This is a genomic window from Streptomyces thermospinosisporus (assembly GCF_039526425.1).
Taxonomy (GTDB): Bacteria; Actinomycetota; Actinomycetes; order Streptomycetales; family Streptomycetaceae; genus Streptomyces; species Streptomyces thermocarboxydovorans.
In genome coordinates this window covers 27011-82772 of record NZ_BAAAIZ010000061.1, presented here as the reverse complement: position 1 = coordinate 82772, position 55762 = coordinate 27011, and the positions used below count along the sequence as shown (strand labels likewise).

Below are 55762 nucleotides of genomic sequence, written 5' to 3'. Positions count from 1 at the left end.
CCAGGCCGCCATGGACTACGGCGCCCGCGGCCTGGTGGCCCTGCCGCTGAGCTACGAGGAACTCGCCAGCCGCGTCCAGGCCGTCGCCCAGTGGTCCATCGGCGTACGGCGCCATCTGGGCACCGGGGGTGACGTCTTCACCGGCGTCGGCGGCACCGTCGTCACCGTCTGCGGCGCCAAGGGCGGGGTCGGCACCACCCTCACCGCCATCCAGCTCGCCCTCGCCGCGCAGGCGTCCGGCCGCGCCACCGCACTGGTCGACATGGACCTGCAGACCGGCGACATCGCGTCCTTCCTGGACGTGCAGTTCCGCCGCTCGGTCGTCGACCTCGCCGCGGTCAACGACATCTCCCCGCGGGTCCTCGCCGACGCCGTCTTCCGCCACGACACCGGCGTCGCCCTGCTGCTCGCCCCCGCCGAGGGCGAACGCGGCGAGGACGTCACCGACCGCGCCACCCGCCAGATCGTCAGCGCCCTGCGCTCCCGCTACGAGGTCGTGGTCATCGACTGCGGGGCCCAGCTCAGCGGCGCCGGGGCGGCCGCGGTGGAGATGGCCGACACCGCCCTGCTGGTCACCACCCCGGACGTGATCGCCGTGCGCGGTGCCAAGCGGGCGGTGCGCATGTGGGACCGGCTCCAGATCCGCAAGGCGGAGGAGACCACGATCGTCGTCAACCGTCACTCGCGGGCGACGGAGATCCAGCCGCCGCTGATCCAGAAGATCACCGGCACGGCGGTCGCCGCCACGACGATCCCCGCGCACTACAAGGAACTGCAGTCCGTCGTGGACGCCGGCCGCGTCCACGAACTCGAGGCCAAGAGCACGGTGAAGCAGGCCCTGTGGGGGCTGGCCGGTGAACTCGGCCTGGTCAAGAGCGTCGAGGGCGCCCCCAAGGCGGGCCGGTTGCGCGGCGACCGGGGAGCGGTCAGCTTCCGGCGCCGGAAGGAGGCAGGGGGATGAGAACACGGACCGGAACACGGCCCGTACCCGGGCACATACGGGACCGCGACCGGGGCCAGGTCACCGTCGAGTTCCTCGGCATGACACCGACCATACTGATCACGCTGGTGGTCCTGTGGCAGCTGGTACTCGTGGGATACACCTTCACCCTCGCGGGGAATGCTGCCGACGAGGCGGTACGGGCGGGCACGGCGACGGCGCCGGACGCACGCCAGGGCGCCTGCGAGGAAGCCGGGCTGGACAAGCTGCCCGACGCGTGGAAGGGGGCCGCGACGGTGAACTGCGCCACGGGGGACGGCATGGTCACCGCCGACGTGCAGCTGAACGTCCCCATTCTCTTCCCCGGCACCGCCGACTTCCCCTTCGAGGTGAACGGCCACGCCGGCGCGGTCGAGGAGGAGGTGGGCTGACATGCCGTACGACATGCCGTACGAGCGCCGCACCCGCCGGGACCGGGGGCAGGCCGCCCTCGAATACCTCGGCTTCATCCCGGTCCTCCTCATCGTCGCGATGGCCGCCGTACAGCTCGGCCTGATCGCCTACACCGCCCAGCAGGCCGGCACCGCCGCCCGCGCCGGGGCGCGCAGCGCCTCCCTCGACCAGGGCGCCGGGCCCGCCTGCGCCGACGCCGTCAGCAGCTGGCTGGCCGACGGCACCGACTGCGCCGAGGCGAGGGGCGGCGACGAGGTCACCGTCACGGCGACCGTCCAGATCCCCTCGATCGTGCCGGGCTGGGACTTCGACCCGGCCGTCAAGACCGCCACCATGCCCATCGACCACTGACCCGGCCAACGGGACCCGACCACGGACGCGAGGAGCACCGGCCGAGGACACCAGAGACCTCACCAGCAAGGACACGCGGAACGAAGAACGAGGAGCACGGGACTCATGAGCCTGCGGGCACGCATCAACTCCCCCGAGGAGAACGGCAGCCGGGGCGAGGACGGCCACCTGGTCGCCTCCTACCGCGCCAAGCTCCTCGAGGAGATCGACCTCGCGGAGATGAGTTCGCTGGCCGCCGCCGAGCGCCGGGTCCGGCTGGAGCGCGTCCTCGGGCACATCATCAGCCGCGAGGGCCCGGTCCTGTCGACCGTGGAGCGCTCCCAGCTGATCCGCCGGGTCGTCGACGAGGCCCTCGGCCTCGGCATCCTGGAGCCGCTCCTTGAGGACGCCTCCATCACCGAGATCATGGTCAACGGCCCCGACGCCATCTTCGTCGAGCGCGGCGGCCGGGTGGAGCAGCTGCCGCTGCGCTTCGCCTCCAACGAGCAGCTGATGCAGACCATCGAGCGCATCGTCTCCACCGTCAACCGGCGCGTGGACGAGTCCAACCCGATGGTCGACGCCCGCCTGCCCTCCGGCGAACGTGTCAACGTCATCATCCCGCCGCTCTCCCTGACCGGCGCCACCCTCACCATCCGCCGCTTCCCGCGCTCCTTCACCCTCCAGGAGCTGATCGGCCTCGGCTCGCTCGACGAGCACATGCTGCACCTGCTCTCCGGGCTGGTGCAGGCCCGGTTCAACGTGATCGTCTCCGGCGCCACCGGCACCGGCAAGACGACCCTCCTCAACGCCCTCTCCGGCCTGATCCCCGAGGGCGAACGCATCATCACCATCGAGGACTCCGCCGAACTCCAGCTCCAGCAGCCGCACGTCATCCGCCTGGAGTCCCGCCCGCCGAACGTCGAGGGCAAGGGCCGGGTCACCATCCGCGACCTGGTCCGCAACTCCCTGCGCATGCGGCCCGACCGCATCGTCGTCGGTGAGGTCCGCGGCGGCGAGTCCCTGGACATGCTCCAGGCCATGTCCACCGGCCACGACGGCTCGCTCGCCACCGTCCACGCCAACAGCGCCGAGGACGCGCTGATGCGCCTGCAGACCCTCGCCTCCATGTCGGACGTGGAGATCCCGTTCGTCGCCCTCCACGACCAGATCAACAGCGCCGTCGACGTCATCGTCCAGCTCACCCGCTTCGCCGACGGCGCCCGCCGCATCACCGAGATCGCCATCCTCGACAGCCACGGCGGCGAGCCCTACCGCCTGGCCACCGTCGCCCGCTTCAACGCCCAGCCCATGGCCGCCGACGGCCGCGTCCACGGCCGGTTCGAGTACTTCCCGCTCCCGCGCCGCACCGCCGACCGCCTCTACATGGCGAGCCAGCCCATTCCCCAGGCCTTCGGCGTCGCCCGGAGCGCCGACCAGCTCGCCACCCGAGAAGCCAGGTAGGACCACTCCCCATGGAACTGCAGAACCTGATCACGCTGACCACCGGCATCACCCTGCTGACCTGCGTCCTCGCGGTCGTCGGCGTGCACTCGTACGCCATGGGCAGGGCCCAGCGGCAGGCACTGGTGGACCGGCTCAGCGCCACCGGCCAGATACCGGTCGTCGGCCGCCGACGCCACTTCATGGCCCTGGACCGCCGGCTGCGCCGCACCAGGCTCGGGCGCAAACTCGAACTCCGCCTGGCGGCCACCGGCCTGGACGTCACCCCCGGCGAGTTCTTCGTCTACATGATGGCCACGGTCGCCGGCCTGTGGCTCATCGGCCAGGCCACCCTCGCCCCCTTCTTCGGCCCGCTCGCCGGACTCCTCGGCATCTGGGTGGCCCTGCAGTTCCTCAACTGGCAACGCCAGAAACGCATCGAGAAGTTCATCAACCAGCTCCCCGAACTCGCCCGCATCCTGGCCAACGCCACCCAGGCCGGCCTCGCCCTGCGCACCGCCATCGGCATGGCCGCCGAGGAGCTGGAGGCCCCCGCCGGCGAGGAACTCGCCAAGGTCGCCAACCAGCTCGCCGTCGGCGCCTCCATGGACGACGCCCTCGGCGAACTCGCCGACCGTCTGCCCTCCCGCGAACTGGTGGTCCTGGTCACCACACTCGTGCTGTCCAACCGGGCCGGCGGCCAGCTGGTCAGCGCCCTGCGCAACCTCACCGAGACCCTGGAGGAACGCAAGGAGACCCGGCGCGAGGTCCGCACCCAGCTCTCCCAGGTGAACATGACCTCCTACGCCGTCCCCGTCCTCGGCGTCGGCTCGCTCTTCCTGATGAACGGCGTCAAGGACGGCGCCCTGGAACGCATGACCGGCTCCCCGGTCGGCCAGGCCGCCGTCATCGTCGCCTTCGGCCTCTACGTGGTCGGTTTCGTCCTCATCCGCCGCCTGTCCCGCATCGACGTCTGAGGAGGCAGCAATCATGGGTCTGCTGCTCGCGCTGCTGATGGGCCTCGGCGTCTGGGGCATCTTCGCCGGCATCCGCATGTACCGCGCCGAGGCCAAACTCCCCGGCGACCTGGCCCTCGCCCTGGAGGTCGGCTCCACCCGCACCGGCGCGGTCGACTCCCTCGTCGACCGCCTCGGCATGCGCTACGCCCCCGCCGTGCTGCGCCTGATGGGCCCCAAGCGGGTCGCCAAGTACCGCCGCAAGATCGACCTGGCCGGCAACCCCGGCGGCCTGACCATCGACCGTTACGCCGCCCGCCGCGCCGTCTACGGCTTCCTCGGCGGCGTCGGCTTCCTGGTCTTCCTGATGCGCGGCCAGCTGTTCGTGGCGCTGCTGCTGCTCGCCTTCGGCGCGTTCTGGACCGAGGTCGGCATCTGGTCGGCGATCCGCGTCCGCAAGGACGTCATCGAACGCACCCTGCCGGACTTCCTCGACGTCCTCGCGGTCGTGGTCAGCGCCGGCCTCGGCTTCCGCCAGGCCCTGGACCGGGTGGCCTCCAAGTACGAGGGCCCCTGGGCCGACGAACTGCGCATCACCCTGCGCCAGATGGACCTCGGCATGAGCCGCCGGCAGGCCTTCGCCGAACTGCGGCGGCGCAACGACAGCGAACAGGTCGCCATGTTCGTGACAGCACTGCAGCAGGGCGAGGAACTGGGCGCGCCCATCGTGGACACGCTCGTCGCCCTCGCCAAGGACATGCGCCGCACCGATGCCCAGAACGCCCGCCGCAAGGCGGCACGGGCGGTGCCCAAGGCCACCATGATGATCACCACGTTCATGGTCCCGGCCACGATGATCCTGCTCGGCGCCGGCCTGATCCTCGGCTCCGGCACCGACTTCGGCTCCATCACAGGGGAGTAGACGGGGGAGGGGTGACATGACGACGAGGGAAGAGAAGGGCACGTCCACGACGGGCACGGGGCTGCTGCGCCGCCGTGCGCGTCCGCCGGAGATCACCACACCCCCGGCGGGCACGGTCCTCCCGCCCCACGTCCGCACGGGCGCCCCCGACATCCCGGTCACCACGGTCACGCCGGCGCTGCCGCCGGGGTGGGAGCCGGTGGGGGGTGCGCGGGGCGCCCGTGAGCAGTCCTCGACGGTGCCGCCGCAGCCTTCCGCGCCCGCTGGAGAGAGCGGCAAGGGCGAGGCGGGCGGCGACGCACGAGGAGACGGTGGCGCGCGCGGAGACGGCGGCGCGCGCGGAGACGGCGGCGCGCGCGGAGACGGCGGCGCGCCCGCACCCGCCCCTGCCTCGGCACCCGCCCCTGCCCATGCCCCTGCACCCGCACCGGCCTCTGCGCCCGCCCCTGCTCCTGGGCCCGCGTCTCCTGCTGCGCCCGGGCAGGGACAGCCGCCCGCCGGTCAGATGCAGCCCGCGCAGTCGGCGGCCCGGCCCGGCGCACCCGACGTGGACATTCAGGTCAACGCCCTCCAGGCCCTGTGCCGGCAGGTCTTCGGCTTCCGCCTGGCGATGATCGCCCTGGCCGCCCCCTCGGCCCTTCTCAACGCCGGTCCGGGCTGGGGCACTTACCTGGTGGCCATCGCGGTGGTGCTCACCTTCATGGCGTCCTACGTCCTCTTCCGCGACTGGGAACGCTTCGGCCCCCTTCTCCTGCGCCATCCCGTCCTGCTCGCCGCGGACACCCTCTTCGGCGCCCTGCTGCTCGTCTCCGCGGGCCCCGACACCACCCTCGCCTACGTGAGCGTCTGCACACCGCTGCTCGCCGGCCTGGTCTACGGCTGGCGCGGCGCCGCGCTCTTCGCCTCCCTCCAGGGCCTGATCCTGCTCCTCGTCTACGCCACCGTGGAGGACTCCAGCGGCGGCCCGGCGGAGACGCTGCTCCTCCCCGGCCTCTGTGTCGTCGCGGGCGCGGTCGGCTCCAGCCTGCGCAACCTGATGCTGCACTTCGGCGAGGCGACCCGTGCCCTCACCACGGTCCAGGCACGCCTGGCGGTGACCGAGGCGGTCAGCGCCGAACGCGCCCGCCTGGCACGGGAGATGCACGACTCCGTGGCCAAGACGCTGCACGGCGTGGCCCTGGCTGCGGACGGCCTGGCCGGCAGCGCCGGCTCGGACCGGATGGACCCGGTCCTGATCCGGGAGCAGGCCGAACTGGTCGCCCGCTCGGCCCGCCGCGCCGCCGCCGAGTCCCGCGAACTCCTCGCCGACCTGCGCCGCGAGTCCGACCCGACCCAGGGCACGGACGTCCACGTGGAACTGGCCGCCCGCACGCGCGACTTCGCCAAGCGCACCGGCCTCGCGGTCACCTACCGCCCCACGGGGCAGCACAGCGTCCCGCCGGTCCCGCCCGCGGTGGCCCGCCAGCTCCTCACCATCGCCTCCGAGGCCATGGAGAACGCCCACCGCCACGCCGAACCGACCAAGGTCGAGATCCAGGCCGGCGTCCACGGTGACCTGCTCCGCATCAGCATCTACGACGACGGCCGCGGCCTCCCGCCCGGCACCGATCTCGAGCAGCTTCGCCGGGCCGGCCACTTCGGCCTCCTCGGCATGGTCGAACGGGCCGCCTCTGTGGGCGCCCGCATCCGCATCGGCCGCGGTTCGCACCCCTGCGGCACGGAGGTCCGCCTGGACCTGCCGCTGGCGGCGCTGACCACCACCCAGGTTCCGGCACACGCGCCGGTGCCGGCCGCCCAGCCGCACGGGGAGGCCCAGCCCCGATGAAGACGTCCCCCACGCCCGGAGAGGAGGCCGCCCCCATGCAGCCACCGCCGAACCCGTTCGAGAACGTTCCGACCCCCGCGCCGCTGCGGGTGGTCGTGGCCGACGACAACCCGGTGGTCCGCGCCGGCCTGTCCGCACTGCTCTCCGGGCGCGACGACATCACGGTCGTGGCGGAGGTCGCCGACGGACGGCAGGCCTACGACGCGGCGCGCGAGCACCAGCCGGACGTCATCCTGCTGGACGTCCGCATGCCGGGAGTGGACGGCCTCTCGGCCCTCCCGTACCTGGTGGAGCTGGCACCCGTGATGATGCTGACCTACAGCAGGGAGTCGGAGATCGTCCAGGAGGCCCTGCGCCGGGGCGCGGGCGGCTACCTGGTTTACGGCGAGTTCACGGCGGACCAACTGGTCTCCGCAGTACGGGACATCAAGGAAGGCAGACCCCACTTCACGCCGACTGCCGCCGGGGCATTGCTGGCGCAACTGCGCGAGGGGGGCAATGGGGGCGCACCCCTGCCGGATGGCCTCGGCGCCACAACCGATGACCCGCGCATGAGTTCACCGAATGCGGGACTCTCGCATATCCCTCAATCACCTGCTTCGCCAGAAAACCTTTCGCAAGTGCAACCGGCTGTGGCACAGTCGACGTCTAGGTGGACAGGCGGCCTTCCGGCCGCTCCCGACAGGTCGAGGTTCCAACTGAGCGCGAGGGAGGCGGAGATCATGGACCTCATCGCATCCGGGATGAACAACCAGCAGATCGCCGCCACCTGCTTCATCAGCGAGAAGACGGTCAAGAACCACATCAACCGCATCTTCGCCAAGCTCCACAGCACCAGCCGTGCGGAGGCCGCGGCGAAGTGGCTCGGTACGGCACCGGGTTCGGGCCGAGGGGTGGGCTGACGACCATGCAGATGAGGAACTGGGCCCGTGATTGGGCCCGCGATTGGGCCCTGGGACCCTCTGGCGGGCGGGGTGTCCGGCCGTACGTTTCTGGTGTCGAAAGCGGCACCGCGATGAAGACGACGGCGGCCGCAACATCAGCGTCAGCCGGAGGGGAACACCATGAGCAACTGGATCAACACGACGGTCGCGTACCTCCAGACCCGCGCCGCCCGCAACGACAAGGGCCAGACCGCGGTGGAGTACCTGGGCATCATCGCGGTGGTCGTGGCGATCGTGCTGGCGATCACGGGGACGGACATCGGGCAGTCGATCTACGACGCCATTGTCGACAAGGTCGACGAGGTCACCGGCGGCTGATGCCTCGCAGGTACGGCGACGCAGGGCAGGCTTTCCCCATCTACATCACGGTGGTGGGGGGCCTGCTCTTCCTCGCGTTCGCATACTTGGCGGTCGGCCAGGCCGCGGCGAATAGGAACGAAGCGCAGACTGCCGCAGATGCGGCGGCCCTTGCTGCAGCGCAGGACCGGCGTGACCAGCTCACCGGTGCCTGGTTGAAGAATCTTCTCGACCCCACCAAGTGGCAGGACATTTTCGACGGCAAAGCGCAGGGGCTGGGACAGTCCTGCTGGCGAGCGGACCAGCTCGCGGCGCAGAACGACGCGACCGTTCTCAGTTGCGTGCCGGAAGGCTTCCTGGGCTACACGGTCGAGGTCGAGACGAAGGACACCGTGGGCGACTCCATCGTGCCCGGCACGGAGAACAAAAAGTCGCAGGAATCCGCCACTGCGGTGATCGAGCCCCGCTGCACGTTCAACCTCCTGGGTTGGGAGGAAGGGGGCGACACACTGCCTCTGCTCAACTGTAAGGACCGGCAGTGGAAGCTCGACCCGAAGGATCCCAAGGATCTGTTGCCCAAGCCCGAGGACCTGTTCGACGTCCACCTGGCCGACTGAGAAGCGAACGACGAGTGAAGGAAGCAAGCATGAGCATGCGGCTCACTACGAAGGCCCGCAGGGGGATGGTCGTGCTGACCGCTGTGGCCGGACTGACCCTGGGCATGGCTGGCTGCGGTGGAGGGGGAGACGAGGACAAGAAGCCCGAGTCCTCCAGCTCAGCCTCCAAGGACGCCGGTAAGAGTCCTCAGGAGGGGCAGGACGAGGTCCTGGCGGAGCTCAAGGGTGAAGACGGCTTGATGCTCAAGATCACCTCTGCCACCAGGGATGCTGGTGGTTTCGTCACGGTGAGCGGGGAGCTAAAGAATGACGGCTCCGAGTCAGCGCGCGTCTCGGTGCGTACAGCCGGAAACGAGACGGAGATCATCAAACACGGGTCCTCACTTGGGGGCGCCACGCTCGTCGACTCGAAGAGCAAGAAGCGCTACTACGTCCTGCGCGACACTGATGGCCGCCCGCTGACGACCACTGATATGCCGCGCCTCAAGGCCGGTGCGTCAATCCCTGTGTTCATGCAGTTCCCTGCACCCCCGGAGGACACGACCGAGGTCTCCTTCCAGCTGCCCACGTTCGCCAGCGCCACCATCCAGATCTCTGGGTGAGGCCGGCCATGACACGTAACTACACACACCCCACGCCATCGCGGCTGGCCCTGACCCTGACCGCGACGACCTTCCTGATCGCCACGAGTGTCTACGGCGCGACGGTCGCTGTTGCCGCCGACGGCCCCAGCGTCCCCCCGGGCACCGAGGCCAAGCCCTCCGCTCCCGTGGAGGTGGACGCCAACGATCCGGACCTCAAGCTCCCCGACGGCGCCACGCTCGCCGAGCCCAAGGTTCTCGACATCAAGCAGGTTGTCGAAGACCAAAGCGGTGACGAGCGCCGTGAGGACACCAACTCGGACGTGAAGTTCGCCCTCCAGGCGGAGGTGCTGTTCGGCAAGGACAGCGCCAAGCTCAGCGCCAAGGCCAAGTCCCGGATCGCGGAGATCGCCGAGGAGATCAAGGCGCAGAACGCGACGAAGGTCCGTGTCTTCGGCTTCACGGACAACTTGGGTTCCTCCGCGCACGGCGACGTGCTGTCCCGCAAGCGGGCGAACGCTGTGCACGGTGTCCTGGAGGACGAGCTGCACGACTCCGACATCACGTACGAGGTACGCGGCTACGGCGAGCAGTACCCGATCGCCGACAACTCCACCGAGGCCGGTCGGAAGAAGAACCGCCGGGTGGAGGTCTCCTTCCCGCGCGTCGAGAACTGACGAGGGAGCATCGGGCCGCTCGCAGTCCCGCACAGGCGGGGGCGAGCGGCCCGGGCTCACAGCAGGTGGTCCGCCTTGCCTGCCTTGATCTCGAGGATGAGGGCACGCAGGGCATCCCGGCTGTCCTTGAGGGGCGTGTCTTCCTGCCCGGCGACGGCGATGTAGGCGTTGCCGTCTTCGTCGGTGCCTATGCGGAAGCAGTTGGCGCCCTCGGCGCAGTACGGCTCTTCCCAGGTGATGTCTGGCATCGGCACTCCTCAGAAGTCGCTGGCGATGCTGCGGATGAAGTCACGTGAGTCCGCCGCCGAGAGCGACGCGCCCTCCATCCAGTCCAGGTGAGCGCGGTACTTGTCCAGCTGCGACTGCCCGTGCAGGAACTCGGGACCGTGAGCCGAGTCCAGTTCCACGGTGTCGAGCTGGGGCACCACGGCCTCCGCGTACGTCACGGCCTGCCCGGCCCCGGGGAAGGCGCCGGCGCTGAACGGGATGACGCGCACATCGATGTTGTCCCGCTCGGACAGTTCGCAGAGGTGGTCGAGCTGTGTCCGCATGACCTTACGCCCGCCGAACTCGACGCGCAGCGCCGCCTCGTGGACGTATCCCACGTAGGTGATCGGATCCTCCCGGTGGAGCACCTGCTGGCGCTGCATGCGGTGGGCGACGCGCAGTTCGATCTCGGCGGGTGACAGGGGCGGCAGCGCGGCGGCGAACAGCGTGCGGGCGTAGGCGTCGTTCTGCAGGAGACCCGGTACGTGCATGGCCAGGCCCGCGCGCACCGCCTTGGCGTTCCACTCCAGCTCCGCGATGTCCAGGAGCCCGGCGGGCAGTTGCCCGCGGTACACCTCCCACCAGCCGCGCGTCCGGTCACTGGCCATCTGCACCAGGGCGTCTACGTACGCCTCGTCGCGGCAGTCGTAGTTGCAGGCGAGAGTGCGCAGGCGTTCGGGAGTGACGGTCCGCACGCCCGCCTCAATGTTGGAGATCTTCGTCCGGTCGATGCCGAGCAGGCCGGCGGCGTACTCCGTGGACACCTCTGCTGCGAGACGCATCTTGCGTAGCTCGGCGCCCAGTCGCTTCTGGCGCTCGGTGGGTGTTGCCCTCGGCGGCATGTGTCACTTCCTCCCGGTAGCGGCGTCAGTCTGCCCCCTTGCGGGGGCAGGGTCCACCCACACGAGTGGCAATTGCTCGGATCGAGTGGCACTTTGCCACCCTTTCCTCTACCGTCCGTGACAGGTCGACCACTACAACGCTTGACCGGAAGTGCATCGCGCGGCCCGCCCGCACTCTTCTGCCCTGGGAGGGGTGGAGCCCGCGTCAGGGAGACAAGCCACCGGTCCGAACCGTCAACCACTCAACCCCCCTTCACTGAACGGAATTCGTCATGCCTGCCTCCGGCTCCCTCTGTCCGATCGCCGCCCCCGACGACCCTGGCGGCCCGGCATCCACCCCACCGTCCCCCGAATCCCTCTCCTACAGCCTCACCCTCCCCGCGGCCCCGCACAGCCCGTCGATCGCCCGTACCGCGACCCGCGCGATCCTCAAGGCGCACGGTCTGGAGGAGATGACGGACGCCGCGATCCAAGTGGTCGGCGAACTCACCGCCTGTGCCTACCGGTTAGCGCCCTTCACCAACGCGTACCTCTCCCTCCGCTACCGGGACGACACCCTGCGCGTGATCCTCTACGACACGCACCCACGTCACACCCACCCCCGCCTGGCCGCCGCCTGCGACACTCGCCGCCGAGCGGCGCTCCGGCTGCTCGCCTGCGTGGTGAAGGCCTGCTCCGGCGACTGGGGTTTCGGCGACGCGAGAGAACCGGGCGGCGGCACCCGTATGTGGGCGGTCCTCCCCAGGGGTACAAGCCGTACGTACGTTGCCGTCCATCCCTGAACCCGCCCGGCGGACAAGCGGAACGACTCCACCTGCTTGGGCTTTTCGTGGTTGTTCCGATCAGGACGTGATCAGAATGCGCCAGTACGACGTGACGGTGGACGCGGGCGGCTGCTGGCACCCGATCGGCTCGGTACCGCTCACCCCGGACGACTGGGCCCGCCACTTCGGTCCGTTCCGCGCCGAGTTCGTCGCCGCCCGGCGGCGCCACGACCCGGACGGCGTCCTCACGCCCGGCCGGCGCATCTTCTGACCTCCGCGACTCTCCGCGACCTTCCGCTTCCCGGCCCGGATTTGGGCTCGCCATTGGGCCCACGGGCCCATGCCCTCCCGGGAGTCCCTCCCTACGCTCGCCAGATGCGCGGCTGCGAAGGCTGCGCGCAAGCACGGAACTTGACGGTCCGAGGGGGGAGTCGGCATGGCGTCGGTCGGGGGAGCGAGCGGGGCCGGCGGGAGCGGCGGCATAGCGGCGGGCGGTGCGTCGGTGCCGCCCTCCGGATCCTCCGGGGCCTTCGGACGCCGGTCCGCCCTGCCCAGGCCGCTCCTCTTCGCCCTCGTCCTCGTCCACACCCTCTTCGCGGTCACCGTCCTCGGCGGCATCGGCCTGCTGCTGACCGCGAGTTCGTACGACGCGGTCGACGGCAACCTGCTCGCCCAGATCGCGTACGCCGCCGCCCCCGGCACCCTCGGCTGGTGGCTGGCGCGCCGTACGCGGCGCAACGGCGGCCCGCGGGCCTGGGCGGCGCTGCTCGCCGTTCAGGGGTGGCTGATCTTCGGGGCGATCTCCAACATCGCGGACGGATCGACCCGGGGCGCCATGCAGTTGCTCCTGCCGATCCTGATCGTCTACTTCCTCACCCGGCGGGAGAGCCGCGACTGGTACCGCCTCCCGGAGGGCTCCCGCCCGCCGTACCGTCCCTTCTCCCTGGCCCGGATGATCCGCTGGCGCCGGGACGAGGGGCAGACGGCCGTGGAGTACGCGGGCCTGATCGCGGTCGTCGCCGCCATCATCGCCGCGCTGGTCCTCAGCGGACTCGGCACGCAGATCCTCACCGGCATCCAGTCGCAGATCTGCAAGGTCACCGGGGCTGCCTGCCCCGGCCCGGAGGGCGGCGACGGCACGGTCACCGCCGAAGACGGCAACGGCGGCGACACCGGCAACGGCAACGGCACCGGGGACGGAAACGGTAACGGCGACGGTGACGGGAACGGCACCGGGGACGGCCGCGGTGGCGACACCGGAGGGAACGGTGACACCGGCGGCGGAACCGGTGGGACCGGCGGTGACACAGGCGGTACCGGAGGAAACGGCGGTACCGGTGGTACCGGTGGTACCGGTGGTAATGGCGGTACCGGAAACACCGGCGGCAACACCGGCGACGGCCGCACGGGCGGCGACAACGGCGGCACGGGCACCGGCGACAACGGCACCGGCGACGGAAACGGAAAAGGCACCGGCGACGACGGCGCCCCCGGCGCCGACCCGAACCTCGCCGACCCCGTGTCGGACGAGGAGGAGATCGACGAGCCGCCGTACGAGGATCCCACCCAGGACGGGGACGGCGGCGACTCCGAGGGCGACGACGAGGGCTGCTTCTCCGGCTTCGGCGCCTTCTTCAGCTGCGCCGGCGACCAGATCAAGCAGGTCGGCGAGGGCATCTTCGTCGACGGCATCTGGGGCGACATCACCGGCGCCTGGGACGTCGTCACCAACCCGATCGACACCCTCAAGGGTCTGGCGGACTACGGCAGTTCGCTCGGCGAGGAGTGGTGGAACAACACCGCCGACGCCCGCGAGAAGTGGGACAAGGGCGACTACTTCGGTGCGATCTGGGACTGGGGCGGCGCCTCGCTGAGCACCGGCGGCACGGTCCTGTACGACATGTTCATCGGCGACGACGTCGCCGACCAGTGGAACAAGGGCAACAAGACCCGGGCCGTCTCCACCGTCATCTGGAACGTCGGCTCCCTGTTCATCCCCGGCTACGGCGAGGCCAAGATCGCCGAGAAGATCGGCAGCCTCGGCCGGCTGACCCGCGTCATCGACGACGCCGCCGATGCGGCGGAGGACGCGCGCCGCGCCGCCAAGGCCGGTGACATGGACGCCCTGGAGGACGCGGCACGCCGCGCCGACGAGGCCGCCGACGAGGCGGAGGACGCGGCCCGCAAGACCGGCTGCACCATCGCCGCCCCGCACCGGGGGATCCCGTACGGCGACGGCGCACCCGGCACCACCCCTGGCACCGGGCTGAACCCGGGCCGGACGGAGGTACTCGCCGCCGCGCAGGCCGGCCCGGCGTACGTCGTCCGTGCCGAGGAGGGCTGTGACCCGGAGGCCAAGAAGCAGGCTGAGGAGGCACGCAAGAAGGAGCGCGAGGCCTACCTGGCGCGCAAGCGCGCCGAGGAGCCGCAGCGGGCCAAGGAGGCGCTGAAGGCCAAGAAGAAGTGGCCGGACCCGGAGCGCAACGACACCAGCGACCCGCGCAACTACAATCCGCCGGACTGGGCGGACGACCTGCGCAGCCGCACCTACGGCGACGCGGACAACGGCGACGGCTTCTGGGCCAGCCGCGACCGCAACCCCAAGCCGAACTGGAAGAACGAGTCCTGGCTGCGCTACCAGGAGCAGGTCACCGGGACCAAGCGCGGATACGAGTACGTCGTCCCGCACCCGGACCCGGACGTGCCGGACGTCGAGTTCGACGGCTGGGACTCCTCGCGCCAGACCTACCTGGAGGCCAAGAACGGCTATGACAGCTACCTGACCGCCGACCGCACCGAACTCACCGCGTCCGGCCGGGAGAACCTGCTCAAGGAGGCACGCCGTCAGGTCGAGGCGGCCCGGGGCAAGTCCGTCGAGTGGCACTTCTCCAATCGGGAGGTCGCCGACGCGGCCCGGGACGCCTTCGAGGACGCGGGCCTGGACATCGAGGTCGTCCACACCCCGGCCAAGCCGGTCGCCGGCGACCGCAGGCCCGAGCAGTTCGACTGACGGGCGTCCGGCCGCGACCCGGGCGTCCGCCCACGGCCGGACGCGCCGCGCCGGGCGGCCTATGGTGACGTAATGACGTGGTGACGTGGTCATGTGGTGACGCGGTGATGTACCGGCCGCCACGACAGACTTCCTGCGAGCACGAGGAAGGGGCAGTACCGAGATGCGACGAGTGGTGCGGGGCTTCTGGGGTCCCCGGCAGGAGCCGGCGGAGGCGCTCGCCGCGCGCTGGAGCACGACGCTGACGCGCTTCGCCGAGCTGCTTCCCGACGCCGTGCAGAAGACGGCGGACGACGGCAGCCGGACCTGGCGGACGACCGAATCCACCCCCGTCCGCCCGGACGAGAAGTCGCTCCTCGAGGCCCTCCGCGCGGCCCAGGCCGCCGACGACTGGTCCGCCGCCGACGGCACGTCGCTGCGGCTGCTCGCCGCCGACCCGGCACCCGGCTGGAAGCTGGAGATCGCCGCCCTGGCCGGCGGCACCCCGCAGTACCTGCTCCAGTCCCTGGTGGCCACGATCGTCGCCCCCGACGAGGCCCGTCTGCCCGACGCCGAGCTCCTCACCGCCGTCGCCGAGACCTGGCACCCCGACTACGGCGACGTGAGCGACCGCGCCGTGACGGCGGCGCTGAAGAAGGAGGCGGGCTTCAAGATCGGCACACCGTCGGTCGGCTGGGTGGGATACCTGTCCCCGGGGCGGGCGAGCCGGATCCCCGGCGGTCTGGCGGACGCGACCCGCCGGCTGACCGAGCCGGAGGGCGGCGCCCTCCTGACGATCGCCCAGCCCGGCGACACCGCACCGGTCGTCAGCGCCTACAACGCGCTGAAGGCGGCCGGCGCCCTGGACCCCCTGCCGCAGCCCATGGACAGGCCCACCCTGTGAGCACCGGCCAACCGTTCGATCTGCAGGCGGCCCTCGAGGCTCTCGACGCCGCCCTGTCCGCCCCCGTCCCCGCCTCCGGCCCGGTCACCCCGGAGAGCGACCCGGCGACGGGGGAGTGGGCGGGCACCCGGGGCGAGGGCTTCCGGCTCCTCCCGCTCTGGCAGGGCCCCTGGCTGACCGGCGTCTACGGCGCGGACTGGAACGCGGCCGAGGAGCAGGCCGAGTCCCATCTGACCGACCTGACGGCGGTACTGGACGACCGCTGGGGCCCGCACCGCACCGTGTCCATGCGCGTGCCCCTCTTCCGGACCCGCACCGGCCCCGACCCGCACCCGCCGCTGCCCGAGCCGTTCCGGACCCTCGCCGCGATGGACTACTTCGGCGACCTGAGCGTCTGGGGTCCCCTGCACCCGCCCGGAGCCTCCGACGACGCTCCCCGCTGGCTGTCCCTCTCCCTCAACCAGCCGGACGGCGACGCCCCCATGGTCCTGACGGCCCTGGTCACCACGCATCCGGTCGAGGAACTCCCCGAACTCCCCGAACTCCCCGAACTCCCCGACACTTCAGCGCCGTGAGCCGAGTACCGGGCCCGCCCTAGTCGGACCCGGAGGAGCCTGATGACCCGGAGGAGCCTGACGACGCCGAGGGGCCAGACGACGCCGAGGAGCCTGCCGACCCGGAGGAGTCTGCCGACCCGGAGGTCCCGGCGCTGCGGGCCGGGCCGGTGGGTCCGGAAGCCCCGCCGGACTCCGTGTCGACCTCCACCTGAGCGCCCGCGGTCAGTCCCCAGCCCGCCATCGCCCCGGCCTCCGCCTCCAGGACGTGCCGCGCCCGCACCCTCGGCAGGCCCAGCCGCCCGGGCCGCATCGTCCTTACGGCGATCACCCGGAGCCGCCGGTCGAGATAGGCGACGTCGATGGGGATCCGCATCCGGAAGGTGTGCACGCTGTTGGCCGGAGTCAGCAGCAGGGCCCCCTCCACCGCGTCCCGGCCCAGCAGCCCCTTGGTCCGCGCCCGGTACGAGGAGGCGATCTCCAGCGGGACCCGCCGCGCCTCACCGCCCTCCGGCTTCACGACCAGCACGCCGAACCCGTCCCGCCAGCGCCCCACGGCACCCTCCTCCACCGCAACCCTGTGAACGACCAGGCCCTACCCTGCCGCCTCGGCCGCCCGACGCAACCGTTCCCGCTCAACTCCTCCCGCCGGCGCCCGTTTTCGCCCCGCAACGCTCCGTGTCCGGCCACTCTGATCCCATGTGTGCCATATGGGTGGCAATGCACCATGCGTACCAGTCGTCCCAGGAGTTTCCGCATCGTTATGGTTCCCGGCTCGCCTTCGCGACCCTCGTCCCCGTAGGTTCAGACCAAGGAAATTCGCGTCAGCAAAGCTGCGCGGGGGGTGGTACCGCGCAGTGGAGGGGCTGCGCGGTGCTCGCCCGAGTCAAGCGCATGCGCCGCGCCCGGGTCACCCATCGGAGGGACGGCCGGAAGAGTTGTCGCGATCGGTGCCTCGCGCCGTCACTTCCTTCACGGCATCCCCTCAATACCCGGTTTTCCGCTGTTTTCCGGCTGATTTCGGCCAGGGAAAGGTGATGAACGACGCCCTCCGAGGGCATCGCGGCGTCGCCGGCTGATTTCGGAGGGTAGTTATACGGCGTCAATGTGCACGGCATCCCTTACGAAGGGTTATGGTGGAAACCCCCCCTCGGGCCGGTCCGTCTCCCCCCCACGGACCGGCCCGTTTTTCTTGCCCCCGCGTTTCCCCCGTGCCTTCGCTTCCGCTCCCGCCGGGCCAGGGCCGCTTCTCGCCCCTGGACGCGTCCGCCGGCGTGCGCCCGGCGCTCTCCGCCTGGACAGCCTCCCGGATCCGCCTCCCGTGGCTCGGGACACCCCCAGGCACCCCCAGGCACCCCCAGACAGTCCAGCGGGCCGCGTACCGGCGCAATACCCCGGCAGCCCCCGCAGCCGTGACATTCGCCCCTACCCCGGAGGTTGGGGACCCCGGCATTCGCGGGGGTAGGCTTCCGCTCCGGGGACCGCCACACGGACAGGGTCCGACCGCACCCGCACCGGGTCGCAGGCCGCGCAGCGCGGCCGAGGCCACGCCTGTCCGATCCGTACGGAGGGGCTGACGATCACGTGAACCTGCGCGACAAGCTGCGCGGCCTGCTGGTCAGGCTGTACGCGCGCCGGGTGGAAGGCCACCTGGACCACGCTCAGGTGCCCAAGCACATCGGCGTCATCATGGACGGCAACCGACGCTGGGCGAAGGCGGCGGGGTCCACCACCGCGCAGGGCCACCGGGCCGGCGCGGACAAGATCGAGGAGTTCCTCGGCTGGTGCAGTGAGACGGACGTCGAGGTCGTCACCCTGTGGCTGCTGTCGACGGACAACTTCGACCGGCCCAAGGAGGAACTGGTCCCGCTCCTCGGCATCATCGAGGACGTGGTGCGCTCCCTCGCCGCCGACGGCCGCTGGCGGGTCCACCATGTCGGCACCCTCGACCTGCTGCCCGCCGGGATGCAGCGCACCCTCAAGGAGGCCGAGGACGCCACCGCCGAGGTCAACGGCATAACGGTCAATGTCGCCATCGGCTACGGCGGACGGCAGGAGATCGCCGACGCGGTGCGCTCGATGCTGCTGGACGCCCATGCGAAGGGCATGTCCATGGAGGAGCTCGCCGAGGCCGTCGACATCGACATGATCGGACGTCACCTCTACACCCGCGAGCAGCCCGACCCCGACCTGGTCATCCGCACCAGCGGCGAGCAGCGGCTGTCCGGATTCATGCTCTGGCAGACCGCCCATTCGGAGTACTACTTCTGCGAGGTCTTCTGGCCGGCCTTCCGCAAGGTGGACTTCCTGCGCGCCCTGCGCGACTACGCGGCCCGCCACCGGCGTTACGGCGGCTGACGCAGGATTTCCGCCTCCCGGGCGCTGACCGGCGCACTTACGGCGCACTCCCAGGGCACCGACCGGCGCACCGGCCCCGGCACCTCCCCCGTACCTCACCCGGAGTTCACCTGCGCGCCATGACGCGGCGTTGCATGGCAGCGCTTGTTCGAGGGCATAAGCCAGACAGGTCGACACCCGAACCACGGGTGTCGGATCTCAGCGGGCGGCGCGGGTGCCGTCCGCCCGGGAGGCCCTTTTGCACCAGCCCGACCGAGCGGTCACGGCACGGAAAAAGCAGCGGAGGGCCGGTTCCCGGCCACCGCTGGTGCGGGGCGGCCGGCAACCGGCCTGGACCTCGGCTCCCTCCCGGCCCAGCCTCCGCTCCGTCGCTCCCCGACCTCATCCGAGGGGGTACGTCCTTCCGTGGTGACCAGCGCACAGCGCCACAAGCCAGACCGGCGCACCTATGTTCTCGACACCAGCGTCCTGCTGGCCGACCCCAACGCCCTGACCCGCTTCGACGAGCACGAGGTCGTGCTCCCGGTCGTCGTGGTGACGGAGCTGGAGGCCAAGCGGCACCATCCCGAACTCGGCTACTTCGCCCGGCAGGCCCTGCGCCTGCTCGACGACTACCGGGTGCGGCACGGCCGGCTGGACACCCCCATCCAGATCGGGGACCTCGGCGGGACCGTGCGTGTCGAGCTCAACCACTCGGACCCCAGCGTGCTGCCCAGCGGCTACCGGCTGGGGGACAACGACTCCCGCATCCTCGCCGTCGCCCGCAATCTGCAGGCCGAGGGGTACGACGTCACGGTCGTGTCGAAGGATCTCCCGCTGCGGATCAAGGCGTCCTCCGTGGGGCTCGTCGCCGAGGAGTACCGGGCGGAGCTCGCCATCACGGACTCCTCCGGCTGGACCGGAATGTCCGAAGTGACCCTGCCCGGTGAGCAGGTGGACATCCTCTTCGAGGAGGGGCACGTCTACGTGCCGGAGGTCGCCGACCTGCCCGTGCACACCGGGCTGAGGATCCACTCCGAGCGCGGCAAGGCGCTCGGCCGGGTCACCGCCGAGGGCAATGTCCGTCTGGTGCGCGGCGACCGGGACGCCTTCGGCATCAAGGGCCGCAGCGCCGAACAGCGGATCGCGCTCGACCTGCTGCTCGACCCGGACGTCGGCATCGTCTCGATGGGCGGCCGGGCCGGCACCGGCAAGTCGGCGCTGGCGCTGTGCGCGGGCCTGGAGGCGGTCCTGGAGCGCCGTCAGCACCAGAAGGTGATGGTCTTCCGCCCGCTGTACGCGGTGGGCGGGCAGGAGCTGGGCTATCTGCCCGGCACCGAGGCCGAGAAGATGAGCCCCTGGGCGCAGGCCGTCTTCGACACGCTCTCGGCGGTCACCAGCCGGGAGGTCATCGAGGAGGTCACCTCGCGCGGCATGCTGGAGGTGCTGCCGCTGACGCACATCCGGGGCCGCTCGCTGCACGACGCCTTCGTGATCGTGGACGAGGCGCAGTCGCTGGAGCGAAACGTTCTGCTGACCGTGCTGTCCCGGATCGGGGCCAATTCACGGGTGGTGCTCACCCACGACGTCGCCCAGCGGGACAATCTCCGGGTCGGCCGGTACGACGGCGTTGTCGCGGTTGTCGAGAAACTCAAGGGGCATCCGCTTTTCGCCCATGTGACCCTGACCCGTTCCGAGAGGTCCCAGATCGCGGCCCTTGTGACCGAAATGCTGGAGGACGGGCAGGTCTGACCCTCATCTCCTGATCCGTACCAACAAGGTGCGGTTACGCAGTAGTTGGCGCCGTCCGGAAAGGCGTAGAGCCTAGCCGGGCGGCGTCGGCGCGTGTGCCGCTTTCCGGAAATCCCCTGGCCCAAACGGCATGTGAGCTTTCACACGCAACGCGGAATTGCCTTGCGCCGTCTGGTTACGGCAAAGTCTCACTCCTGTCAGGCCCCGCATACGACACGGCCGTACCCCCAGCGGTACGGCACAACAGAAGACACAGCTTCAACTGCATAGCGTCGTCGTATGCCGCCCGAGCACCACGCGGCACTCCCCTCGGGGAGTTGCCCACCGGGCCCGTGCCTCCCGTGACCCGCAGTTGGGGAGGCCAGTGCCAGGGGCACGATTGCGTCCGCGAGGGTCACCGAAGCGGGCGATGCTGGAAGGAAACCGTGTGAGCCGGATCTCGGTCCGGGGATTCGCAGTGGCCTCGGCCACGGCGGTCACCGCTGTCGGAAGCGTCGTCGGTGTTGCCTCGGGCAGCACCGCGCAGAACAACGACGCCGAAGCGACGGCAACTGGTGCCACGACGCTGCTCGCGGACATCCCCGCGGGCCAGCAGGCCGAGGTGCAGACCGCGTCCCTGACGCAGCAGGCCGAAACCATGGCCATTGCAGCGGACACGAGCGCGAAGAAGGAAGCCGAGGAGGCCGCCCGCAAGGCAGCCGCCGAGACCGCGGTCGCCAAGAAGGAGGCCGCCGAGAAGGCTGCCAAGGCCGCCAAGGAGGCCGAGGAGCGGAAGAAGGAGGAGGAAGCCGCCAGCCGCTCCAAGGACGCGTCCGCCTTCGCCGTACAGAGCTCCTACACCGTCGCCCAGATCCAGGCGATGGCGCGCCAGATGGTGCCGGCCGGCCAGTTCCAGTGCTTCAGCAACATCGTGGACCACGAGTCCAGCTGGAACTACAAGGCCGTCAACCCCTCCTCGGGCGCCTACGGCCTCTTCCAGGCCCTGCCGGGCTCCAAGATGGCCTCTGCCGGCTCCGACTGGCAGACCAACCCGGCCACCCAGATCAAGTGGGGCCTGAACTACATGAACGAGCGCTACGGCAGCCCTTGCGAGGCCTGGTCCTTCTGGCAGGCCAACCACTGGTACTAGAGCTCGTCCGCCCCACCAGGGCGCCCACCAGGGCCCATTCGCCTCGGCACAGCCCCTCGCCGTTCCACGGTGCGGGGCTTTCGCCATGTACCGTCTGACCGACGACTTGCGGGGAGTGGCGGGGCGAGACGGGGGAAAGGGACGGAGCATGTCGCGAGTGCCAGGGTGGCTGAACCGGATCGGAACCCGGCTGTCCGAGGCCGGAAAGCGGTTGGAGCAGCGCCGGGCCGAGGTCGAGCGCGGCGAGCTGGTGGGCCCGGAGGACGGGGAGTCCGCCGCGGCCACGCCGTCCGTGCCGCCGCCGCCCGGCTACGCGCCCGCCGTCCGGCCCCGGCCCGACCCCGCCCTGGCCGTGCCGTGGGGTGTGCGGGTCGCGGCCGAGGCCGGCTGGCGGCTGCTGGTGCTGGCGGGCACCCTCTGGGTGCTGATGCGCGTCATCAGCGCCGTCCAGCTCGTCGTCCTGGCGTTCGTCGCCGCGCTGCTGATCACGGCCCTGCTGCAGCCGACGGTGGCCCGGCTGCGGCGCATCGGGGTGCCGCGCGGCCCGGCCACCGCACTCACGGCGCTGTTCGGCTTCGTCGTCATGGGCCTCATCGGCTGGTTCGTGACCTGGCAGGTCATGGAGAACATCGACAACCTCTCCGACCAGATCCAGGACGGCATCGACGAGCTGCGCAACTGGCTGCTCAACAGCCCCTTCCACGTCACCGACAAGCAGATCAACGAGATCGCCAAGAACCTGCGCGAGGCGGTCGGCGACAACACCGAGCAGATCACCTCGGCCGGCCTGGAGGGCGTCACGGTCGTCGTGGAGGCGCTCACCGGCATCCTGCTGGCGGCCTTCTCCACCCTCTTCCTCCTCTACGACGGCAAGCGCATCTGGCAGTGGGCGCTCAAGCTGGTGCCCGCCGCCGCCCGCCCCGGCGTCGCCGGCGCCGGTCCGGCCGCCTGGCGCACGCTCACGGCGTATGTGCGCGGCACGGTGATCGTGGCGCTGATCGACGCCATCTTCATCGGCATCGGCATCTACTTCCTCGACGTGCCGATGGCGGTGCCGCTCGCCGTCTTCATCTTCCTGTTCTCCTTCATCCCGCTGGTCGGTGCGGTCGTCTCCGGCGCCCTTGCGGTGGTCGTGGCGCTGGTCACCCAGGGCGTGTTCACCGGCGTGATGACCCTCGCCGTCGTCCTGGCGGTCCAGCAGATCGAGGGCCACGTCCTCCAGCCCTTCATCCTGGGCCGCGCGGTGCGCGTCCACCCCCTGGCCGTCGTCCTGGCGGTCGCCACCGGCGGCATGGTCGCCGGCATCGGCGGCGCGGTCGTGGCCGTCCCCCTCGTCGCCGTGACCAACACGGTCGTCGGCTACCTCCGCGCCCACTCCGCCGAGGTCGACGTCTCCCACTCCCCGAAGCCCCACGGCGCAACGGCTCTGTCGGAGGCGACCACCCTCCCACCCGGAGCACAGCCCTCTCCGGGCGAACGCGGGGCGCCGGGCGGCGGCGAACCTCCGGAGCCCCGGGAGCAGCCGTAGAACGCCGTCAATGCCGCGCACGGCGGCTCGGCCGCCCCGGAGACCGCGTACGAAGGCGAAGGCCCGCCCACCGGATGGTGGGCGGGCCTTTGGCCGTGTGAGGGGTTCGCGGAGTTACTCCGCGAGGGCGGCCTCGGCGTCCAGGGTTGCGGCGACCGCCTGGATCACCGCGGCGATCTTGAACGCCTCCTGGATGACGTCGCGCTCCAGGCCGGCCTTGCGCAGCACCTGCTCGTGGGAGTCGAGGCACATGCCGCAGCCGTTGATGGCGGAGACCGCGAAGGACCAGTACTCGAAGTCGACCTTGTCGACACCCGGGTTGCCGATCACGTTCATCCGCAGACCGGCGCGCAGGTTGCCGTACTCGTGGTCGGACAGCAGGTGGCGGGTGCGGTAGAAGACGTTGTTCATCGCCATCACCGCGGCGGCGGCCTTGGCCGCCTGGTACGCCTCCGGCGACAGGTTCGCCTTCGCCTCCGGCTCCAGCTCGCGCAGCACGATGGGCGAGCGCGAGGCGATGGCCGTCGACAGCACCGTGCCCCACAGCTGCTGGGCGGGCAGGTCGGAGTTGCCGATGACCGAACCCAGGTTGAGCTTCAGGTCCTTGGCGTAGTCCGGGATCCGGGCCTTGAGGGAATCGAGGGACATGCCTCACTCACCAGCCAGGAGCTTGACCGGGTCCAGGGTCTCGTCGCCCTTGTTCCAGTTGCACGGGCACAGCTCGTCGGTCTGCAGCGCGTCCAGCACCCGCAGGACCTCCTTCGGGTTCCGGCCGACGGAGCCCGCGGTCACCATGGAGAACTGGATCTCGTTGTTCGGGTCCACGATGAACACCGCGCGCTTGGCGTAGCCGTCCTCGCCCTCGATGCCGAGGTCCCGCATCAGCTCGTGCTTGGGGTCGGCCATCATCGGGAAGGGCAGGTCGCGCAGGTCGTCGTGGTCCTTGCGCCAGGCGTGGTGGACGAACTCCGAGTCACCGGAGAAGCCGAGGATCTGGGCGTCGCGGTCGGCGAACTCGTCGTTCAGCTTGCCGAACGCCGCGATCTCGGTCGGGCACACGAAGGTGAAGTCCTTGGGCCAGGCGAACACGACCTTCCACTTGCCCTCGTAGGTCTTGTGGTTGATCGTCTCGAACTCCTTGCCCTTCTCCAGCGAGACGCAGGCGGTCAGTTCGAACTCGGGGAACTTGTCACCGACAGTGAGCACACGCTCTCCTTGCAACGCAGAGACATCCGGATCGCGGAAGTCTCCCTTGGGTTGGACTGTGCCGATGCTGGCACAGCATGCATTGATTACTGAAATAGCTACACTCGGTCGGGTTGATCGGAGGTAGCTATCAGTGACAGTGGGTAACGCGGGTCACAGGCGCAGGCAGCCGAGCCTGGCGCAGCTGAGGGCGTTCGCGGCGGTGGCGGAGCACTTGCACTTCCGGGACGCCGCCGCGGCCATAGGCATGAGCCAGCCGGCGCTGTCCGGTGCCGTCTCCGCCCTGGAGGAGACACTCGGTGTGACGCTCCTCGAGCGTACGACGCGCCGGGTGCTGCTCTCGCCGGCCGGTGAACGGCTGGCGGTGCGGGCCAAGGCGGTGCTGGAGGAGGTCGGCGCCCTCATGGAGGAGGCCGAGGCGGTGCGCGCCCCGTTCACCGGCGCGCTGCGGCTCGGCGTCATCCCCACGGTCGCGCCGTATCTGCTGCCCACTGTGCTGCGGCTGGTCCACGAACGCTATCCGCACCTCGACCTCCAGGTGCACGAGGAGCAGACCGCCAGCCTCCTCGACGGCCTCGCCGGCGGACGGCTCGACCTGCTGCTGCTCGCGGTGCCGCTCGGCGTGCCGGGGGTGACCGAACTGCCGCTGTTCGACGAGGACTTCGTGCTGGTGACCCCGCTGGACCACTGGCTCGGCGGACGCGAGGGCATCCCGCGGGAGGCGCTGCGCGAGCTGAACCTGCTGCTGCTGGACGAGGGGCACTGCCTGCGCGACCAGGCGCTGGACATCTGCCGGGAGGCGGGACGGGAGGACGTCCCGGCCACCACCACCGCCGCCGGGCTGTCCACCCTGGTGCAGCTGGTCGCGGGCGGCCTAGGGGTGACGCTGCTGCCGCGCACCGCCGTCAAGGTGGAGACCACCCGCTCCAGTCAGCTCCTCACCGGCTACTTCGCCGACCCCGCCCCGACCCGCCGGATCGCCCTCGCCATGCGCACCGGCGCGGCCCGCGCGGCGGAGTACGAGGAGCTGGCGGCGGCCCTGCGGGAGGCGATGCGGGAGCTGCCGGTGCGGGTGCTCGGCCCCGGGGACTGAATCCGGGACTGAACGGAAAGCGGGTGCGAATTGCTCAGGTAAGGGTGCGTCCGGGACCGGTTGGGCGGTGCATTCGTCCAGGTTCCGTCAACTGCGCGGACACGCACCTGAGCAGGAATCCGAACTGATAGACATACCCCCTCAGTGCGACGCATCAGGCGTTTGTGCGAAATCACCGTGTACCGCCCCGGTTCGGGGCACCGGTGCGGCAGTCGAGGGGAGCGATGTCCGGTATTCGGGATTTCCTTGACCGGGACGGCTACCGGCGACTGTCCCGGGCCCTCGCGGACGCGGCCGCCGCACACACCACCGGCGAGATCCAGGTGTCCGGCCGGCCCGGCGGGTCCTTCCACCTCCGCGACGGGCTGGTGGTCGCCGTCGAGAGCCCCGGCGCTCCCGGTCCGGAGGCGCTGCTGCTGCGCTCCGGGCGGGTCACCGGCGAACAGTGGGCCGAGCTGATGCGGGAACCCGGCGCCGGCAAGTGGCCCGCCGCCGGACTGATCGCCCACGGCTACGCGGGAGCCGTCCAGCTCCGGGTCGTCCGCATGATGGCGATGCAGGACGCGGTGTTCGCGATCCTCGCCGGGCGCATCGAGGAGTGCGCCCGGCCGGCCGAGGGCCACCCGCTCGCACCGCTCGAGCAGGGCGAACCGCCCGCCCGCCTGCTGCACGAGGCCACCCGCAAACTGGCCGCGCTCGCCGCCCTGCCCCACTCCGTCCGCCCGGACGGCGAACGCCCCGTCCCGACCGGCCTCGCCGAGCGCGCCTGGCCCCATCTGCCGCACTCCCAGCGCGAACTCCTCACCCACGCCGACGGCCGCCGCACCGCCCGCGACATCGCCTTCCGCACCGGCCGCAGCGTCTACACGGTCACCGCCGAGATCTCCCGCATGCTCCAGGAGGGCCACCTGACCTGCCCCGGCCCCGAGGCGTCCCCCGTCCTGATCCGCACCGAGGGCGACCCGGCGGCAGCCCTGCGCCGGCGCCGCCCACCGGGGAAGCCGTCCTCCAGCCCCGGCCGACAGGGGCAGGAGTCGTCCACCCCTTCGGACAACGCGTCCCGGCGGACGGTGACTTCGCAGGCAGCCGCCCCCGGCCGGAGCGTCCAGCAGCAGCCGCCGCCGGCGGGTCGGTCCGTGGCGTTGCCGGACGTCGCTCCACGACAGCCCGCCGCCCAGGTGGTCACTCCGGAGCGGCCGGTGTCGCGGCAGGCGGGCCTGGATCGCCCCGCACTGCAGGCCGTTGCCCCGGCGGCGTCCGTGTCGCAGGAGTCCGACGCCGGCCGCTCCCCGTCACAGGAAGTCGCCCTGAAGGCGCCCACTGCCCCCGTACCAGCCCCGGGGAAGCCCGCCGCACTGGAACCGGTCCCCGCCCTGACCGCCCCCCAGGAAGCGGCCCGGGATCACCCCGCTTCGCCGGAACTCTTCCCCGGGCGGCCCGTGTTGTCGCCGTCCGTGCTGTCGGCGCTCGCCTCGCTGCCGGCCGCCGAGGAGCGGCGGGCGGAGGGTGACGCGGCGGGCGACATCTCCAGGGCGGGCGACATCTCCAGTGCAGGCGACACGAGCCAGGGCCGGCACCCGGAGCCGGGTGCGGCGGCCCGGGCCGCTCCCGCCCTTGCCGCACTGCCGCGGCGCCGGCGGGGGGCGAGCGGCAGGAGCAGGACGCTCGATCCCGGCCGGTCCGGGGCGAGTTGGAAAGGGTTCTTCCGGCTGCGCGGCCGCGGCTGAGGGGCCGATGTCCGAGCCCACGCCGGAAGCATCACGGCACATCGACACGAACAGGAGACGCCCGTGGCCGTACGCGGCGACAGCCGCGGCCGGGCGTCAGGGAGTTCACCCCATGGATCACGAAGCACTGGCCTCGGAGATGCGCGGCCTGCGCGAGCAGGTCGCCGGCATCACCGACACGGCCCTGGCCGCCGCCGACGGACTGCTCATCGCGGCGGACACCGGTGACGGCATCGACGCCGAGGGCCTGGCCGCGATGGCCGCCGCCGGTCTCGGACTGGCCCGGCGCACCACCCAGGCGACCGGGCGCGGCACGCTGCGGCGGACCGTCGCCTACGGCAGCCACGGCTGTGCCGCCTTCTACGCCGTCGGCGACACCGCCCTGATGGTCGTCCTCGGCGACGAGGGCATCGACGTCGACCGCCTCCACCAGCACACCCAGCCGGCGCTGCGGCGTATCGGCTCCCTCCTGACCGAGGGCGAATCCAGCAAGGAAAGGGCATAGAGGTATGGCGACAACAAAGAGGATGAACTCCGGCTTCTCCGACCGGGTCATGGGCCTGGTGAAGAGCCTGCGCAGCGAGACGCCCGACTGCCTGGCCGCGGGCGTGGTCGACATGGCGACCGGGATGCTGCTCTCCTACGAGACCGTGGACAACCATCCCGCCGAGGTCCTGGACCTGCTGGCGGGGGCGACCCTCGACCTGTTCCAGGGCCGCACGGTGGTGACGATCGAGGACATCTTCAAGGAGCGCCGCGGCGTCTCCAGCGACCAGCACTACTTCCAGGAGATCCTGGTCAACAGCGACCATCTGACGCACCTGTTCCTGCGCATGAACGAGAACCAGGACGTGGTGGCCGTGGTCGTCTGCCGCAAGTCGGTCAATGTGGGCATGCTGTTCGCGCAGGCCAGGCGGGTGGTGAAGGAGCACAGCGGGATCTGAGCAGCGGACGGTCACCGACCCGGACACGTTCACCGACACGGACACGTTCACCGACACGGACACGTTCACCGACACCTGTACGGACACGGACGCGGTGACCGAAACGGACATGGACACGGGCGCGGTGCGGGCCGTGCCGCCGGGAATCCGGCAGCACGGCCCGCACCGTGACGTGCGACCGCGCGGGACGCTACTCCGTGCGCAGCCCGTCCGGGCGCATCATGCGCAGCAGCGGCGGCAGGCTCAGCAGCGTCACCACCAGCACCACGCCCGCGCCGATCCCCGTCATCGACGCCACGCTCGCCCAGTCGATCCGCACCGCGGTGGCCGTCATCCGCAGCAGCACCGCGCCCAGCGTCATGCCCACCAGCGAGGCGAGCAGCAGGCCAAGACCGATCGGGATGGCCGTCTGCCACAGCACCGACAGGCTCAGGGTGCGCCGCCGGGTGCCGAAGGCGACCAGGGACGACAGCAGCTTGCGCCGCTCGCGCAACTGCTCCAGCTGGGAGACCAGCAGGCTCGCCCCGATCAGCACCAGCACCGCCGCCGCGCCGACGAACAGTCCCGTGCGGATGGAGTCGAAGCGCTCGGAGCGCTCGGTGGCCTGCCAGTTCATCGGCTCGGCCAGCGGATCGAGGTCCGCCGCCGTGTTGCGCACATAGTCACGGGCGTCCGGCACCGAGTGGTCGACCGCGATGTACAGCTCGTGCCTGAGCGCCTTGGCGACATCCTCGGTCAGCGCGCCCGGTGTCATCAGGAAGCCGCCCCGTCGCATGCCGGTCGGGTCCTCGGCGGACTCGGCCTGCTTCAGCCCCGCGGGGACGGTCCAGACCAGGTCCGGAGCCTTCGTCCCGGGCACCGTGGACGGCTCCAGGTACAGCTTCCGGCCGGGCTTGCCCAGCGCCGGGGTGTCGGTGTCGTACTCGCCGCCCGAGACCCGGAAGACGTCGCCGTCCCGGCAGGAGGGCATCCTCGCCACCTCGCGCAGCGTCGCACAGTCGCCGACGGTCAGCTCGGCGGTGCGCTCCGGGCCCTTCTTCCAGGAGGCGTCCCCGAGATAGCCCTCGGACAGCGGGAACACCTCGCGGACGCCCTTGGACTCCTCGAACTTCGAGGTCGCCTCGGCGAGTTCGACACCGTGCGGCACCCGCACCTGCATCTGGGCCCGGGTCACGTCGTAGCCGGTCGACCGGGTGTAGTCGTCCTCGACGCCGGAGAACAGCATCTGCAGGGCGATCGCCCCGGCCACCGCCACCGCGACCCCGTTGACCATGCGGGCGGCCGTACCGCTGCTCAACTGCAGCCGCCGGACCGCCAGCTGCCAGGCGACACCTCCGGCGCCGAGCCGGGCGACGACCGCCTCCACGATCCACGGCAGCAGCGCGGTGACGCCGATCAGCAGGAGCAGCACACCGCCGGCCACCAGGTACTCGTTGAACTCCCCGCCCTCACGGCCCTGGCCGATCATCGGGTAGAGCATCGCCACACCGGCCAGCGGCAGCAGCAGCCGCCACCACAGCCGGCGCCGCGCGGGCCGGGCGGCGCGCACCACACCCAGCGGCTCGATGACCACCCCGCGCAGCGCGAGCAGCGTCACCAGCACGGCCGCCGCCGGGACCGCCACCGCGACCGTCAGCGCGAGCAGCGGGGAGGGGTTCATGTAGCTGGGGAAGACGCTGATGCCGAAGAGCTCGACGGAGGCCACCGCCTCGCGTCCGATCAGGAAGAAGCCGGTGCCCAGGACCAGGCCGAGCAGCGAGCCCGCGAGCGCCTCGCCCGCGGCGATACGCCGGGTGCTCGCGCCGTCGGAGCCGACAAGCCGCAGCGCCGCCAGCCTGCGGTCGCGCTGCTCGCCGCCGAACCGGACGGCCGCCGCGATGAACACCGCGACCGGGGTCAGCAGCACCACGATCATGACGAGCACGAGCAGCAGCAGCACCGGGTCGGTCGGCTCGGGCCGGACCTCGGGCGGCCCGAACTTGTCGATCCGCGCCACCTGCGGGCCGTTGATCCGCTCGGCGAGCCCCTCGGCACCGGCGTAGTAGGCGAGTTCGTGCGAGCCGATGAGCCCCTGCTCGCCGATCGTGCCCACGATGTCGTACGGCACGCGCTCCCGCAGCAGCTTGCCCTCGTCGGACTTCAGCAGCTCCTTCAGCGCGGGGGAGACCACCATGTCACCGGCCGCGGGGAACTTCTCGAGCCCCGGCGGCAACGGCGCCTTCGAGCCCTCCGGTTCCATCAGCCGGCCGCGTACGTCCCGGCCCTGGAACTCGGTGTCGAGGTCGGCGATGACCAGTGTGTCGTCGGCCTTCTTGAGCTCCGATTCGCCGTAGGTGTAGTCGAGGCGGGCCTCCTCGCGCCGGTGCCGTTCGTCGAGCGCGTCGGGGACCGCCGTGGTGATCAGCAGCAGCGCCACGCCCAGTCCGACGCCGACGGCCGTCAGTACGGCCCGGATCCAGCCCTCCCGGCCGCCCGCGAAGGCGAACCGGGTGCCCATGGCCAGGTCCCGGGCCCAGTCGCGGGCACTCATACGACGCGTTCCATGTCGCGCGACTTGCCGTCCCGTACGACGATCTCGCGGTCGGAGTAGGCGGCCACCCGCGCCTCGTGCGTGACCAGCACGACGGCGGCGTTGGTGGAGCGGGCGGCATCGGTGAGCAGCTCCATCACCCGCTCGCCGTTGAGCGAGTCGAGCGCTCCGGTCGGCTCGTCGGCGAACAGCACCCGCGGCCCGGTGACCAGCGCCCGGGCGACGGCGACGCGCTGCCCCTGGCCGCCGGAGACCTCGCCGGGCCGCTTCTTGCGGACGTCGTCCACCTCGAGCCGTTCCAGCCAGCTCAGCGCGGCCCGCTCCGCCTCCTTGCGCGGTCTGCCGTTCAGCCGCAGCGGCAGGGCGACGTTCTCCACGCAGGTCAGCTCCGGGACGAGCTGCCCGAACTGGAAGACGAAGCCGAAGTCCGAACGGCGCAGCGCGCTGCGCTCGGCGTCGCTCATCGTGGTCAGCTCGCGCCCGTTGTAGAGGATCGAACCGGAGTCGGGGGTGACGATGCCGGCGAGGCAGTGCAGCAGCGTCGACTTGCCCGACCCGGAGGGGCCCATCACCGCGACGACCTCGCCGGGGTGGATGGAGAACCCGGCGCCGTCGAGGGCGGTGGTCGGGCCGTAGGCCTTGCGCAGGTCCTGGGCGGCGAGCAGGCTGCCGGCGGGGACGGGGCTCATCGGGTCACCGCCTCCCGGAGCTTGTCGAGGCGCGCCGCGGTCAGCTCCAGCCAGCGCAGGTCGGCCTCCAGGTGGAACAGCGCGTGGTCGCAGATCAGCTGGTCCGCGAGGTCGCCCTTGCGCTTGCGGTCGGTGAGGATCCGCATGCTGCGCAGATGCTCCGAGCGCTGCGTGTCGAGGATGCCGGCCGCGTCCCGGCTGGTGAGCAGCGCGAGCACGACCTTGGTGTAGAGGGTCGACTGCAGATACGGTTCCGGCTTCTCCGGTGTGGCGAGCCAGCGCTCGACATCGGTGACCCCGGCGGCGGTGATGGCGTACCGCTTGCGCTCGGGGCCGTCGCCGGCCTCGATGCCGTCGACCTCGACCAGCCCGTTCTTCAGCAGGCGGGACATCGTCGAGTAGACCTGGCCGTAGTGCAGCGGCCGGTCGTGACCGAACTTCTCGTCGAAGGCCCGCTTCAGGTCGTAGCCGTGGCGCGGGCCGGACTCAAGGAGCCCCAGAAGGGTGTGACCGATGGACATGGCGAGCACTGTACACACCGTGTATACCCGGCATGTATACGCGGAGTGTGTACTCGGTGGCGCGGGGTGGGAGAGCGCAGGTCGGAGACGAATGTCACGGTTCTGCAACCGGTCGCCGCAGCCTCCCCGCCGCGAGGGCTGCTGCGGCTCGCTCGCTACTGGGATTCCCGCTGGTCGCCGGGCGGTTGTACGGGCGGCTGCTGAGCCGGCGGGCGGCCGCGGCGCGGGATGGGCCCCGCGTTGCCCGGCAGCCGGCCCGCCTCCGCCAGCGCCCGCCTGAGCAGGAACTCGATCTGGGCGTTGGCGGACCGCAGCTCGTCGTTGGCCCAGCGGGCCAGCGCCTCGTAGACCGCCGGGTCCAGCCGCAGCAGCACCTGCTTGCGCTGCGGCCGGCGGCGCGGCGAGGAACCCTCCTCGGAGGCCGTCACTGGTAGAGCGTCCCGGTGTTGACGACCGGCTGCGCGGAACGGTCACCGCACAGCACCACCATCAGGTTGGACACCATGGCCGCCTTGCGCTCGGGGTCCAGCTCCACGATGTCGTGCTCGGCGATCCGGTTGAGCGCCGTCTCCACCATGCCCACGGCGCCCTCCACGATCTGCTTGCGGGCCGCCACCATCGCACCGGCCTGCTGCCGCTGGAGCATCGCCGAGGCGATCTCGGGGGCGTAGGCGAGGTGGGTGAAGCGGGACTCGATGATCTGCACACCTGCCGCCTCCACCCGGGCGTGCAGTTCGGCGGCGAGCTTCTCGGTGATCTCCTCGGCGTTGCCGCGCAGGGACAGGCCGTCCTCGTCGTGGGCGTCGTAGGGGTACTCGATGGCGATGTGCCGCACGGCCGCCTCGGTCTGGGTGGAGACGAACTCGACATAGTCGTCGACCTCGAAGGTGGCCTGCGCGGTGTCCTCCACCCGCCAGACCACGACCGCGGCCAGCTCGATCGGATTGCCGTAGGCGTCGTTGACCTTCAGCACGGCGGTCTCGTGGTTGCGGACGCGCGTGGAGATCTTGGTGCGCGTGGTGAAGGGGTTCACCCAGCGCAGCCCGTCCTGGCGGATCGTGCCCCGGTACCGGCCGAAGAGCTGCACCACCCGCGCCTCGCCGGGCGCCACCATGTTCAGCCCGGCCATGGCGAGGAGCGAGGCGATCACCACGAGTGCGCCGGGGACGATCAGCGCCGCCTTGGCTCCGGCCCCGGTCACCGCCGTGGCGGAGAAGATCAGCGCGGCGCCGCCCAGCACTCCGGCCAGGCCGAGCAGCAGCGCCAGCCCTCCGCCGATGCTGTGCGCCGCGAACTCCCGCACCCGCGGATCGGGCATCTCGGGCACGTCTGCGGTGGCCTGTATGTCCTGCGTGGCCATGGGGTCCCCCTCGTTCTGTCCAGCTGACTCTGCTTGTCTCTGCGCTCTATCTCAGCGCTTGCTAAGTGATAACACATTATCCGTGTGCGGCAACCTCAACCCCCTCTGGAACGTCGGTTCCGTTGGGGCGGGTGCTGATTGTCACGTCCGTAACGACCGCATCGGCTGCCCTTTGTCATATCTGCCGGTGTTAGCTTTCTGAGCTGACCTGAGCGGCGAACCGTGTGGCACGCGGGCACACGCGAATGAAGCGGAGCAGAAGGAACCCATGGGACGAGCGGAAGAAAGACGCGCACGACAGCGCGGCGGGCGCCGTGCGGCGCCCGGCGGCCGCCGCTCGTCGGGGGCGGCCGGCCGCAGCGGCATACGCCGCCTGTTCACCTGGCGGAAGATCCTCGGCACCTTCTTCGGCCTCTGCCTGCTCGGCATGGGTGCCTTCATCGCGCTCTACATGATGATCGACATCCCGGCCGCGGGGAACGAGGACGCCAAGCGGCAGGGCAACGTCTACAAGTACAGCGACGGCTCGATCATGGCCCGCACCGGCTTCAACCGTGAGGTCGTCGACCTGGCGCGGGTCCCCAAGCCGGTCCAGAAGACCTTCGTCGCCGCCGAGAACAAGACCTTCTACAAGGACGCCGGCGTCGACCTCAAGGGCACCGCGCGCGGTCTGTTCAACACGCTCTCCGGCAAGGGCGCCCAGGGCGGCTCGACGATCACCCAGCAGTACGTCAAGAACTACTACCTGACGCAGGATCAGACCGTCAGCCGCAAGCTCAAGGAACTGGTCATCTCGCTGAAGCTGGACCGGGAGAAGTCCAAGGACTACATCCTCGCCGGCTACATCAACACCAGCTACTACGGCCGCAACGCCTACGGCATCCAGGCCGCCGCCCAGGCGTACTACCGCGTCGACGCCGAGAAGCTCTCCGTCGAGCAGGGCGCCTACCTCGCCGCGCTGCTCCAGGCGCCGAACCAGTACGACTGGGCGGTCGCCTCGGAGAAGGGCAGGAAGCTGGTCAAGGCCCGCTGGAACTATGTCCTGGACAACATGGTCGAGCAGGGCTGGCTGGACGCCTCCGAGCGGGCCGGCATGAAGTTCCCCAAGCCCAAGCCGCCCAAGGGCGACCCCGGTCTGAAGGGCCAGACCGGCTATCTGGTGAGCGCGGCCAACGACGCGCTGAAACAGCAGCTGATCGCCGAGGGCACCGCGGAGGACGCCAAGCAGGCCGACGCCCTGGTGGACGCGGGCGGCTGGACCGTCACCCTCAACATCGACAAGAAGAAACAGGCCGCGCTGGAGCGGGCCGTGAAGACCCAGCTCGACAGCAAGCTGGACCCCAAGGACCGCAAGGTCGACGCGGACATCCAGGCCGGCGCCGCCTCCGTGAACTCCAGGACCGGCGCGGTCGTGGCGATGTACGGCGGCCAGGACTACCTCAAGCACTACATCAACAACGCCACCCGCGCCGACTACCAGGTAGCCTCCACCTTCAAGCCGGTCATCCTGGCCGCCGCCCTGGAGGAGCAGGCCACCACCCAGTCGGGCAGCCCCATCACCGCCAACACCGTCTACGACGGCACCAGCGAGCGCGAGGTCGTCGAGGACGGCCGGAAGGCCGGCTTCGCCCCCGAGAACGAGGACGACCGCAACTACGGCCCCATCACCGTCCAGACGGCGATGAACAAGTCCGTCAACTCCGTCTTCGCGCAGATGGGCGTCGACGTCGGCATGCCGAAGGTGATGGAGACCGCCGGCAAGCTCGGCATGAAGGTCGAGGACCTCGAGGCGGTGCCCGCGCAGACCCTGGGTTCCATGGGCGCCAGCCCGCTGCAGATGGCCGGCGTCTACGCCACCCTCGACAACCACGGCAAGAAGGTCACCCCGACCATCATCAAGAAGGCCGAGCACCGCACCCGCACGGTCACCATGCCGGACGCGGTCGGCGAGCGCGTCATCAGCCGCGCGGCCGCCGACACCGTGACCTCGGTGCTCACGGGCGTGGTCGACGACGGTACGGCGCAGGCGGCGGTCCGGAACAACCCGCTGCGCAAGGGCCAGCAGGTCGCCGGCAAGACCGGCACCTCCGACAACAACAAGTCGGCCTGGTTCACCGGCTACACGCCCGAGCTGGTCACCTCCGTCGGCCTGTTCGGCGAGGACGACAAGCCCCCGCACAAGCAGGTGGAGATGTACGGCGCGGGCGGCGAAGACCGCGTCAACGGCGGTGGCTTCCCGGCGCAGATCTGGGCGGCGTACATGTTCGGCGTGCTGGACGAGACCAGCAAGTTCGACCTGGACACCGACCAGGGCGCGGCGATCCAGCCGTCCTGGACGCCCTCGCCCACGCAGAGCCCCTCGCAGACGCCGAGCCAGGAGCCGTCGAGCGAGCCGCCGGCCTCCGCGCCGCCGTCCCAGGAGCCGACGCAGGAACCGACGTCCGAGCCGCCGAGCCAGTCGCCTCCGACGTTCAAGCCGCCGACGGACGGCCAGCCCTCACCTCCGCCCACCCTGGAACTCCCGGGCGACCCGGACGACCCGGACGGGCAGCAAGGGCAGCAAGGGCAGTAGGAGTCGTCCGGACGGTCCGTCAGGGAACGGGCGTCAGGGGGCGAACGCCAGGGGGGGCGACCCGTCAGGGGCGCGAGGAACTACGCGAGCAGCCGTACACGTACGGCACGCGCGCAGGACCTCGCGCCCCCGAGGTTCTTGTTCAGCTGCCCGAGCTGCTCAGCCGCCCGAGTTGTTCAGCTCGAACCAGACCACCTTGCCGGTGCTGAGGCGCGTCGCTCCCCACCGGCGGGCCAGCCGGTTGACCAGATACAGGCCGCGCCCGCCCTCGTCGGTCGCCCGGGCCTGCCGCAGCCGCGGCAGCTGCGGCACATCGTCCCCGACCTCGCAGCGCAGCACGTCCGTCCGCAGCAGGCGCAGCGTCACCGGTCGCGTGGCATAGCGCACCGCGTTCGTCACGACCTCGCTGACCAGCAGCTCCACCGAGTCGCTGAGTTCCTCCATGCCCCAGCGGGACAGTGCCCGCCGGGCCAGCCGCCGGGCCCGGCCCGGTGCGGCGTCCTCCGGCTCCAGGAACCAGTACGCCACATCGCTCGGTGCGATCCCGTCGAACCGTGCGGCGAGCAGCGCGATGTCGTCGTCCCGGTCGCCCGGCCCGAGCATGTCCAGCACCTCGTCGCACAGCGCCTCCAGCGGCGGTGCGTGCCCGGGACCGGTGAGCTGGGCCGTCGCCGCGAGCTTCTCGCGCAGCTGCTCGATGCCCGTCCACACGTCCCGCAGACGCGACTCGACCAGGCCGTCGGTGTACAGCAGCAGCGTCGCCCCGGCGGGCGCGTCCAGCTCCACGGCCTCGAAGTCCACCCCGCCCACGCCGATCGGGGCGCCCGCGGGAACCTGCAGCACCTCGGCGTCGCCGCCCAGATGCAGCAGCACCGGCGGCGGATGACCGGCGTTGGCCACGGTGATCCGGTGCGCCACCGGGTCGTACACCGCGTACAGGCAGGTCGCCATGCGGTCCACGCCGAGCCGCTGCGCCTGCTCGTCGAGGTGGTGCAGCACCTCCTGCGGCGGCAGGTCCAGGCCCGCGAGGGTCTGCGCGGTGGTGCGCAGCTGGCCCATGATGGCGGCGGAGGTCATGGAGTGCCCCATGACGTCCCCGACCACCAGGGCGACCCGGCTGCCGGGCAGCGGGATCGCGTCGTACCAGTCGCCGCCGACCCGCGCGGTCTCCGCCGCCGGCAGGTAGCGCGAGGCCAGCCGCACGCCGGTGCAGCGCGGCAGGTTCTCCGGCAGCATGGTGCGCTGCAGCTCGTCCGCGATGTACGCCTCCCGCCCGTACAGCACCGCCTTGTCGATGCCGAGGGCGCTGTGCGTGGCGAGCTGCGCGGCGACCAGCAGATCGTCCGCCTCGAACGGGATGCGCTCGGTGCCGCGCAGGAACAGCGCGGCGCCGATCACCCGGCGCCGGCCGCGCAGCGGCGCGAGGATCGCCCGCTGCCCGTCCGGCACGGCCGACTCGCGGCCCTCGCCGAGGAGTTCGGGCAGCGCGGCGCGCGCGGCGGGCGCGTCCGTGAACACCGGCCGCACCCCGCGCAGCACCTCGGCGAGCGCGCTGCCGGGCCGCACCGTGCACAGCTCGGCGCCGACCGACTCCAGCTCGCAGGACGGCTCCGGCTGCACGGCCGCGGCGAAGCCGCTCTCGGTGTCCCGCTCGGGCGGGACGCGGTCGGTGCGGCGCAGCCGCAGCACCAGCGGGCCGGTGGGCCGCTCGTCGCCGACCGGCAGCGGGTCGCGCAGATAGACCAGGATCGCGTCGGCGAAGGTGGGCACGGTGGCCCGGCACAGCCCCATCACGATCTCGTCGAGATCGAGGCCGCGGGCGATCCGCCGGGTCGCGGCGCCGACGAAGCGCAGCCGGTCCCCGTCCCGCCGCATCGGCGTGGGCCGCCCGGGCGGCGTTCCCTTGCCGGTGCGCCGCTCCCGCCCGTCCGGACGCCCCGCGGACGCACCCGGCTCGCCGCCGGCCGGCTGGACCGGGATGCCCTCGGGCACGGGCCGCGGCCGGTGCGCGTCGGACGCCGCGCTCTGCTCGGCGCCCGGCTGCGAGTGCTCGGCGCGGGGCGCCGAATGCGAGGAACGCGGGGAACGCGCAGTACTCGACGTACTTGAGGTACTCGGGGAACCCGAGGAATCCGACGTCCGGCCGCCGACAGGCGGGCCCGCGGCCGCCGCCGGGGCACCCGGGGACTCCGGACCGCCAGGAGCCGCCGTCTTCCCGGACGCACCCGCCGCCTCCGACGCCCCGGACGCCTCCGACGACCCGGACGACCCGGATGAACCGCACGAGCCGGACGAGCCCGAAGGCTTTCCGGAGGACTTTCCGGACGTTCTCCCTGCCGCCGGCGGCTCGGCGCCGGAGCGGCTCTGTGCCGGTAAGGCCGAGGCGGTGCCGGGCACGCGGGCCGGTGCCGGGGTGTGCACCAGCGCCCCGCCGGGATCAGCGGGGGTGCCGCCCGGCTGGGGGCGTTCGAAGGAGGTCGGCTGCTCCGTCACGCGTGTCGAGTCCGTCCGTCCGGCGCTGTGCGCCCTGCGTGCACTTCGTCCCGCCGAGATTCCGATACCCGGAAAACATCTGCCGGGAACGGGATCCGCGTGTGGTCAGAGGATGGTTCTGTGCCGTCGCCCGACCGTGCCCGGCCCGTACCGGTGTTGCTGCCGTACCCCTCGATCACGTCCTGCCGCCCCTCGGTGACATCCGGTCAAGCCCAGCGCGTGCTCCGGTAGTTGCCGCCCGGTCGATATCTGCTCCCTGTCTTGCGGAGGACGATCCTACGTTTCGTGCCCGGGGGCGCATCAAGGGTCTCATGAGGACACATGCGCGGGCGTGCGGTCCCAGTCCTGCGGCAACGACGGTACCGGCCAGGCGGGATCCGGGCGCCAGTTCGGCCAGTCCTCCGAGAAGGGAGGCCCCCAGTCGGTGATCACCTCCACCGCGGCCCGGCCGGCCTCGCGCACCCGTCCGGCCAGCGCGGAGTCCACCAGACCGTCCCGCTGGGCCTGCGCGAACTCGTCCTCGTCACGCCAGTGCCAGGTGCCGTCCGGCTGCACCGAGATGTCCAGGAAGTGATCCTCGGAGTCCACGCCGCCCGCCCAGCGGGTGAGCGGCTCCTCCAGATTCACGTACCAGTTCTTGAACCGCCAGCCCGGCTCCCAGAACAGCCACACCGACCAGGGCTCGCCGGGCCGGGCCAGCTTCAGCACGCCCGTGCCGGACCAGCGGTCGCGCCGCACCGTGCGCGGCTTGGTGTAGCGCGTGGTCAGGGGCTCGCGGTGCACCGGTGTGCCGTCCGCGAGGACCGGTTTGACGCACTCGGTGCCCGGTGCCATCCACACCGCGAGCATCTCCGGGTCGTCGCGTACGACCGTGACGGGGCGCGCGATGTGGAAGCGCGCGCCGCCGTTCTCCCGGTACCGCCAGAGGATCTGTGTCCCGGGCGCCCAGAAGTCCGCCGTACCGCCCGCCTGCCCGCGCCTCACCGCTCCGCCCTCTGTCATGCGCAGATACTAGGTGTCACAGGCACACGACGCTGCGGCCCCCGTCACGGTTCACCCCTTCCGGAGAGGGCGCTGCCGCAGTCGTCACGGCCGCGTCATCCGCAGGACATCCAGTGCCTCGTCGAGCTGCTCCACGGTGAGGTCGCCCCGCTCGACATAGCCGCCCTCCAGCACCACCTGCCGGATGGTCTTCCGCTCGGCCAGCGACTTCTTGGCGACCTTCGCGGCCTCCTCGTAGCCGATGTACTTGTTGAGCGGGGTCACCACGGACGGCGAGGACTCTGCGTACTCGCGGGCCCGCTCGCGGTCGGCCTCGATCCCGTCGACGGTACGGTCCGCCAGCAGCCGGGAGGCGTTGGCGAGCAGCCGGATCGACTCCAGCACGTTCTTGGCGATGACCGGCAGCATCACATTGAGCTCGAAGTTGCCGGAGGCGCCGGCGGTGGTCACGGTGGCGTCGTTGCCGATGACCTGGGCGCAGACCATCAGCACCGCCTCCGGGATCACCGGGTTGACCTTGCCCGGCATGATCGACGAACCGGGCTGCAGGTCGGGCAGGCGGATCTCGGCGAGGCCGGTGCGGGGGCCGGAGGACATCCAGCGCAGATCGTTGGCGATCTTCGTCAGGCTCACGGCGATGGTGCGCAGCTGGCCGCTGGTCTCCACGATCCCGTCGCGGGCGCCCTGCGCCTCGAAGTGGTTGCGCGCCTCGGTCAGCGGCAGACCGGTGACCCGGGCCACCTCCTCGATCACGGCGGCGGAGAAGCCGGGCGGGGTGTTGATGCCGGTGCCCACGGCGGTGCCGCCGAGGGGGAGTTCGGCCAGGCGCGGCAGGGAGGCCTGCAGCCGCTCGATGCCGTACCGCACCTGTGCGGCGTAGCCGCCGAACTCCTGACCGAGCGTCACCGGAGTCGCGTCCATCAGGTGCGTGCGCCCCGACTTCACCACATCGGCGAACTCCTCGGCCTTCCGCTCCAGCGACGCGGCCAGATGCTCCAGCGCCGGGATCAGATCCCGGGTGACGGCGGCGGTGGCGGCGATGTGGATGGACGAGGGGAAGACGTCGTTGGACGACTGGGAGGCGTTGACGTGGTCGTTGGGGTGCACGTCCCGGCCGAGCCGCTCGCTCGCCAGCGTCGCGATGACCTCGTTGGTGTTCATGTTCGACGAGGTGCCCGACCCGGTCTGGAACACGTCCACGGGGAAGTGCTCGTCCCACCGCCCCTCGGCGACCTCGCCGGCCGCCTCCTGGATCGCCTCGGCGATGTCCTTGTCCAGCACCCCGAGCCGCGCGTTCACCTTCGCCGCGGCGCCCTTGATCCGGGCCAGCGCCTCGATGTGCGCCCGCTCGATCCGCTGCCCCGAGATCGGAAAGTTCTCAACGGCCCGCTGCGTCTGCGCCCGCCACTTGGCATCCACGGGCACCCGCACCTCACCCATGGAGTCGTGCTCGATCCGGTATTCGCTCATACCGGGTACAGCGCGCGAGCGGCCGGGGATGTTCCGTGCATTGACCCACCTGGGGGTCCCCCACGCGCCGCGCAAAGCGACGTGCCCGTTCGGCGCGTGGCTGAGGGGCCACAGGCCCGGGGGCGGAGCCCCCGGGGACGGACTCAGGAGAGGTTGGGGCCGCGGACCGGGATGGAGGTGAAGGTGGGGGCGGGGGACGGGTTTTGGAAGAAGTCGTTGCCCTTGTCGTCGACGACGATGAACGCCGGGAAGTCCTCGACCTCGATCTTCCAGACCGCCTCCATGCCGAGCTCCTCGTACTCGAGCACCTCGACCTTCTTGATGCAGTCCTGCGCGAGCCGGGCGGCCGGGCCGCCGATGGAGCCCAGGTAGAAGCCGCCGTGCGCGGCACACGCGTCGGTGACCTGCTTGCTGCGGTTGCCCTTCGCCAGCATCACCTTGGAGCCGCCCGCGGCCTGGAACTGCTCCACGTAGGAGTCCATCCGGCCGGCGGTCGTCGGACCGAAGGAGCCGGAGGCGTAGCCCTCCGGGGTCTTCGCCGGGCCGGCGTAGTACACCGGGTGGTCCTTCAGGTACTGCGGCATCTCCTCGCCCGCGTCCAGCCGCTCCTTGATCTTGGCGTGCGCGATGTCCCGCGCCACGACCAGCGGACCGCTCAGCGACAGGCGGGTCTTCACCGGGTGCTTGGTCAGCTCCGCGAGGATCGCGTCCATCGGCTGGTTGAGGTCGATCTTGACGACCTCGCCCTCGTCCGCCAGCTGCTCGGGCGTGGTGTCCGGCAGGAACCGCGCCGGGTCCGTCTCCAGCTGCTCCAGGAAGACACCCTCGGCCGTGATCTTCGCGACGGCCTGCCGGTCCGCCGAGCAGGAGACCGCCAGGGCGACCGGGCAGGAGGCACCATGGCGGGGCAGGCGGATCACGCGGACGTCGTGGCAGAAGTACTTGCCGCCGAACTGCGCCCCGATGCCGATCTTCTGGGTCAGCTCGAAGACCTTCTCCTCCAGCTCCTTGTCCCGGAAGCCGTGGCCGAGCTCGGAGCCCTCCGTCGGCATGTTGTCCAGGTAGTGCGCGGAGGCGTACTTGGCGGTCTTCAGTGCGTACTCGGCACTCGTGCCGCCGACGACGATCGCCAGGTGGTACGGCGGGCAGGCGGCCGTGCCGAGCGAACGGATCTTCTCCTCCAGGAATTTCATCATGGAGGCCTCGTTCAGGACCGCCTTGGTCTCCTGGTACAGGAAGGACTTGTTGGCGGAGCCACCGCCCTTGGCCATGAAGAGGAACTTGTACGCGTCACCGTCGGTCGCGTACAGCTCGATCTGCGCGGGGAGGTTGGTGCCGGTGTTCTTCTCCTCCCACATGGTGAGCGGAGCCATCTGCGAGTAGCGCAGGTTGAGCTTCTGGTACGCGTCGTAGATGCCGCGGCTCAGCGCCTCCTCGTCCCGGCCCTCGGTCAGCACGTTCTGCCCGCGCTTGCCCATCACGATGGCCGTGCCGGTGTCCTGGCACATCGGCAGCACGCCCGCGGCCGCGATGTTGGCGTTCTTCAGCAGGTCCAGCGCCACGAACTTGTCGTTGCTGGACGCCTCCGGGTCGTCGATGATGCGGCGCAGCTGGGCCAGGTGGGCCGGGCGCAGGTAGTGCTGGATGTCGCGGATGGCCTCCTCGGCGAGCTTGCGCAGCGCCTCCGGCTCCACCTTGAGGAAGGTCCGCCCGCCGGCCTCGAAGGTGGAGACACCTTCGGAGGTCACCAGCCGGTACGGGGTGGTGTCCTCTCCCGTGGGGAGCAGATCGGCGTACTCGAACTCAGGCATCGCGCCCATTCCTCACTCGACAGACGGGTGCCCGCCTCCATCGGCGGGCGCCCACCAGCGTAAAACCTGCCGACCGCGGCTGAGCCTGTGAGGTAAGGCTCAGTTGCCGGACCACAAGGGGTGTCGCGATCTATCGTGTTTGGGTACGCTGCTGCCGTGGACCTTCAGAAGCACGCACCGCAGCAGGACAACGCACCGGCGCCCGCCGAGTTGCGGGCCTCGGACGCCGACCGTGACCGCATAGCCGAGCTTCTGCGCGAGGCCCTGGCCGAGGGCCGGCTGACCGCCGAGGAGCACGCCGAGCGGGTCGAGGGCGTGCTGGCCGCCAAGACGGTGGGGGAGCTCGAGACCTTCGTCCGGGACCTCCCGGCCGGCCACCAGCGCCGCCCCGCCCCCGCCCCGAGCCGCCCCACCGCCGGCGCCATCCCGGTCGACCCCGACGACAACGTGGTCGCGGTGTTCAGCGCCGCCGTCCGCAGGGGCCGCTGGCGCGCCGGCCGCCGCATCCACGCGTATGCGATCTTCGGCAGCGTGGAGATCGACCTCAGCGAGGCGCTCTTCGACCACCAGCAGGTGGTGATCAAGGCGTTCTCCGTCTTCGGCAACGTCGAGGTCCGCGTCCCGGAGAACGTCTCGCTGCGCGGCCTGGGCGGCGGCGTGCTCGGCAACTTCGAGGTGGCCTCGCTCGACGCGGAGGACCCGGAGGCGCCGGTGGTCTACGTCGACGGCTGGGCGGTCCTGGGCAACGTGGAGGCGCGCCCGAAGCGCGGCAAGCTGGTCGCCGACATCCTGGACCGGGTGCAGCGCTCGCTGGACCGCGCGCACCATCGAGGCATGCGCAAGCATCTCGGCCACTGACGGCGAGCGTGAAACGTTCCAGCGGTCACTGACGCAAGCGCGAGCGTCTCGGCGGGCGCGAGCGTCGCGGCGGGCGGCGAGGGCAACCCTCAACGTCTCGGCCCCTGAGGCGACTTCGGGCATCCCGGTCACCGGCGGCGACTGTGGACATCGGTCACTGGGACGCACGCGGACTCCGGCCACCGGCTGCCGTCTGGCCGCCGACAGCGACCGCAGATATCCGGCCAACGACAGGTATCGGTCACCGACCGACACCGCACGCCGACGACGACCGACGACGGCCGAAGGCATCAGGTCACCCGCGACCGCACGCCTCCCGGCCGCGGGTGACGTACGCCCGTCGGCGGGGCGGCAAACGGCCTTCCCCGCGGCCTCCCGTGCCACTGAACGCGGTTTCCGTACCGGGCGGTTGGGGACTCAGTGCATAGGCACGCGCACAACGGGTAAGCCTTGCTGCATCGTCTCCAGGAGGGCGCCGCGGGACTCACGCGGAGCCCGGCACGCCCGGCACGCCCGCTCGCGGCGTTGCCGAACCGCCCTCGCGGGCCGGCCGCGGGGGACGGCTCGGCGCTGCGGTCGGACGCACCGGTCACACCGGGCTCATCACGTGGATCCCGCAGCACTCTCCAGCCGCGAAGCCGTCGTCAGGAGTTGACCGTGCTGCAACCGCCGCATTCGTCCCTGCAGGTAGCTGCCGTTCCGGCCCAGCGGGTGCCAGCGCGAGACAGGGACCAAGACACCCCCTGGCACACCGAGGCGGTGTGCCGCCGCGACGAGGCCGGTCTGTTCTTCGCCCCGTCGAAGGAACCCACCGCGGCCCGCCTCTCCCGCGAGGAGGCGGCCAAGCGGGTCTGCGCCCGCTGTCCGGTCATGGTGGAGTGCCGCGAACACGCCCTTCTCCAGCCCGAGCCCTACGGCGTCTGGGGCGGACTGACCGCGGCCGAGCGTCGCGTGGTCCTGGCCCGCCGCCGGCGGCGCGAGATGGAGCTGAAGAAGGCCGCGCGCACGACGAACCGCATAGCCGCGGCCGGCTGAGCCCCGCACGAGGCGATCGCACGCGACAGCCGCACGCGACAACGACCCGAGACCCCCGAGACCGGTACGAGAACGCTCGCACGAGAAGCGACCGCACGAGACAACAGCACGAGAAGCGACCGCACGAGACAACTGCGCGAGGCAGCCGCAGGAGGCAGCCGCACGGGAACGGCCGTACGGCCCCGGCCGTACGGAAAGGGCACCCCCTCCGCACAGGGGGTGCCCTTTCATGTGGCCGGGCCGAGGCCCTGCCTCACTTGGCCCGGTCGAAGTCGATCGCGCTGTAGGCCCGCAGCTTGCTCAGCCGGTGCTCGGAGTCGATCCGCCGCACGGTCCCCGACTTGGAGCGCATCACGATGGAGTCGGTGGTGGCCGTCTCCGACCGGTACCGCACGCCCCGCAGCAGCTCGCCGTCGGTGATGCCGGTGGCCACGAAGAACACGTTGTCCCCGGTGACCAGGTCCTCCGTCGTCAGCACCTTGTCCAGGTCGTGCCCCGCGTCGATGGCCCGCTGCCGCTCCTCGTCGTCCTTGGGCCAGAGCTTGCCCTGGATCGTCCCGCCCAGGCACTTCACGGCACAGGCAGAGATGATGCCCTCGGGGGTGCCGCCGATGCCGAGCAGCAGGTCGATGCCGGTGCCCTCGCGCAGCGCCAGGATCGAGCCCGCCACGTCACCGTCGGAGATCAGCTTGATGCGCGCCCCGGTCTCCCGGATCTCCTTGATGATGCCCTCGTGCCGCGGCCGGTCCAGGATCACCACGGTGACGTCCTCGGGCGTGACCCGCTTCGCCTTGGCGACCCGGCGGATGTTCACGCTCACCGGCGCGTTGATGTCGACGAAGTCCGCCGCCTCCGGACCGGTGACCAGCTTGTCCATGTAGAAGACCGCGGACGGGTCGAACATCGAGCCGCGCTCGGCCGCCGCCAGCACCGCGATGGCGTTGGTCATGCCCTTGGCGGTCAGCGTCGTGCCGTCGATCGGGTCGACGGCGATGTCGCACTCCGGTCCGGTCCCGTCACCCACGCGCTCGCCGTTGTAGAGCATCGGGGCCTCGTCCTTCTCGCCCTCGCCGATGACGACCACGCCGTTCATCGAGACGGTGGAGACGAGGGTGCGCATGGCGCGCACCGCGGCCCCGTCGGCGCCGTTCTTGTCGCCCCGGCCGACCCAGCGGCCGGCGGCCATCGCCGCGGCCTCCGTCACCCGCACCAGTTCCAGGGCGAGGTTGCGGTCGGGGGCCTCGGAGGGCACATCGAGCTCGGACGGCAAATGGTGATGATCGGTCATCGGAGCGCACCTTTCTGTACGACGACGGCCGGATGAGGGTGTGGGGCCGACTCTATCGTTAGGCAGACAAAATGAGCAGGGGACCCCACGGATGAGCGCTCCGGACACCTGCGACGATAGGGGCGTGGCAGGAAAGAGCAGCGTGCAGAAGTCGGCCCGGGACATGATCCTCTCCCTGGGCCTCATCGGTCTTGTCGCGGGAGTGGTCTGGCTGTTCCTCCCGCACGACGACAGCGACCCGGAGCTGAAGCGGGTCGACTACAGGGTCGAGCTGCTCACCGCCCGCCGCGCCGCCTCCTACCCGGTGGCCGCCCCCGAGGGCCTGCCGAAGGCCTGGAAGGCGACCTCCGTGCGCTACCGCGGCGAGGAGGACGAGGCCTGGCACCTCGGCTTCCACACCGCGGACGGCGAGTACATCGGGGTCGAGCAGTCCACGCGCAAGCCGGTGCTCTTCATCGAGGAGGCGACCCAGGGCGCCGAGAAGACGGACGTCACCCAGAAGATCAACGGCCAGACCTGGACGCGCTACGACGGCGACCACTACGACGCGCTGGTCCTCCAGGGCAAGGACGGTGCGACCACCGTGGTGACCGGCACGGCACCCTTCGGGCAGCTGACGAAGATGGCGCAGGCGCTGCGCACCGAGTGAGCCCCCGGCCGGAGCCACGGGACAGGGCCCTCGCGGATCGATCCGCGAGGGCCCTGTCCCGTGACCGGCCGAGCCGTGCGGCCACCCGGTTTTTGTGCGTGCCGTGGTACGTCCGGCGGGGTCAGACCTCGCTGACGACCTGCTCGTACTCCAGCCGCGGGCTGCGCGGGAACCATGCGTCCGGGCCCGGGCGGCCGATGTTGACGATCATCAGCGGGGTGTGGTCGTCGTCCAGGAACTCCTTGCGGACGCCCTCGTGGTCGAACCCGGTCATCGGCCCGGCGGCCAGCCCCGCGGCCCGCACGCCGACGATGAAGTACCCGGCCTGGAGGGCGGCGTTCAGCGCGGCGGAGTTCTCCCGCACCGGGCGCTCGGCGAAGAAGAGGTCCTTGGCCTGCGGGAAGTGCGGCAGCAGGGCGGGCAGTTCCTCGTGGAACTCGTTGTCCGCGGAGAGGATCGCGACCAGCGGCGCGGACGCGGTCTTGGCCCGGTTGCCCTCGGACAGGTGCGGCAGCAGCCGCTCGCGGGCCTCGGGGGAGCGGACCAGGGTGATGCGCAGCGGGCACTGGTTGAAGGCGGTGGGACCGTACTTGACCAGGTCGTAGATCGCCCGCATCTGCTCGTCGGTCACCGGTTCATCGGTGAACGTGTTGGCGGTGCGCGCCTCGCGGAACAGCAGATCCTGGGCGGCCGGGTCAAGAGCGAGTGACATACGTGAACCTTCTCGGTGGTGCGATGGACGCAGCCGACCGTACGCCCGGTGAATTTCAATGCTCAATAAAAACCGGATCGCGGTGATCCACTTCACAGGTTCCGCCACAGGTTCCGCGCCAGGACACTGCTACAGGCATGTGGGACACCGAGACGACGGCGGCTACTCGCCCTCGCCCGCGTCCTCGGCCTCCGCGTCGTCGGCCTCCTCCGCCAGCGCCGCGTCCAGCCGGGCCCGGGCGCCCTCCAGCCAGCGCCGGCACACCTTGGCCAGCTCCTCGCCGCGCTCCCACAGCGCCAACGACTCCTCCAGCGTCGTACCGCCCGCCTCCAGGCGCCGCACGACCTCGATCAGCTCGTCCCGAGCCTGCTCGTACCCCAGTGCCTCGGCCACCGCCGCCTGCTCCGTCCCGCCGGTCACCGTCTGCTCCGTCTCGCCGGTCATCAGCCCACCCTACGCATCCACGCGGACCGTGAACTCGCCCTCCGACACCCGGGCCCGCAGGGCCTCACCGGGCTGCACCTCCGCCGCCGCGCGCACCGCGTGCCCGTCGGACCGCTGGAGCACGGCGTATCCGCGCTTCAGCGTCGCCGCGGGGGAGAGGGCCACCACCCGCGCATGCGTATGGGTCAGCTCCGAGTCCGCCCGGTCGAGCTGGTGCCGCAGACAGCGCCGGCCCCGCTCGATCAGTGCGGTGACCTCCTCCGCACGGACGTCGATCATCCGGTGCGGATCCTGTATCGAGGGCCGGGCCAGAGCCTGCGCCAGGCCCCGCTCCTCGCGGTCCAGGAACGCCTCCACACAGCGCCGCGCCCGGTCCCGCAGCATCCGTACCCGCTCGAACTCCTCACCCACATCCGGCACGACCTTCTTGGCCGCGTCCGTGGGCGTGGAGGCGCGCAGATCGGCGACGAGGTCGAGCAGCGGATTGTCCGGCTCGTGGCCGATCGCCGAGACCACCGGCGTACGGCAGGCGGCCACCGCGCGCACCAGCTGCTCGTCGGAGAACGGCAGCAGATCCTCCACGCTGCCGCCGCCGCGCGCCACGATGATCACGTCCACCTCGTCGATGTCGTCCAGCTCCTTCACCGCCTGGACGACCCCCGGCACCGCGTGCACCCCCTGCACCGCCACATTGCGCACCTCGAAACGGACCGCGGGCCAGCGGTGCCGGGCGTTCTCCAGTACGTCCCGCTCGGCGGCCGAGGCGCGCCCGCACACCAGCCCGATCAGCTGCGGCAGGAACGGCAGCGGCTTCTTGCGCTCCGGCGCGAACAGACCCTCCCGCGCCAGCGACTTCTTCAGCTGCTCCAGCCTGGCCAGCAGCTCCCCGACCCCCACCGGCCGGATCTCGGCCGCCCGCAGCGACAGCTGCCCGCGCGGCGCGTACCACTCCGGCTTGCAGTGCACGATCACCCGCGCACCCTCGCTCACCACGTCCGCCACCGCGTCGAACACCTGCCGGCGGCAGGTCACGCCCACGGAGATGTCGTACGACGGGTCCCGCAGGGTCAGGAACACCATGCCCGCGCCCGGCCGCCGCGACAGCTGGGTGATCTGCCCCTCGACCCACACCGCGCCGAGCCGGTCGATCCACCCTCCGATGAGCCGCGACACCTCGCTGACCGGCAGGGGCGCTTCCGCAGACGTTGTGACAGCCATGCCCGCGAGAGTAGTGCGCCGCACCGACAACGCACCGTGACCGCCCCGCGACCGCCCCTCCGCGCCGCCCCGCGACCGCCCCTTCGCGCCGCCCTGTGCCGCGCCGCGCTGGGTCCCGCTGCCGCCGCTGATCCGGACGGCAGGACCTGGCCCTTACGATGGACCGCATGACTGCTTCGCCTGGCCGCCGTGTCCTGCTCGCCGCCCCCCGGGGCTACTGCGCGGGTGTGGACCGCGCCGTGATCGCCGTCGAGAAGGCTCTCGAGCAGTACGGGCCCCCCGTCTACGTCCGGCACGAGATCGTGCACAACAAGTACGTCGTGCAGACCCTGGAGAAGAAGGGCGCCATCTTCGTCGAACGGACGGAGGAGGTCCCGCCGGGCAACATCGTGATGTTCTCCGCGCACGGCGTGGCGCCCGTCGTCCACGAGGAGGCCCGGCGCGGCCGGCTCGCCACCATCGACGCCACCTGCCCGCTGGTCACCAAGGTCCACAAGGAAGCGGTCCGGTTCGCCAAGGAGGACTACGACATCCTCCTGATCGGGCACGAGGGCCACGAGGAGGTCATCGGCACCTCCGGCGAAGCCCCCGAGCACATCCAGCTGGTCGACGGCCCCGGCGACGTGGAGAAGGTCGAGGTCCGCGACCCGAACAAGGTCGTCTGGCTCTCCCAGACCACGCTCAGCGTCGACGAGACCATGGAGACCGTCGACGCCCTCAAGGAGAAGTTCCCGCAGCTGGTATCGCCGCCCAGCGACGACATCTGCTACGCCACGCAGAACCGCCAGCTCGCGGTCAAGCAGATGGGCGCCCAGGCCGACCTGGTGATCGTGGTCGGCTCCCGCAACTCCTCCAACTCCAAGCGGCTGGTCGAGGTCGCCAAGCTCGCCGGCGCCCGCGAGGCCTACCTGGTGGACTTCGCCGACGAGATCGACGAGGCCTGGCTGGAGGGCGTCACCACGGTCGGCGTCACCTCGGGCGCCTCGGTGCCGGAGGTGCTGGTCGAGCAGGTGCTGGAGTGGCTCGCCCAGCGCGGCTTCGAGGACGTGGAGATCGTCAAGGCCGCCGAGGAGTCCATCACCTTCTCGCTGCCCAAGGAGCTGCGCCGCGACCTGCGCGAGGAGGCCGCCGCCCTGGTGGCCGAGCGCGGCGGCGCCGGGAGCGGCGAGCCCGCGGCCGAGTGACCCCGGCGGCCACCCCGGCCGTCACGGAAAGTGTCGCATCGTCACGGAGGGTGCTGGAGGTCACGGAGATCGACTCCGTGGCCTTCCGTGGTCCGTCGTAACGTAAGGCTATGCAGATCTTCGGCGTGGACATCGGCGGATCCGGGATCAAGGGCGCCCCGGTCGACCTGGACAAGGGGGACCTGGCGCAGGAGCGTCACAAGATCCTCACCCCGCACCCGGCCACGCCCGACGCGGTGGCCGACGGCGTCAAGCAGGTCGTCGACCACTTCGGCTGGACCGGCCCGGTCGGCATCACCTTCCCCGGCGTGGTCACCGACGGCGCCACCATCCGTACCGCCGCCAACGTCGACAAGAGCTGGGTCGACACCGACGCCCGCGTCCTGCTCGGGGACCGTCTCGGCGGCCTGCCGGTGACCGTGGTCAACGACGCGGACGCCGCCGGCATCGCCGAGATGCACTTCGGCGCCGGGCGCCACCGCCGGGGCACGGTCATCGTGCTGACCTTCGGCACCGGTATCGGCAGCGCCCTGTTCACGGACGGCGTCCTCGTCCCCAACACCGAGCTCGGCCATCTGGAGCTGCGCGGCCACGACGCGGAGAAGCGCGCCTCCAGCAAGGCCAAGGAGGACCACGACCTGTCCTGGGAGGAGTGGGCGCGCCGGGTGAAGAAGTACCTGGCCCACGTCGAGATGCTGTTCTCGCCGGAGCTGTTCATCATCGGCGGCGGCGTCAGCCGCAAGGCGCACAAGTTCCTGCCGCACCTCAAGGGCATCAAGGCCGAGATCGTCCCCGCCCAGTTGCAGAACAACGCGGGCATCGTAGGGGCGGCGATGCGGGCGGCCACCGGGGTCTGACCCGAACGACGACCGGGGGTCTGCCCCCGAGCGCCGGCGCCGGTACCCGGGTCCGCCCCTCGGACACTCCCGCGTGGATCACCCTCTCGCGCATCAACTCGGCCGGGACACCTCCGCGTGCGTCACCCCCCCGCGGGGATCCTCTGCGTACGCGTCCGGTCACCGGCGTACACGCCCTGACCCGGACCCGCGCCCTGCCCCGGCCCCGCGCCCGAACCCGGCCCTCCGCCCGGCCCTCCGCTCCCGGCCGATCATGCGCACCCGCCGCACCAGAACGATCACCCCCGCCGCCAGCGTCCCCCCGTACAGCCACCCGGCCTGGGTGGCGAGGCCGGTCACCAGCCCCATCAGCCTGCTGCCCGTGCTGCCGTCGCCCCGCTCGGCGACCGGCACCAGCCCCACCAGGAAGCCGACCGGCACCACCACCGGCGCCGCGAGCAGATCACCGCGCCGCACCCACAGGGCCGTCAGCGCGCACACCGGCAGGAACAGCACCCCGTAGACCGTCTGGGCCGCGCGCCCGAACAGCGCGCCGGCGAGCAGACCGAGCACCAGCAGCGCCGCGACACAGAAGAGCCCCGTGCCGAGCCCGGTGAGCCGGGGACCGGGAAACCGGCGGGCGACCGCGGCTGAGGTGGCAGCGGCTGGCCGGCGCTGTGCGGGACGCGGCGCGCGGGACGCCGGCCGGGGCGCTTGCGGGGACCGGGAGACGCCGCCCCCGGCGGCCCGCCCCGCCTGCGGAGGCACCGGCGTCGGCTTTCCGGCCACCTGACCCGGCTTCCTGGCCGCCGCCTGCCCCGGCGCACGGGCCGACGGCGGTGCCGCCCTGGCCTGCCGAGCGGCTCTGCCCGCCCCGGAAGGCCTGGCCTGCGGCCCGTCCCGTCGCGGCGGGTACTGCGCGGATCGCGTCCTCGGTTGCTCCACCGGACCAACTTAGGTCGGTTTATGTGTCGAATAGCCCGACAGACACGCCGGGGCGACGGCACGACCAGGCGTTCGATACGCCGCCGGGGTGGGCGCGGTCACGCCGTAGACTGGTGGATCGGCCCGCGCGGACCAGTCGGCCAGGCCGAGCAGCCCCCATCCTGACCAATCCTGATCCAGTCCTCATCCTCACGTACGGGAAGTTGCAACGTGTCGCTCACGATCGGAATCGTCGGTCTGCCGAATGTCGGCAAGTCGACCCTGTTCAACGCCCTGACCAAGAACGACGTGCTGGCGGCCAACTACCCGTTCGCCACCATCGAGCCGAACGTCGGCGTGGTCGGCGTCCCCGACCCCCGGCTGCAGAAGCTGGCGGAGATCTTCGGCTCGCAGCGGATCCTCCCGGCGACGGTCGACTTCGTGGACATCGCGGGCATCGTGCGCGGAGCCTCCGAGGGCGAGGGCCTGGGCAACAAGTTCCTGGCGAACATCCGTGAGTCCGACGCGATCTGCCAGGTCATCCGCGCCTTCAAGGACGAGAACGTCGTGCACGTGGACGGCAAGGTCTCGCCGAAGGACGACATCGAGACGATCAACACCGAGCTGATCCTGGCCGACCTGCAGACCATCGAGAAGGTCCTGCCGCGCCTGCAGAAGGAGTCGCGGATCAAGAAGGACGTGGCGCCCAAGGTCGAGGCGGTCGAGGAGGCCAAGGAGATCCTGGAGAAGGGCGACACCCTCTTCTCGCAGGGCATCGTCCAGGGCAGCGAGCGCGCCGAGCTCCTGCACGACCTGCACCTGCTCACCACCAAGCCGTTCCTCTATGTCTTCAACGTCGACGAGGACGAGCTGGTCGACGAGGACTTCAAGAACGAGCAGCGCGCGCTGGTCGCCCCCGCCGAGGCGATCTTCCTCAACGCCAAGCTGGAGGCGGACCTCGCCGAGCTGGACGAGGAGGAGGCCCTGGAGCTGCTCCAGTCCGTCGGCCAGGACGAGCCCGGCCTCGCCACCCTCGCCCGCGTCGGCTTCCAGACCCTCGGCCTGCAGACCTACCTCACCGCCGGCCCCAAGGAGACCCGCGCCTGGACCATCAAGAAGGGCGCGACCGCGCCGGAGGCCGCCGGAGTCATCCACACCGACTTCCAGAAGGGTTTCATCAAGGCAGAGGTCATCTCCTTCGACGACCTCGTCGAGGCCGGCTCGGTCGCCGAGGCCCGCGCCCGCGGCAAGGCCCGCATGGAGGGCAAGGACTACGTGATGCAGGACGGCGACGTGGTGGAGTTCCGCTTCAACGTCTGAGGGTTCGTCACGCCTCGCCGGCCGCTTCGGCGGGTGCGGCACGGCAAGGGGCCGGCTCACGGCAGAGCAGGCCCCTTGCCGTGCCCGCAGGGGTGCAGAGCCGGACATCCCGACGGGGCGGCCGGCGCCCGATCTTCGCACGCACGAGGAGATCGGCGGTGTCTTGATCTGGCCGGTGGCCACCGGCGTGACATCAGGTCCCGGCCCTAGTCTTGATCGCATGTCAGCGATCCGTCTTCTCGTGCTGGGCGCGGTGCGCCAGCACGGGCGGGCCCACGGCTACCAGGTGCGCAACGACCTGGAGTACTGGGGCGCGCACGAGTGGTCCAACGCCAAGCCGGGGTCGATCTACCACGCCCTGAAGCAGATGGCGAAGCAGGGGCTGCTGCACGCGCACGAGGTCGCGCCGTCCACGGCCGGCGGGCCTCCGCGCACGGAGTACGAGCTCACGGACAAGGGCACCGAGGAGTACTTCAGGCTGGTGCGCGAGGCGCTGACCTCGTACGACCAGAAGCCGGACGTCCTCGCCTCGGCACTCGGCTTCATCGTCGATCTGGAGCGCGAGGAGGCGCTGAAACTGCTGCGCGACCGGGTGCAGTCCATCCAGGAGTGGCGCAGGTCGGTCACCGAGTACTACCTGCCCGAGGGCGGACCCGGTCAGCTCGGGCACATCGGCGAGATCATGAACCTGTGGGTCCACTCGGCCGACGTCGGAGAGGTGTGGACCCGCGGGCTCATCGAGCGCATAGAGCGCGGTGCCTACACCTTCGCGGGTGAGGGCGAGCCGTTCCGTGAGACGCACGCCGTCCTCTCGCAAGGGGAGAGCAATCCCTACGCCACGGGGGAACGGCACCCGGAGGACGAACGGTGACGTGCTCCGCCTCCTCGGCAGGTGAACGGGCCGGTCGGCTTTCCCAGCTAATCAAGTTTGACCAGTGTGCGGTGCGGTGCTACTTTGTGCGGCCGAACAGTAGTCAAGCTTGACTACGCGACTCGAAGGAGACGCATGACCGACGCGATCGTCGTCGACGGCGTACGCAAGCGATACGGGGAGAAGGCCGCTCTGGACGATCTGCACCTGACGGTCGGACGCGGCACGGTCCATGGCCTGCTGGGTCCGAACGGTGCGGGCAAGACCACCACCGTGCGGGTGCTGACCACACTGCTGCGGCCGGACTCCGGACGCGCGACGGTGGCTGGGTACGACGTCGTGCGGCAGGCCGACCAGGTGCGCCGGCGCATCGGCCTGCTCGGCCAGCACGCAGCGCTGGACGAGGAGCTGGGCGGTCGGCAGAACCTGGAGATGTTCGGGCGCCTCTACCACCTGGGCGCCCGCCGCGCCCGGACCCGGGCCGGCGAACTGCTGGAGCGCTTCGGCCTCGCCGACACCGGCAGCAAGGCGGTCAAGCACTACAGCGGTGGCATGAGGCGGCGGCTCGACCTGGCCGCCTCGCTGATCACCGAGCCGGACGTGCTGTTCCTCGACGAGCCGACCACCGGGCTCGACCCGCGCAGCCGGGCCGAGGTGTGGGCCTCGGTGCGCTCTCTCGTGGGCGGTGGCACGACCGTACTGCTCACCACTCAGTATCTGGAGGAGGCCGACCAGCTGGCCGACCGCATCTCGGTGGTCGACCACGGCCGGGTCATCGCCGACGGCAGCGCCGACGAGCTGAAGGCCCGCACCGGCGGTGACCGCATCGACGTCGTCCTGCGCGACGCCGGTCAGCTGGGCACGGCGGTGGCGCTGCTGCCGATCGATGCCGATGACGTCTCGGTGGACGTCGACCGCCGCCTGTTCAGCGCTCCGGTCGCCGACCGGATGAGTGCGCTGACCCAGGTCGTACGGGCCCTGGAAGAGGCGGGCATCGAGGCCGAGGACATCGCGCTGCGCAGGCCGACGCTGGACGAGGTGTTCCTGCATCTGACGGGCCGTTCGGAGGACGCGGCGACGGACACTGTTCGAACCAGGGAGGTCGTATGAGCGCGGTCGGCGCAGTGGACACGGCACGCGGGGAGAGCGGCGGCAAGGTCGCGCTCGCCCTGAGCGACTCCTGGACGATGACGCGCCGGGAGCTGGCCCACTGGGCGCGGCAGCCGGTCCAGGTGGCCGTCAGCGTGGTCTTCCCCGTGATGATCCTGCTGATGTTCGGCTATCTGATCGGCGGCGGCCGGGGTGTCGAGGGGAAGTACATCGACTACCTGGTGCCCGGAACGCTCGCTCTCACCATGGCCTTCGGCCTGGAGAGCACGATGATCGCCGTCACGCAGGACCTCAACAAGGGCGTGATCGACCGGTTCCGCTCCATGCCTATGGCCAATGGCGCCGTACTGGTGGGCCGTTCGGTCGCGGACATGCTGCAGTCGGCGGTCGCACTCGCCGTGATGATCGGCGTCGGGTACGCGATCGGATGGCGGACACACTCCTCGGCGGGCCAGTTCATGGCGGCCGTGGGGCTGTTGCTGCTGTTCCGGTTCGCGATGCTGTGGATCGGCATCGAACTCGCGCTGGTCGCGGGCAAGCCGGAGATGGTGCAGGCCGTGCAGATCCTGGTCTGGCCCGTCGGCTTCCTCTCCAACGCCATCGCGACCCCCGAGTCCATGCCGGACTGGCTGGGCACGGTCGTCGAATGGAACCCCATGTCCCAGACCGCGACGGCGGTGCGCGAGCTGTTCAGCGGTCGCGGTGCCGACTCCGGCGAGATCTGGGCCGCTGTGATCTGGCCGCTTGCACTGTTCGCGGTGTTCTTCCCGCTGGCATTGCGGCGGTTCGGGGCCCTGAGCAAGTAACGGCGCACCCCCCGTTGCGCCCTGCTCAGTGGTGAGGG

At 71.0% G+C, this 55762-nt stretch carries 53 protein-coding genes and 1 pseudogene (1 of these 54 only partly in view); 35 read left to right on the top strand and 19 right to left on the bottom strand.

Features of this window, described 5'->3' with window-relative positions; genetic code table 11:
- The 12 genes from ABD207_RS20165 to ABD207_RS20110 form a co-directional block, all read left to right on the top strand.
- A protein-coding gene (locus ABD207_RS20165; RefSeq protein WP_343997656.1) for a CpaE/TadZ family protein crosses the window boundary here: on the top strand, nt 1-961 show its 3' portion. The gene continues 293 nt to the left of window position 1, outside the view; only the last 961 of its 1254 coding nucleotides appear in the window; its start codon lies beyond the left edge, outside the window; it ends in the stop codon at nt 959-961.
- Entirely contained in the window at nt 958-1371 is a 414-nt protein-coding gene (locus ABD207_RS20160; RefSeq protein ID WP_344014495.1) for a pilus assembly protein, read from the top strand. The genes ABD207_RS20165 and ABD207_RS20160 overlap by 4 nt, the downstream gene beginning before the upstream one ends.
- Nucleotides 1372-1384: 13 nt before the next feature.
- Nucleotides 1385-1744 (top strand): TadE/TadG family type IV pilus assembly protein, encoded by a 360-nt coding sequence (locus ABD207_RS20155; protein WP_344014504.1) that lies wholly within the window; start codon nt 1385-1387, stop codon nt 1742-1744.
- Between the two features lie 105 nt (nt 1745-1849).
- On the top strand, nt 1850-3187 hold the full coding sequence (locus ABD207_RS20150; protein WP_344014494.1) for a TadA family conjugal transfer-associated ATPase: 1338 nt from the start codon (nt 1850-1852) through the stop codon (nt 3185-3187).
- Nucleotides 3188-3198: 11 nt separating this feature from the next.
- Complete coding sequence (locus tag ABD207_RS20145) at nt 3199-4143, top strand: type II secretion system F family protein (protein WP_344014493.1); 945 nt, start codon at nt 3199-3201, stop codon at nt 4141-4143.
- Nucleotides 4144-4156: 13 nt separating this feature from the next.
- Nucleotides 4157-5044, top strand: coding sequence for a DUF5936 domain-containing protein (locus tag ABD207_RS20140; protein WP_343997651.1), 888 nt, complete (start codon nt 4157-4159; stop codon nt 5042-5044).
- Between the two features lie 16 nt (nt 5045-5060).
- Nucleotides 5061-6869, top strand: a complete 1809-nt coding sequence (locus ABD207_RS20135) for a sensor histidine kinase (RefSeq protein ID WP_425580762.1) — start codon at nt 5061-5063, stop codon at nt 6867-6869.
- A 35-nt stretch (nt 6870-6904) separates the two neighbouring features.
- Complete coding sequence (locus tag ABD207_RS20130) at nt 6905-7771, top strand: response regulator (RefSeq protein ID WP_344014491.1); 867 nt, start codon at nt 6905-6907, stop codon at nt 7769-7771.
- Between the two features lie 162 nt (nt 7772-7933).
- Entirely contained in the window at nt 7934-8131 is a 198-nt protein-coding gene (locus ABD207_RS20125; RefSeq protein ID WP_344014490.1) for a Flp family type IVb pilin, read from the top strand.
- On the top strand, nt 8128-8727 hold the full coding sequence (locus ABD207_RS20120) for a pilus assembly protein TadG-related protein (protein ID WP_344014503.1): 600 nt from the start codon (nt 8128-8130) through the stop codon (nt 8725-8727). Before ABD207_RS20125 ends, ABD207_RS20120 begins: the two co-directional genes overlap by 4 nt.
- A 29-nt stretch (nt 8728-8756) precedes the next feature.
- Nucleotides 8757-9329 carry a hypothetical protein gene (locus tag ABD207_RS20115; protein ID WP_344014489.1) on the top strand — a complete coding sequence of 191 codons (573 nt, stop codon included), beginning with the start codon at nt 8757-8759 and terminating at the stop codon, nt 9327-9329.
- An 8-nt stretch (nt 9330-9337) separates the two neighbouring features.
- Entirely contained in the window at nt 9338-9985 is a 648-nt protein-coding gene (locus ABD207_RS20110; RefSeq protein WP_344014488.1) for an OmpA family protein, read from the top strand.
- A 56-nt stretch (nt 9986-10041) separates the two neighbouring features.
- On the opposite strand, the gene ABD207_RS20105 is transcribed toward ABD207_RS20110, so the two are convergent.
- The gene (locus tag ABD207_RS20105; protein ID WP_344014487.1) at nt 10042-10233 is read right to left on the bottom strand and encodes a hypothetical protein; all 192 of its coding nucleotides are present in this window, start codon (nt 10231-10233) and stop codon (nt 10042-10044) included.
- Between the two features lie 9 nt (nt 10234-10242).
- Entirely contained in the window at nt 10243-11094 is an 852-nt protein-coding gene (locus ABD207_RS20100) for a helix-turn-helix domain-containing protein (RefSeq protein WP_344014486.1), read from the bottom strand.
- Nucleotides 11095-11366: 272 nt separating this feature from the next.
- Here ABD207_RS20100 and ABD207_RS20095 point away from each other — a divergent pair, with 272 nt between their 5' ends.
- From ABD207_RS20095 to ABD207_RS20075, 5 genes are all read left to right on the top strand, one after another.
- On the top strand, nt 11367-11876 hold the full coding sequence (locus ABD207_RS20095) for an ATP-binding protein (RefSeq protein ID WP_344014485.1): 510 nt from the start codon (nt 11367-11369) through the stop codon (nt 11874-11876).
- A gap of 76 nt (nt 11877-11952) precedes the next feature.
- The gene (locus ABD207_RS20090; protein WP_344014502.1) at nt 11953-12129 is read left to right on the top strand and encodes a hypothetical protein; all 177 of its coding nucleotides are present in this window, start codon (nt 11953-11955) and stop codon (nt 12127-12129) included.
- A gap of 165 nt (nt 12130-12294) precedes the next feature.
- On the top strand, nt 12295-14868 hold the full coding sequence (locus ABD207_RS20085; protein WP_344014484.1) for a Tox-REase-5 domain-containing protein: 2574 nt from the start codon (nt 12295-12297) through the stop codon (nt 14866-14868).
- Between the two features lie 163 nt (nt 14869-15031).
- The gene (locus tag ABD207_RS20080) at nt 15032-15751 is read left to right on the top strand and encodes an Imm52 family immunity protein (RefSeq protein WP_344014483.1); all 720 of its coding nucleotides are present in this window, start codon (nt 15032-15034) and stop codon (nt 15749-15751) included.
- On the top strand, nt 15748-16326 hold the full coding sequence (locus ABD207_RS20075; RefSeq protein WP_344014482.1) for a hypothetical protein: 579 nt from the start codon (nt 15748-15750) through the stop codon (nt 16324-16326). Before ABD207_RS20080 ends, ABD207_RS20075 begins: the two co-directional genes overlap by 4 nt.
- Nucleotides 16327-16498: 172 nt before the next feature.
- On the opposite strand, the pseudogene ABD207_RS20070 reads toward ABD207_RS20075, so the two are convergent.
- A pseudogene (locus ABD207_RS20070) lies at nt 16499-16861 on the bottom strand (DUF192 domain-containing protein); the annotation flags it as partial.
- A gap of 1028 nt (nt 16862-17889) precedes the next feature.
- Here ABD207_RS20070 and ABD207_RS20065 point away from each other — a divergent pair.
- The 4 genes from ABD207_RS20065 (at nt 17890) to ABD207_RS20050 (ending at nt 23051) form a co-directional block, all read left to right on the top strand.
- Entirely contained in the window at nt 17890-18663 is a 774-nt protein-coding gene (locus tag ABD207_RS20065; RefSeq protein WP_344014481.1) for an isoprenyl transferase, read from the top strand.
- A gap of 405 nt (nt 18664-19068) precedes the next feature.
- Nucleotides 19069-20394 (top strand): RNA 5'-3' helicase PhoH2, encoded by a 1326-nt coding sequence (gene phoH2, locus ABD207_RS20060; protein WP_344014480.1) that lies wholly within the window; start codon nt 19069-19071, stop codon nt 20392-20394.
- A 427-nt stretch (nt 20395-20821) separates the two neighbouring features.
- The gene (locus ABD207_RS20055) at nt 20822-21523 is read left to right on the top strand and encodes an aggregation-promoting factor C-terminal-like domain-containing protein (protein ID WP_344014479.1); all 702 of its coding nucleotides are present in this window, start codon (nt 20822-20824) and stop codon (nt 21521-21523) included.
- Nucleotides 21524-21671: 148 nt separating this feature from the next.
- On the top strand, nt 21672-23051 hold the full coding sequence (locus ABD207_RS20050) for an AI-2E family transporter (protein WP_344014478.1): 1380 nt from the start codon (nt 21672-21674) through the stop codon (nt 23049-23051).
- 114 nt (nt 23052-23165) lie between these two features.
- Here ABD207_RS20050 and ABD207_RS20045 read toward each other — a convergent pair whose 3' ends face one another.
- Both ABD207_RS20045 and ABD207_RS20040 read right to left on the bottom strand, forming a co-directional pair.
- Nucleotides 23166-23699, bottom strand: coding sequence for an alkyl hydroperoxide reductase (locus ABD207_RS20045; protein WP_344014477.1), 534 nt, complete (start codon nt 23697-23699; stop codon nt 23166-23168).
- A 3-nt stretch (nt 23700-23702) separates the two neighbouring features.
- Nucleotides 23703-24257 carry a peroxiredoxin gene (locus tag ABD207_RS20040; RefSeq protein ID WP_344014476.1) on the bottom strand — a complete coding sequence of 185 codons (555 nt, stop codon included), beginning with the start codon at nt 24255-24257 and terminating at the stop codon, nt 23703-23705.
- Nucleotides 24258-24390: 133 nt separating this feature from the next.
- Between ABD207_RS20040 and ABD207_RS20035 the strand changes: the two genes are divergently transcribed.
- The 4 genes from ABD207_RS20035 (at nt 24391) to ABD207_RS20020 (ending at nt 28021) form a co-directional block, all read left to right on the top strand.
- Nucleotides 24391-25350 carry a LysR substrate-binding domain-containing protein gene (locus tag ABD207_RS20035; protein WP_344014475.1) on the top strand — a complete coding sequence of 320 codons (960 nt, stop codon included), beginning with the start codon at nt 24391-24393 and terminating at the stop codon, nt 25348-25350.
- 224 nt (nt 25351-25574) lie between these two features.
- On the top strand, nt 25575-27077 hold the full coding sequence (locus ABD207_RS20030) for a hypothetical protein (RefSeq protein ID WP_344014474.1): 1503 nt from the start codon (nt 25575-25577) through the stop codon (nt 27075-27077).
- Nucleotides 27078-27189: 112 nt separating this feature from the next.
- Nucleotides 27190-27582: a roadblock/LC7 domain-containing protein gene (locus tag ABD207_RS20025; RefSeq protein WP_344014473.1), complete on the top strand. Its 393-nt coding sequence runs from the start codon at nt 27190-27192 to the stop codon at nt 27580-27582.
- A 4-nt stretch (nt 27583-27586) separates the two neighbouring features.
- Nucleotides 27587-28021 (top strand): hypothetical protein, encoded by a 435-nt coding sequence (locus ABD207_RS20020; RefSeq protein WP_425580761.1) that lies wholly within the window; start codon nt 27587-27589, stop codon nt 28019-28021.
- Nucleotides 28022-28211: 190 nt separating this feature from the next.
- Here ABD207_RS20020 and ABD207_RS20015 read toward each other — a convergent pair whose 3' ends face one another.
- The 5 genes from ABD207_RS20015 to ABD207_RS19995 all read right to left on the bottom strand — a co-directional run bounded on the left by ABD207_RS20015 (nt 28212) and on the right by ABD207_RS19995 (nt 33121).
- Nucleotides 28212-30551, bottom strand: a complete 2340-nt coding sequence (locus tag ABD207_RS20015; protein ID WP_344014472.1) for an ABC transporter permease — start codon at nt 30549-30551, stop codon at nt 28212-28214.
- Nucleotides 30548-31240: an ABC transporter ATP-binding protein gene (locus ABD207_RS20010; RefSeq protein ID WP_344014471.1), complete on the bottom strand. Its 693-nt coding sequence runs from the start codon at nt 31238-31240 to the stop codon at nt 30548-30550. Before ABD207_RS20010 ends, ABD207_RS20015 begins: the two co-directional genes overlap by 4 nt.
- On the bottom strand, nt 31237-31761 hold the full coding sequence (locus ABD207_RS20005; RefSeq protein WP_344014470.1) for a PadR family transcriptional regulator: 525 nt from the start codon (nt 31759-31761) through the stop codon (nt 31237-31239). Before ABD207_RS20005 ends, ABD207_RS20010 begins: the two co-directional genes overlap by 4 nt.
- A gap of 155 nt (nt 31762-31916) precedes the next feature.
- Nucleotides 31917-32189, bottom strand: a complete 273-nt coding sequence (locus ABD207_RS20000) for a type II toxin-antitoxin system antitoxin (protein ID WP_344014469.1) — start codon at nt 32187-32189, stop codon at nt 31917-31919.
- The gene (locus ABD207_RS19995; protein ID WP_344014468.1) at nt 32186-33121 is read right to left on the bottom strand and encodes an SPFH domain-containing protein; all 936 of its coding nucleotides are present in this window, start codon (nt 33119-33121) and stop codon (nt 32186-32188) included. Before ABD207_RS19995 ends, ABD207_RS20000 begins: the two co-directional genes overlap by 4 nt.
- Before the next feature lie 268 nt (nt 33122-33389).
- On the opposite strand from ABD207_RS19995, the gene ABD207_RS19990 reads away from it, so the two are divergent.
- On the top strand, nt 33390-35693 hold the full coding sequence (locus ABD207_RS19990; protein WP_344014467.1) for a transglycosylase domain-containing protein: 2304 nt from the start codon (nt 33390-33392) through the stop codon (nt 35691-35693).
- Between the two features lie 159 nt (nt 35694-35852).
- Here ABD207_RS19990 and ABD207_RS19985 read toward each other — a convergent pair whose 3' ends face one another.
- The 4 genes from ABD207_RS19985 to ABD207_RS19970 all read right to left on the bottom strand — a co-directional run bounded on the left by ABD207_RS19985 (nt 35853) and on the right by ABD207_RS19970 (nt 42478).
- Entirely contained in the window at nt 35853-38186 is a 2334-nt protein-coding gene (locus ABD207_RS19985; protein WP_344014466.1) for a SpoIIE family protein phosphatase, read from the bottom strand.
- Between the two features lie 309 nt (nt 38187-38495).
- Nucleotides 38496-39188 (bottom strand): cytidylyl-2-hydroxypropylphosphonate hydrolase, encoded by a 693-nt coding sequence (gene fomD, locus ABD207_RS19980; protein ID WP_343997623.1) that lies wholly within the window; start codon nt 39186-39188, stop codon nt 38496-38498.
- 84 nt (nt 39189-39272) lie between these two features.
- The gene (locus ABD207_RS19975; RefSeq protein WP_344014465.1) at nt 39273-40658 is read right to left on the bottom strand and encodes a class II fumarate hydratase; all 1386 of its coding nucleotides are present in this window, start codon (nt 40656-40658) and stop codon (nt 39273-39275) included.
- 143 nt (nt 40659-40801) lie between these two features.
- On the bottom strand, nt 40802-42478 hold the full coding sequence (locus ABD207_RS19970; RefSeq protein ID WP_344014464.1) for a fumarate hydratase: 1677 nt from the start codon (nt 42476-42478) through the stop codon (nt 40802-40804).
- Between the two features lie 147 nt (nt 42479-42625).
- On the opposite strand from ABD207_RS19970, the gene ABD207_RS19965 reads away from it, so the two are divergent.
- Nucleotides 42626-43327 carry a DUF1707 SHOCT-like domain-containing protein gene (locus ABD207_RS19965; protein ID WP_344014463.1) on the top strand — a complete coding sequence of 234 codons (702 nt, stop codon included), beginning with the start codon at nt 42626-42628 and terminating at the stop codon, nt 43325-43327.
- 657 nt (nt 43328-43984) lie between these two features.
- Nucleotides 43985-44362: a WhiB family transcriptional regulator gene (locus ABD207_RS19960; RefSeq protein WP_167994305.1), complete on the top strand. Its 378-nt coding sequence runs from the start codon at nt 43985-43987 to the stop codon at nt 44360-44362.
- 253 nt (nt 44363-44615) lie between these two features.
- Here the strand turns inward: ABD207_RS19960 and glpX are convergent, their stop codons facing one another.
- Nucleotides 44616-45650 carry a class II fructose-bisphosphatase gene (glpX, locus tag ABD207_RS19955; protein ID WP_343997613.1) on the bottom strand — a complete coding sequence of 345 codons (1035 nt, stop codon included), beginning with the start codon at nt 45648-45650 and terminating at the stop codon, nt 44616-44618.
- A gap of 91 nt (nt 45651-45741) precedes the next feature.
- Here glpX and ABD207_RS19950 point away from each other — a divergent pair, with 91 nt between their 5' ends.
- The gene (locus tag ABD207_RS19950; RefSeq protein ID WP_425580759.1) at nt 45742-46299 is read left to right on the top strand and encodes a DUF4245 domain-containing protein; all 558 of its coding nucleotides are present in this window, start codon (nt 45742-45744) and stop codon (nt 46297-46299) included.
- Between the two features lie 121 nt (nt 46300-46420).
- On the opposite strand, the gene ABD207_RS19945 is transcribed toward ABD207_RS19950, so the two are convergent.
- The 3 genes from ABD207_RS19945 to xseA all read right to left on the bottom strand — a co-directional run bounded on the left by ABD207_RS19945 (nt 46421) and on the right by xseA (nt 48673).
- Nucleotides 46421-47011: a malonic semialdehyde reductase gene (locus ABD207_RS19945; protein ID WP_344014461.1), complete on the bottom strand. Its 591-nt coding sequence runs from the start codon at nt 47009-47011 to the stop codon at nt 46421-46423.
- A gap of 162 nt (nt 47012-47173) precedes the next feature.
- Nucleotides 47174-47455, bottom strand: a complete 282-nt coding sequence (locus ABD207_RS19940; RefSeq protein WP_344014460.1) for an exodeoxyribonuclease VII small subunit — start codon at nt 47453-47455, stop codon at nt 47174-47176.
- Between the two features lie 9 nt (nt 47456-47464).
- On the bottom strand, nt 47465-48673 hold the full coding sequence (xseA, locus tag ABD207_RS19935) for an exodeoxyribonuclease VII large subunit (protein WP_344014459.1): 1209 nt from the start codon (nt 48671-48673) through the stop codon (nt 47465-47467).
- A 158-nt stretch (nt 48674-48831) separates the two neighbouring features.
- On the opposite strand from xseA, the gene ABD207_RS19930 reads away from it, so the two are divergent.
- Both ABD207_RS19930 and ppgK read left to right on the top strand, forming a co-directional pair.
- The gene (locus ABD207_RS19930; protein WP_206317308.1) at nt 48832-49857 is read left to right on the top strand and encodes a 4-hydroxy-3-methylbut-2-enyl diphosphate reductase; all 1026 of its coding nucleotides are present in this window, start codon (nt 48832-48834) and stop codon (nt 49855-49857) included.
- 110 nt (nt 49858-49967) lie between these two features.
- Nucleotides 49968-50714 (top strand): polyphosphate--glucose phosphotransferase, encoded by a 747-nt coding sequence (gene ppgK, locus ABD207_RS19925; RefSeq protein ID WP_344014458.1) that lies wholly within the window; start codon nt 49968-49970, stop codon nt 50712-50714.
- A 159-nt stretch (nt 50715-50873) separates the two neighbouring features.
- Here ppgK and ABD207_RS19920 read toward each other — a convergent pair whose 3' ends face one another.
- A complete protein-coding gene (locus ABD207_RS19920) occupies nt 50874-51482 on the bottom strand; it encodes a DUF6542 domain-containing protein (RefSeq protein ID WP_344014457.1) in 609 nt (202 codons plus the stop codon).
- Between the two features lie 366 nt (nt 51483-51848).
- Between ABD207_RS19920 and ychF the strand changes: the two genes are divergently transcribed.
- The 4 genes from ychF to ABD207_RS19900 all read left to right on the top strand — a co-directional run bounded on the left by ychF (nt 51849) and on the right by ABD207_RS19900 (nt 55724).
- Nucleotides 51849-52937 (top strand): redox-regulated ATPase YchF, encoded by a 1089-nt coding sequence (gene ychF, locus ABD207_RS19915; RefSeq protein ID WP_344014456.1) that lies wholly within the window; start codon nt 51849-51851, stop codon nt 52935-52937.
- A 220-nt stretch (nt 52938-53157) separates the two neighbouring features.
- Complete coding sequence (locus tag ABD207_RS19910) at nt 53158-53808, top strand: PadR family transcriptional regulator (RefSeq protein ID WP_344014455.1); 651 nt, start codon at nt 53158-53160, stop codon at nt 53806-53808.
- 135 nt (nt 53809-53943) lie between these two features.
- Nucleotides 53944-54918 (top strand): ATP-binding cassette domain-containing protein, encoded by a 975-nt coding sequence (locus ABD207_RS19905; protein WP_344014454.1) that lies wholly within the window; start codon nt 53944-53946, stop codon nt 54916-54918.
- Nucleotides 54915-55724, top strand: a complete 810-nt coding sequence (locus ABD207_RS19900; protein ID WP_344014453.1) for an ABC transporter permease — start codon at nt 54915-54917, stop codon at nt 55722-55724. The genes ABD207_RS19905 and ABD207_RS19900 overlap by 4 nt, the downstream gene beginning before the upstream one ends.
- The last annotated feature ends 38 nt before the right edge of the window (nt 55725-55762 follow it).

What these genes read in the sequence shown, in the direction of transcription:
- ABD207_RS20160 (WP_344014495.1), top strand. Translation starts at nt 958, where the DNA reads ATGAGAACACGGACCGGAACACGGCCCGTACCCGGGCACATACGGGAC.
- ABD207_RS20155 (WP_344014504.1), top strand. Translation starts at nt 1,385, where the DNA reads ATGCCGTACGAGCGCCGCACCCGCCGGGACCGGGGGCAGGCCGCCCTC.
- ABD207_RS20150 (WP_344014494.1), top strand. Translation starts at nt 1,850, where the DNA reads ATGAGCCTGCGGGCACGCATCAACTCCCCCGAGGAGAACGGCAGCCGG.
- ABD207_RS20145 (WP_344014493.1), top strand. Translation starts at nt 3,199, where the DNA reads ATGGAACTGCAGAACCTGATCACGCTGACCACCGGCATCACCCTGCTG.
- ABD207_RS20140 (WP_343997651.1), top strand. Translation starts at nt 4,157, where the DNA reads ATGGGTCTGCTGCTCGCGCTGCTGATGGGCCTCGGCGTCTGGGGCATC.
- ABD207_RS20135 (WP_425580762.1), top strand. Translation starts at nt 5,061, where the DNA reads ATGACGACGAGGGAAGAGAAGGGCACGTCCACGACGGGCACGGGGCTG.
- ABD207_RS20130 (WP_344014491.1), top strand. Translation starts at nt 6,905, where the DNA reads ATGCAGCCACCGCCGAACCCGTTCGAGAACGTTCCGACCCCCGCGCCG.
- ABD207_RS20125 (WP_344014490.1), top strand. Translation starts at nt 7,934, where the DNA reads ATGAGCAACTGGATCAACACGACGGTCGCGTACCTCCAGACCCGCGCC.
- ABD207_RS20115 (WP_344014489.1), top strand. Translation starts at nt 8,757, where the DNA reads ATGAGCATGCGGCTCACTACGAAGGCCCGCAGGGGGATGGTCGTGCTG.
- ABD207_RS20110 (WP_344014488.1), top strand. Translation starts at nt 9,338, where the DNA reads ATGACACGTAACTACACACACCCCACGCCATCGCGGCTGGCCCTGACC.
- ABD207_RS20105 (WP_344014487.1), bottom strand. Translation starts at nt 10,233, where the DNA reads ATGCCAGACATCACCTGGGAAGAGCCGTACTGCGCCGAGGGCGCCAAC.
- ABD207_RS20100 (WP_344014486.1), bottom strand. Translation starts at nt 11,094, where the DNA reads ATGCCGCCGAGGGCAACACCCACCGAGCGCCAGAAGCGACTGGGCGCC.
- ABD207_RS20095 (WP_344014485.1), top strand. Translation starts at nt 11,367, where the DNA reads ATGCCTGCCTCCGGCTCCCTCTGTCCGATCGCCGCCCCCGACGACCCT.
- ABD207_RS20090 (WP_344014502.1), top strand. Translation starts at nt 11,953, where the DNA reads ATGCGCCAGTACGACGTGACGGTGGACGCGGGCGGCTGCTGGCACCCG.
- ABD207_RS20085 (WP_344014484.1), top strand. Translation starts at nt 12,295, where the DNA reads ATGGCGTCGGTCGGGGGAGCGAGCGGGGCCGGCGGGAGCGGCGGCATA.
- ABD207_RS20080 (WP_344014483.1), top strand. Translation starts at nt 15,032, where the DNA reads ATGCGACGAGTGGTGCGGGGCTTCTGGGGTCCCCGGCAGGAGCCGGCG.
- ABD207_RS20050 (WP_344014478.1), top strand. Translation starts at nt 21,672, where the DNA reads ATGTCGCGAGTGCCAGGGTGGCTGAACCGGATCGGAACCCGGCTGTCC.
- ABD207_RS20045 (WP_344014477.1), bottom strand. Translation starts at nt 23,699, where the DNA reads ATGTCCCTCGATTCCCTCAAGGCCCGGATCCCGGACTACGCCAAGGAC.
- ABD207_RS20030 (WP_344014474.1), top strand. Translation starts at nt 25,575, where the DNA reads ATGTCCGGTATTCGGGATTTCCTTGACCGGGACGGCTACCGGCGACTG.
- ABD207_RS20025 (WP_344014473.1), top strand. Translation starts at nt 27,190, where the DNA reads ATGGATCACGAAGCACTGGCCTCGGAGATGCGCGGCCTGCGCGAGCAG.
- ABD207_RS20020 (WP_425580761.1), top strand. Translation starts at nt 27,587, where the DNA reads ATGGCGACAACAAAGAGGATGAACTCCGGCTTCTCCGACCGGGTCATG.
- ABD207_RS20015 (WP_344014472.1), bottom strand. Translation starts at nt 30,551, where the DNA reads ATGAGTGCCCGCGACTGGGCCCGGGACCTGGCCATGGGCACCCGGTTC.
- ABD207_RS20010 (WP_344014471.1), bottom strand. Translation starts at nt 31,240, where the DNA reads ATGAGCCCCGTCCCCGCCGGCAGCCTGCTCGCCGCCCAGGACCTGCGC.
- ABD207_RS20005 (WP_344014470.1), bottom strand. Translation starts at nt 31,761, where the DNA reads ATGTCCATCGGTCACACCCTTCTGGGGCTCCTTGAGTCCGGCCCGCGC.
- ABD207_RS19995 (WP_344014468.1), bottom strand. Translation starts at nt 33,121, where the DNA reads ATGGCCACGCAGGACATACAGGCCACCGCAGACGTGCCCGAGATGCCC.
- ABD207_RS19990 (WP_344014467.1), top strand. Translation starts at nt 33,390, where the DNA reads ATGGGACGAGCGGAAGAAAGACGCGCACGACAGCGCGGCGGGCGCCGT.
- fomD (WP_343997623.1), bottom strand. Translation starts at nt 39,188, where the DNA reads ATGACAGAGGGCGGAGCGGTGAGGCGCGGGCAGGCGGGCGGTACGGCG.
- ABD207_RS19975 (WP_344014465.1), bottom strand. Translation starts at nt 40,658, where the DNA reads ATGAGCGAATACCGGATCGAGCACGACTCCATGGGTGAGGTGCGGGTG.
- ABD207_RS19970 (WP_344014464.1), bottom strand. Translation starts at nt 42,478, where the DNA reads ATGGGCGCGATGCCTGAGTTCGAGTACGCCGATCTGCTCCCCACGGGA.
- glpX (WP_343997613.1), bottom strand. Translation starts at nt 45,650, where the DNA reads ATGACCGATCATCACCATTTGCCGTCCGAGCTCGATGTGCCCTCCGAG.
- ABD207_RS19950 (WP_425580759.1), top strand. Translation starts at nt 45,742, where the DNA reads ATGAGCGCTCCGGACACCTGCGACGATAGGGGCGTGGCAGGAAAGAGC.
- ABD207_RS19945 (WP_344014461.1), bottom strand. Translation starts at nt 47,011, where the DNA reads ATGTCACTCGCTCTTGACCCGGCCGCCCAGGATCTGCTGTTCCGCGAG.
- ABD207_RS19940 (WP_344014460.1), bottom strand. Translation starts at nt 47,455, where the DNA reads ATGACCGGCGAGACGGAGCAGACGGTGACCGGCGGGACGGAGCAGGCG.
- xseA (WP_344014459.1), bottom strand. Translation starts at nt 48,673, where the DNA reads ATGGCTGTCACAACGTCTGCGGAAGCGCCCCTGCCGGTCAGCGAGGTG.
- ABD207_RS19930 (WP_206317308.1), top strand. Translation starts at nt 48,832, where the DNA reads ATGGACCGCATGACTGCTTCGCCTGGCCGCCGTGTCCTGCTCGCCGCC.
- ppgK (WP_344014458.1), top strand. Translation starts at nt 49,968, where the DNA reads ATGCAGATCTTCGGCGTGGACATCGGCGGATCCGGGATCAAGGGCGCC.
- ABD207_RS19910 (WP_344014455.1), top strand. Translation starts at nt 53,158, where the DNA reads ATGTCAGCGATCCGTCTTCTCGTGCTGGGCGCGGTGCGCCAGCACGGG.
- ABD207_RS19905 (WP_344014454.1), top strand. Translation starts at nt 53,944, where the DNA reads ATGACCGACGCGATCGTCGTCGACGGCGTACGCAAGCGATACGGGGAG.
- ABD207_RS19900 (WP_344014453.1), top strand. Translation starts at nt 54,915, where the DNA reads ATGAGCGCGGTCGGCGCAGTGGACACGGCACGCGGGGAGAGCGGCGGC.